The following is a 57671-nucleotide window of genomic DNA, read 5'->3' on the forward strand; positions in this document are numbered from 1 at the left end:
ATGGTGAAGGGATTCCTAAAGATCAGAGGGAACTTGTATTCGAAAAGTTCCACCAAGTTGAGCAAGGCAATCAAACAAGACCTAAAGGACGCCCAAAAGGGACAGGCTTAGGCTTGCCTATTTGCCGCGGAATCTTAGCCCATATGGGCGGGCGATTGTGGATCGATGATCCTACGTCTCTTGAGGGTGCTCATATCATAATGGAATTACCAAAAGCGCCTGATCTATAGATTAATCAGGCGGAGATACGTGCTTTTTTTTGCAATTCCTTAATTGATAGCAGACTCAGTCTCAGCACCTGCTTGCTCATAGGATTTAGCGTTCGCATATCCACCCAACCGTCAATTGGACGACCATCCTTAAAAGCGCTAAGCTGTGAGTTAAGCAGCAAGTCTTGTAAATGATGCAAAGCGAGCAGCAACATCTCTGCTTGGGGTTGATGAATAACCCCAAGCTTCACCAAAGCGACCAAACGCGCTTGACAGCTCTGTTCCCTTATTCCCCTCTGTAGCGAAAGCAGTCTCAAAGCACCTTGTAAAGGCAATAAACCTTGCTTCTTTAAATTAATTGCATCTTGATGAGGTGCTTCTTTACCATCACCATGGAGACGTTCAAAACGATCCAACGCCACCGGAGTTTCATCCATCAATTCGCTCATTTCATGTAAAAACAGCCCAGCTCTTGGCATACGACTCAATGAATATTCACGAAAAGATTCAGCTAATGAACAGTCTCCGAACACCGGATTAAAATCCAACAAAATATTGGAAAATTGCACTTGGCGAACCGTTCTTCGCGACGTCCATAGCCTGAACTGCTCACACCACTGAGACAACGTTTTACGCCAAAGCGGCCAGCGTGCCATGACATGCCCCTTACACAAGGGAATTCCCACTTGGTCCAGTTTATCCGTAAAGCGTTCTGATAAAGTCTGAAACCAAAGGTCTATTTCACCATGTCGAGCATCTGGGTAATCTTCAATAATTAAAGCATTGTCTTGATCTGGATTTAATAAACTCTCACCTCGCGCGCCCGACCCCAAACACAGCACGCAAAATCGACAGGGAGCATCACCCCAGCCTTGCTGTTTCATCTCATCAATGGACTCCTGAATGGCAAAGCGATAGAGCCAATCATTGTGATCACTCAAAACTTGACTGATTTGCCAAGCGGGCAGATGTAACTCCATCAAGGCTTCAACAAGCGGGACTTGCAATGCCTTTACGCGTGTTACGTCAGACAGAGACATAGCACTCAACACCTCAGCAAGCCTTGATAACCAATCAGGCCAGCCTTGAGTATCAGGTAAACGAGTCTGAGAAAACAACATTCTCCAGCCCAACGCAGGGGCACGTTGCGTTTCTAACATGTCGATGTTCCTTAATTATTATTCGCTAGGTATAACGCCTAAACATCCAGCTGTCTTTTAGCCTCTAGTCTTATGCACCGCTCTGCTGCTTTGAACTGGACTGATTCTTGATATAGATCACAAATACAAGATAAATCGCTCATAAGATTGCAATTACCTCATTAATAAAGTGATAATGGCACCAAATTTTTGGTTTGTCGTATTAATTGCAGGATTGTGGATTTGTTATGCAATTGAGAAAAGTTAATTTACCTAAGAGGTTGGCATCAGCTCTGCCTCTACCACATTTATGCGCATTGCTGATCGCTATTTTTTTACTGGCTTTTGCTTTTTTTATGCCAGACACACCAAGCAATGACACTTCACTAAATGACAGCTCAATCAGTTTCAATACCCATGATGATCAACAAGACTTCTCTCAAGATATACGTCTTGATGCTGAGTTTAGTGATATATTTCACGACGAAAATGTTCTCACATTTGAACACGAGGTCGCACTAGAAGTTGTCGAAACCGCTCAAGAAGAGCCCGGTATTGTTCGCTATTCAATTGAAGCTGGCGATACACTTAGCTCTATTTTCGATAAGTTTGAGATCGGCCAAACGATCATGCATCAAATCCTGGCAGCAGACGAACAGGTACTTGCCTTAGACATTATTCGTCCAGGACACCACTTAACCTTCCGTAAAGATCTTGAAACATCTGATCTACTTGAGATGGAGTTCTTTATTCATGCAGGCAATCGAGTTATTTATCGTCGTGTTGACGACACCATGTTTGAATTTGAAGAGTTAATTAACCCAGGTGTGTGGGAACAAGAGATTATTGCAGGCGAAATTTACGGTAGTTTTTATGTTTCGGCTATTCGGGCAGGTCTGACCAAATCGGAAATTCTTGAGGTGAATAAACTCATGAGTGAACAAATCGATTTTAACAGACAGATTCAGGCGGGTGATCGATTTCAGATCGTACGCAGTTCACAGCGAGTGGACGACGAACACACAGGCCAATCGACTATCGAAGGCATTCGCTTACAACAGAACAGAACCACCTATACCGCCTTTTTGTTTGAAGACGGTAACTATTACGATGCAAAAGGTGAAAGCCTAACGCGCGCGTTCCGACGTATCCCTCACGATCAGAACTTCCGCATCAGTTCACCTTTTAATCCAACACGCCTTCATCCAGTTACCCGTCGTGTTGCGCCTCACAATGGAACAGACTTCGCCATGCCAATCGGCACCCCTGTTGTCAGTATCGGAGATGGTGTTGTTACACGCGTCGAAAACCATCCGTTTGCAGGCAAATACATCGAAATTCAACACGGCTCTACCTACAAGACCCGTTATTTACATCTAAATCGTCAGTTGGTTAAACGCGGCGACACCGTTAAACGCGGTCAACGCATTGCTCTATCAGGCAACACAGGACGTTCAACAGGACCACACCTCCACTTCGAATTACATGTTAATGGCAGACCTGTGAATGCCATGACAGCCAACCTTCCGATGGCACTCTCTGTCCCTAGAGAACAACTTGCCAAATTCAACCAACGGGTTGAGCAGCTGGTTAGCGTTATGGAAGTGGCCAGTCAGGAGCAAATTGCTATGCGCTCACAAAATGCCAACCAACCCGGCAGCTAAGTTGCGATCAAATAGACTCCCTGCACAGCTCTCGTAAATCCGGCATAACAATGAGCCTAGCCGCTCTCTAGACCACTAAGAAAAGCCAATAATGGAACTCGATTTATCCATTCTCATTTTACTTGGACTTGCCGGATTCGCTGCTGGGTTTGTAGATTCGATTGCTGGCGGTGGTGGATTAATCTCAATTCCTGCCCTCTTAGCAACAGGCATGCCGCCAACAATGGCCTTGGCAACAAATAAGTTACAAAGCAGTTTTGGAGCCTTTACCGCCACATTATATTTTTGGCGAAGAGGCCTTATAAAACTATCAACAATGAAGCTTCCCATTCTCTGCACGTTTGTAGGCAGCGCCTTAGGAACAATTCTTGTGCAGCGTGTTGACTCTGGCTTCTTAAGCCAACTACTGCCTTTTCTATTAATGGCATTCGCCATCTACTTCTTGCTGTCACCTCGAATATCCAATGACGATAGTGAACGACGCTTATCACACTGCGCCTTTGCATTGCTGATAGGAACAACCGTCGGTTTTTATGATGGATTTTTTGGACCGGGCACAGGCTCATTTTTTGCGTTTGCATTTGTTGCTCTTGCAGGCTTTGGCTTAGTGAAAGCCACAGCGCACACCAAGCTCTTGAATCTTACCTCCAACCTTGCATCTCTCCTTTTTTTCACATTTGCTGGCCAGGTCCTATGGAGTGCAGGCTTAGTCATGGCGGCGGGGCAAATAATAGGTGCCCGCCTAGGCTCTAAACTGGTCATTAGCCAAGGTACCCGCTTAATAAAACCCCTGCTTGTCAGTGTCTCAATGATTATCTGCGCACGCTTAATTTGGCAGCAATACGCCTAGACCTCCCCGAGTATTTGAATAAGATTGAAGAAAACATGGCAAGATGCTGTTAATATTTAGTCTGGAATTTTTTTACACGTAGGTTACGCGCATGATGACTTTCGAGAAGCGTTTATTTTCTATTTTAGTGAAACCCTCTACACGCTTATCATCAACCAGACATCTCTCTACTTTAGCGACACTGTGTATCGTATCGCTCTTTTTGACGCCAATCCAATCTTTGGCACAGGGCTCCCCCGCAGGGTTTCGTATACTAGCAACCCCTCAAGTTCTTTCACATCCTCAGGGTGGAGAGCTTCTCCAAGCGTACGTCCCTGCCAACTGGCACTCAGTCTATCGCGAGTGGCTCAACAATCGTGGCGTGGATGAACTCGTTCCTCAAGAGCAAAACCTCCTTAACTGGAAACAAATGCTCGCGTTCCAAGTCATCGACAATCCAGAGCTATCGCCCCAGCAATATCTTAATGAACTAAAATCAACACTCACTAAAGAGTGTCGCTTCACCCATTCACAACCCTTACAGGCAATATCACAACCTCGTTATTCAAGTGCGATGATGATTAGCTGGTGTGGACAAGTGCTTGATGCGGTTTGGGGAGAAATTATTCTAACACGCGTAATTCAAGGAGAATCGACGCTCTACACCCTCAGCAAGTCTTGGAGAACCATTCCCTTTTCTTCAGTGAACGAAATAGGATTACCCAATTCTGAGGTACAACATTGGCAAACCATATTGAATCATTCAAGCGTTTGCAATATGCGCCATCAAACCTGCGCACAATAAAAGGCAATAACATCAACACCTGTTGTACTCTGTAACCAATGCTAACATCTCGAAAGGAGACGGGGCTGCCCCATCGCATACTATGAGACATATTTACTTAAGCTGCCTACTTATCCTAATCAGCCCGCTTGCCCAAGCAAGCTTGATCAACTACTTCAAAACAGCTGATGGCCGCACTAACTGGCAATATATTGCAAATTTTTCTAGCGGTGTTCTAATAATACTTCTGTCGGTGGTGGTTTTTTTTCTCTTCATGACTTGGAGGAAAGCATTTAAAACGAACAAAGAGCTGACCCTAATCAGGGGGCAGTTAGAAGAGCGCGTTGCTCAACGCACCTCCGCACTAAAAGCCTCTCAAGCCTATTTAGACGACATTCTGTGCTCACTACCTCTGATGCTCATAGGTTTAGATAAAAACCATCTCATTACCCAGTGGAACAACAAGGCAGAAGATATTTCCGGAGTCAGTCGTGAAAAAGCGTTGGGTTCACCCTTATGGGACACCTACCCCACATTAAATATCACAGAAGAGCATTTGAATAGCGCACTTAAAAGTCAAGAAGCTATCTATATCAAACAAAGCCAAAATGGTCTTTACTATTTCAACATTACAATTTATCCCTTACAAAATCAGATGGATGCAGGTGTTGTTATTCTAATTGACGATGTAACCCAAAAGATTTTAGCTGAAAACATGTTGATTCATAATGACAAAATGTCTTCTATGGGAGAGCTAGCCGCTACGATGGCGCATGATATTAATGCCCCCTTACAGGGAATACTCTTAGATTTATCAAGCTTTCAAGGCTTACTGACATCCGGCCAACTGATGGCGGAAAACTCCTCATGCGGTAAAGAAGTGCAGCGACTCAACCACCTTTTGGAAGACGCATCGGAAAAAGGTCGCAATGTGACAGCGATCATTAATAACCTGCTAACCTTCGCACGCCAGCGCAGTGATATTCGTCAAGCTGCTGATCTTACTGAAATTACTCAACATGCATTAACGCTAGCGGGTGATGTACTCACTTCATCTAAATACCTGAATTTTTCGGAAATTCGTATTGAAAAAGCATTTGATACCAACTTACCGAAAGTAGCCTGCTATATCATTGAGATGCAGCAAGCACTGCTAAGCTTATTCAGGCACACCTATGACGCACTCATTGCAGCACGTACAACCGACCCTCTTATTCGAATAGAAATCAATCTAGTATATGATGCAATCTGGATAAAGATTCATCACAACGGCGCCACTTTATCCGATGATGAGCAAATGACACTCTTTGAACCTTTTTTTAGCAACCCATCTGATTCAGGTAGTGAGGACATGAGTAAACGCCTATCCTTTGCTCACTTCATCATTACCGAACAGCACCAAGGGCATATCGCTGTGACCTCTGATCCTAAATATGGCACAACGTTTAATATCCAGCTACAGGCACACTAATATGAAGGATACATCTCTGATCTCCTTGAAGAACCTATCAATTGCTTTTTCAGGTAAAAAAGTGGTTGATGATGTTAGCTTTGAAATAGCACCTGGTGAATGCTTGGCATTAGTTGGTGAGTCAGGTTCTGGGAAATCAGTGACGGCTTTGTCGATTTTACAGCTATTGCCTAAAAACATAACCCGCTACCCAAGCGGTGAAATTCTCTATCGTGGTGAGTCATTACTCAACGAATCTGAAGAGCGTCTAAGGGATTTTCGAGGAAATAAAGTAAGCATAATTTTTCAAGAACCTATGACTTCACTCAACCCCTTACATACGGTTGAAAAGCAATTAGCAGAGTCTTTACAACTGCATCAAGCATTGAAAAAAGCGGATATAAAATCTCGCAGCTTAGATTTACTTCAGTTAGTCGGAATCCCTTCCCCAGAAAAGCGCCTCAAACAATACCCCCATGAGCTTTCTGGTGGACTGCGTCAGCGTGTAATGATTGCAATGGCCCTTGCAAATGAGCCAGAACTTTTGATTGCTGATGAGCCAACGACAGCCTTAGACGTGACGATTCAAAAACAAATACTCGAACTGTTACGCACACTGCAAACAAAACTAAACATGGCCGTACTGCTGATTACCCATGATCTGGGTGTTGTAAAGCATTTTGCAGACCGCGTATGTGTCATGCACCAAGGCAAGCTTGTTGAAACTCAAACCACCCAATTATTATTTGATCAACCGCAAGAAAGCTACACACAAAAATTATTGTCCGCAGACCCTTCTGGCCAAGCTCACCCTCTGAAGCCTAATAGCCCTGTAATTTTGAAAGTGAATCAATTGGACGTATGGTTTCCAGTTTACAGTGGATTATTTAAACGAATTACCAATTATCACAAAGCCATCACTGGCGCTCATTTTGAACTCAGAAAAGGAGAGACGCTTGGCATTGTTGGTGAGTCTGGTTCTGGTAAAACCACCTTAGCACTTGCTGTCTTACGCTTAATCCAATCATCTGGCGAAATACATTTTCAATCCAATGCTCTGCACACACTTAAACAGAAGCAGATAAAACCCTTACGAAAACAAATGCAAATTGTGTTTCAAGACCCATTTGGCAGCCTAAGCCCTCGAATGCTGGTCGGTGAGTCGATCGCTGAAGGACTTGAAGTTCATGGTGTTAAAGACCCGAATGATATTCGTCGGCGTGTTGAAGAAGCATTGGTTGATGTTGGCTTAGAACCTTCATCTGCCGAGCGTTACCCTCATGAGTTTTCTGGTGGCCAACGTCAACGCATTGCAATTGCCAGAGCCTTAGTTCTTCGCCCTGACCTTATCGTACTAGATGAACCTACCTCGGCTTTAGACCGTACTGTGCAAAGACAGATCGTCGAACTCCTTAGAGAATTGCAAAAGCGTTATGAGCTAAGTTATCTATTTATCAGCCATGACTTGTCCGTTGTTAAAGCGCTGAGTCATCGCGTCATGGTCGTCAAAGACGGAATAACGGTTGAATCAGGGCTAACAGAAGACGTGTTTGCATCACCTAAACACCCCTATACACAGTCATTGATGAAAGCGGCCTTCGCCCTTCACTAACCCCCATACGAAAAACCCCAACACTTGGTTGGGGTTTTTATTAAAACAAAAGAATGATACCTACCTCAGTTGCGCTCAATCGTTGCCGCTTGACGCAAACCTTCTACACGACCTTCATACTCTATCTGTCCTTGATTTGACCCTAGGAAAGATAGCATAAATGCCATTTCATCTTCCGTTAAATCGGCTTCAGCTCGATTAACTTCATCCAATCTCAATAAAGCAAAATTACCATTTCGTAAGGTTATAACCTCAAATGCTGGCAATTCTTCGGAGTTCATAGCAAAAGCAGCATTGCGTATTTCTGAAGAAACATCTTGAGCCCCACGATTTACACCTGTGATTTCAACCCAGGAGTAATCATCACTCATATCCGGCGGAATCTCACCCTCTTTAAAACTGGCGAGCCAAGCATCGGCTTGAGCACGAAGCTGCTCTTTGGCAATTTCGGTAATCAGCTCAAGTTCGATTGAGTCTTTTGCCTCCTCAAATGTCACCTGCCGTGATGGCTGATGTTGATTCAAGCGCAAAACTACGGCTCGTTCACGATCCAATTCGATTGGCAGGCTATTTAGTCTGTCTCTTAGCACATCTTGACTAAAGGCTACTTCTACGACGCGAGGATGCCCACCTAACAAGCCCGTACCACCCTCTCTCGATATCGCTTCAGATGTTATGACCTCTAAACCTAACTCTTCAGAAGGTGCTATGAGATCAGCTGATGAAAACGACAAATCAGCCAAGCGCTCTAGTGCTTCAACATAGAAACGCTCCGCATCCCGCTCCGCAATTTCATAACGCAGTTCCATCTCAAGATCAGCCCGAGTAGGCATTTCCTCTTGCTTCACACCTTCAAGTTTAATTAGGTGATAACCAAACTCCGTTTGAATAGGTTCAGAGATACCACCTACGGTTTCCATAGCAAACAGTGTTTCTGCGAAGGGGCCAACCAACATGTCACGAGACATGAAGCCTAGCGCTCCTCCTTCAGAAGCCGAACCTATATCATCAGAATAAATTTGGGCTAAAGTCGCAAAATCCTCGCCCTCCTCTAACTTCAACTTCACTTCCTGAATTCTGGCCAACGCAGCCAACGCATCTGTTTGCTCATCAACCTCAATCAGAATATGAGCGGCATCACGCAACTCTTCACTTCTGAACTCAGCTAGAGCCTGCTGGTAAAGTGATTCTACTTCCGAGTCACTTACTTGACCAGGATCAACGAAAGCCGCTTTTTCGAGCAAAACATAATCCAGTATCACACGCTCTTCAGTCTGTAATGAACCAGCATTCTGATCATAGCGCGCACGGATTTCTTCCTCAGTCACGCTGACTTGATTCAAAATTGGCAACAACGAAAGACTGACATATGCGAAGTCCCGAGTCTGCTGATCCAGCGAAACGATACGCTCTATTTCAGACCTAGTCATAAATGAGGACAGCACATAGCCCGCTCGCTCTTGATCAATCAGAGTTTCTAATCGCAGCAACTCACGATAGGTCAATGGAGTGAAGCCTGCACTGCGCAAAACCAGTTCAAATTGATTTCGATCAAAACGGCCATCCACTTGAAACTGAGGTGTATTGACAATCAGCTGATCCAACATTTCTTCAGAGAAGAAAAGTCCTTGTTTTTCAACTGACTGAGAAAGCAGAGAGCGCTCTATCAAGCTTTCTAACACCATACGATTAAGTAGATTGTCATCCAGCATTGTAGGATCCGCATCCGGCCCCATTTGTGACAGTATTTGGCGGCGCTGCAACTCAACACCTCGCATAAGCTCTTGAGTGCTAACAGCCTCTCCATTCACTGTTGCTATTGGCTTTTCAGATGAACCCAGTCCAATCAGTGACTCAACACCAAAAAGTGCAAACGTCAGAGCGATCAGACCTACGATAATTTTGGCAATTATACCTTTTGAGTTGTCCCTTATGGATTGAAGCATTGTTCGCAATACACCTTAGTAAAAATAAAAAAAGCGCACCCTTTCTGAATGCGCTTTTTTTGACAATGACTAACCAACATCAGTTCGTTCAAACAAGGGTAAGATTATAATCAAACTGTCTTGTCGAAAAAACTGAGTCAGCACAGCCCCATTACTTATTAACAGCGTCTTTCAGCGCCTTGCCAGGCTTAAACGTCGGCAGAGTAGCGGCTGCGATCTCAATAGGCTGACCAGTCTGTGGATTACGACCAGTACGTGCAGCACGCTCTTTAACTGAAAAAGTACCAAAACCAACAAGTGCAACAGATTCGTTATTCTGCAAAGCTTTTGTTACGGCTTCTAGTGTAGCATCCAATGCACGCCCAGCAGCTGCCTTTGGCAGATCTGCAGAAGCCGCAATTGCATCGATTAGTTCAGATTTATTCACATTGTTCCCCTTAATGCATCATTATTTTTTACTAAATCAGTTATGTACCCTGCAACCTTAGTGCACTTTATACCAACTCAAAGAAACGAGTGTCAACACGCCTGAAGCCCTTTCTTTGCGAGGCCTCACATTAATGTGTACTTACTTGCCCTGGCTCAGGTTTTACGCCACTCGTTTCTTTAGCTACGATTTCAGGATCTGTTTCCGGCAAAGGCTCGGGGTAACGAACAAGCGCTATCTCCAACACCTCATCAATCCATTTTACCGCTTTTATGTTCAGATCAGCTTTAATATTTTCAGGTATTTCTTTTAAATCCCGTTTGTTCTCATCTGGTATGATGACTGTCTTAATACCACCACGATGTGCGGCTAACAGCTTCTCCTTCAGACCACCTATAGGCAATACCTGACCTCGAAGAGTAATCTCCCCGGTCATCGCAACATCAGAGCGAACAGGAATACCTGTTAAAGCCGACACTAAAGCCGTACACATCCCTATCCCAGCACTAGGACCGTCTTTCGGTGTGGCACCTTCAGGTACATGAATATGCAGATCGTGCTTCTCATGAAAGTCTGGAGCAATACCCAAAGACTTACCACGATGACGCACAACTGTCAGCGCTGCCTGAATAGACTCTTTCATGACATCGCCTAAGGATCCGGTATGTATTTGACGTCCTTTTCCAGGTACAACAGCGGACTCAATCGTGAGGATTTCACCTCCTACTTGAGTCCAAGCCAAACCTGTTACTTGTCCCACCAGATCGTCTTCTTCGGCTTTGCCATAATTATGTTTACGAACACCGGAGTAATCTTCTAGATTTTCAGATGCAATCGTTAACGAGCCAGAAGCCAATTTGGCCAGCGCCATTTCACGAACAGCCTTACGGCAAATTTTCGCAATTTCTCTCTCAAGCCCACGAACACCAGCTTCGCGCGTATAATAACGGATCAGATCAATAACTGCAGCATCTGAAATCACAAGTTCACTATCTTTTAATCCATTTTGCTTCAATTGCTTCGGAATAAGATAGTTACGAGCAATGTTTAGCTTCTCATCCTCTGTGTAACCCGGAATACGGATCACCTCCATACGATCAAGCAGAGGGCCTGGAATGTTCATTGAGTTTGATGTACACACGAACATTACGTCCGAAAGATCCAGATCGACTTCAAGATAATGATCGTTAAACGTACTGTTTTGCTCAGGATCTAACACCTCTAGCAACGCAGATGATGGATCTCCACGATGATCCATTCCCATTTTATCAATTTCATCTAAAAGGAACAGAGGATTTTTGACACCCGCTTTGACAATTTTTTGCACGAGTTTACCAGGCATTGAGCCTATGTAGGTACGTCTATGGCCACGAATTTCCGCTTCATCTCGAACACCGCCCAGTGCCATTCTGACATATTCTCGATTAGTGGCACGTGCGATAGATTTACCTAAAGATGTTTTTCCTACCCCCGGCGGCCCAACTAAGCACAAAATTGGCCCTTTCAGTTTTTTAACGCGTTTTTGTACCGCTAAGTACTCAATAATACGCTCTTTGACTTCTTCTAAGCCAAAGTGATCCTCGTTCAGAATCTTGTCTGCTCGCTGCATATCAAGACGAACTTTAGAGCGCTTGTTCCACGGAATTTGTAACATCCAGTCAATATAGCTTCTCACCACAGTCGCCTCAGCGCTCATGGGAGACATCATTTGCAGTTTTTTATGTTCACCAAGTGCTTTATTTAAGGCTTCTTCAGGCATCCCAGCGCTTTCGATGCGACGACGTAACTCATCCATATCGTTCGCGCCTGTGTCGTCCATATCACCCAACTCTTTCTGAATGGCTTTCATTTGCTCATTCAGATAATACTCGCGCTGACTCTTTTCCATTTGTTTTTTAACGCGGCCACGAATGCGCTTTTCGACTTCAACCAAGTCAATCTCAGCTTCCATCTTGGCCATTAACAATTCTAGGCGCTCACGTGCACCTAACATCTCCAACACTTGCTGCTTTTCTTCCAACTTGAGTGACATATGCGCGGCAATCGTATCGGCCAACCGACCAATATCATCGATATTCTGAAGCGAAGACAGCACTTCGGATGGAATCTTCTTATTCACTTGAATAAAACGTTCAAACTGATCAAGGGCCGAACGTTTATAAATTTCAGACTCAGCTTCAGATATTTCTTCTGTGACTAAAGGCCCTAATGTACATTCAAAGTTACTTCCTTCGTCTGTCAAACATTGGATCTCAGCGCGGTACTCACCTTCGACTAGAACCTTAACGGTTCCATCTGGGAGTTTTAGCATTTGTAGAATATTGGCAACAGTTCCTACATGAAACAAATCAGACGCCACAGGCTCATCTTCTGAAGCACTCTTTTGCGCGACCAATAATATCTGCTTATCTTGAGCTAAAGCTTTATCTAGAGCATTGATTGACTTCGCACGGCCTACAAACAATGGAATAACCATATGAGGGTAGACAACAACATCACGAAGCGGCAATACGGGAAGCTCAACGTGAATTGTGCCATCTTTTGCTTCTAAATGATCCATAATATGCGTGCCTCTGTGCAGAGCAGCAACTCAGGTTGAGTTGTGCAAAAATACTTTCTAAGACTATGGGGACATCAACCAAAAAAAACAAGCCGATAACCCATAAGAAGGTTACATTTGTACGACTTGTTTTCCGATTTAGTGCAGGAATTTTACTTATAGTAAGCGTTAGATGTGTTGGTGTGATCTGTAACGTCCCTGACACCCATCAGACCGGGCACCTTTTCAACCAATGTTTTTTCCACACCATCTTTAAGAGTTAAATCAACGGCACTGCATCCTTGACACCCTCCTCCGAATTTTAAAATCGCCAAAACACCTTGTTCCTCTTCAACCAGCTCAACCAACTTTACCTCTCCACCATGAGCCGATAAACCGGGATTGATATCTGAATATAGAATGTAATTGATTTGGTCCTGCATTGGACTATCGGCCGTTACTTTCGGCATTTTTGCATTGGGGGCTTTGATCGTTAGCTGACCACCCATGCGATCTTCTGAAAAATCGATAACCGCCTCATCCAGATAAGGGATACTGTTTTTTTCCAAATAAAAGCGCAGCAACTCGTACTCTAACACTTCATCTTCGGAGTTCACTTCATCCGGTCGGCAGTATGCTAGACAGGTCTCCGCATAAGGCGTTCCTGGCTGAGTAACAAAAAGACGAACGGCAATTCCCTCTACGTTCTGTTTCTCAAGAAGCTGGGCAAGATAACTTTCTGCACCTTTCGTAACATTTATACTCATAATAATTCAGCACTCACCTATTACCATTATTGTTGAAAGCATACACCGAAAATAAACCCGAGTAAATTTATCGGATATTATTCAGTCAAAAAATCCTACTGCCCTAACCCACAAAAGTTGTTAGAATTTACACATCTTTTAAGGAATCCGGTATGCGTCATTCAAATCGTCAAAAAAAACCCTCTAAGCCCCAGCCCTCCGCTGCTCCAATTGAAGTCTCTATAAGTCACCTCAGCATTGAAGGAAGAGGCATTAGCCATCTAGATGGTAAAACTTTATTTGTTCGTGGCGCACTGCCCAATGAGCAAATTGTGGCAAGAGTCATCGCTCAACACAAACGGTTTGACGAGGCAGACACGCTTGAAGTACTTAGCGCCAGCCCTGACCGACAAACTCCACCCTGCCATCATTACGATCTTTGTGGTGGCTGTGACTTACAACACCTTATCCCTGAAAAAGCGCTCAGCTTAAAGTATGAGCTCGTACTTGACCAATTGCAGCGATTTGCTCAGTGTCAGCCCTTAAAGACGGATAATGCCATCTCATCGTCTCCATTTCACTATCGCCGCAGTGCACGAGTCGGCGTTAATCGCTTGCAACGCGACCAAAGCCTCGTGGTTGGCTTTAGACGTAGACAAAGTTCAAAGCTGGTCAACATTGATACTTGCCTGATTCTCGATAAACGCCTTGAACGCCTATTTGAGCTCGCACGACACTATTTTTCTGAACAACAAGACAACAAAACCATAACTCACATTGACGCGCTCTTGGGAGATAATTCTGGCGCTTTAACCTTTAGGGTAACCCGAAAACCCTCAGACGCACTCAAATCAGCGATGGTGAATCTTTGCAATGACTTAAAACTGCAAGGCTGGATAGAAGATAACGATGGTAACCTAGTGCCGATAGAAAACAATTATTCAGCACTGACGTACCACCCGTCCCCTGAGGTTAACCTCAACTTCAAGCCAGGTAACTTTTTGCAGGTTAACAGTCAAATTAACCACGCATTGATTCAACTTGCCCTAGAATGGCTTCAACCGAACTCTGATGATTATTTATTGGATTTATTTTGCGGTCTTGGCAACTTCACCTTACCTTTTGCTAAAAAGGTCAATAAAGCAATAGGTGTTGAAGGTATGATGTCAATGGTGAAACAGGCTCAGGACAACTCTGAAAGCAATCAGATTAACAACACTCTTTTTTATTGCGCTGATCTAAGTTCTGATATCAGCCACACACCGTGGTTTAAAGAGCCCATCACAATGATTTTACTCGATCCGCCTCGTTCGGGTGCTCATACTCTTGTCAGCCAAATTGCCTCTAAAAAGGCAAAGAAAATTCTTTATATTGCCTGTAATCCTGCTGCCTTAACGCGCGACACTCAAGCACTTCGTGCAGCGGGCTATCAACTTTCACGTTTTACGGTCTTAGATATGTTTCCTAACACTTCTCATATTGAATCGGTTGCCTTATTTGAGCGATCTAAATGATTGATATTATTTTTGCTGATGACGAAATGGTGGTGGTTGCCAAACCCCATGAATTGCTTTCTGTGCCCGGTATTGGTGAGGCCAAAAAAGATTGCCTCGTCAGTCGGTTACAACTGGATTTTCCTGGAGTCCGCATTGTACACCGTTTGGATTTTTCCACATCAGGCCTGATTGTATTGGCACGCAATGCTCAATCACATCGTCATTTAAGCATTCAGTTTCAAAACAGGGTTCCGAAAAAGCGTTATCAAGCTCTAGTGCATCACGTCGTTAAAGACAATGAAGGGAGCATTTTATTGCCGTTAACACAAGATTGGGATAATCGCCCCCTAATGAAGGTCGACCATGATATTGGTAAGCCATCCGAAACACACTGGCAGTGCATCGAGAGAACTGAGTCATCAAGTCGCATGTTGCTATATCCACACACTGGACGCTCGCACCAACTCAGAGTGCATTTACTATCGATTGGACATCCAATACTAGGCGATGTTTTCTACACACCTGAAAGCCAACACAAAGTGTTTCCAAGAATGATGCTTCATGCGGATCTATTGGCATTACGCCATCCAGTGACTCAAGACTGGCTTGAGTTCTCGTCAGAGTGCCCCTTTTAGTGCATCTGATTAATTGACTTGGCGCATTGGAGCGCCCTTGATAAAAGCAGCAATATTCTCGGAGGTTTGTTCAACTAGGTGAGTTCTTGCTTGATGACTTCCCCATGCAGAATGGGGGGTCACTATTAAGTTTGGAATAGAGGAATCCAGTAACACATTTCCCATACGCGGCGGTTCTTGCGAAAGCACATCGGTAGCAGCACCACCTAAGTGCCTCCTGTTCAAGGCATCTGCAAGATCTTCCTCGTTGACAATACCACCGCGAGCTGCATTGACAATAAAACTTCCAGGCTTCATTCGTGCAATACGCTCAGCATTGATAATATTTCGTGTTTCATCTGTTAAAGGGCAATGAAGTGTTAACACATCTATTTGTGGTAACATTTCATCCAAGGCCACCCTGCCTGGACGAGCAACAGCCTCCCCAGGACGCTCTGCGATAAGCACTCGCATGCCAAATGCACCCGCCAAGCGCTCCACTTCAGCCCCCAACACACCATACCCAAGAATTCCGAGCGTACGGTTTTTAAGCTCAAATATAGGGTAATCAAGAAGGCAGAACTGAGGCGAGCGATTCCAATCACCTGCTTGAACGCTTCGATGATAATCCAATAAGCGCGTATGCAAGGCTAACATCAGCATCATCACATGCTGAGCGACTGAATCCGTGCCATAGGCTTGGCAATTGCATACAGCGATGCTCAAACGACTTGCGGCTTGCAAATCAACATTGTTGAGACCCGTTGCTATGACACAGATTAATCGTAACCTTGGATTCGTCTGCATGTCTTCCCGAGTAATGACGACCTTATTTGTAATAATGACGTCAGCACCTGCTATTCGCTCAGCAACCTGATTCGTATCCGTTTGCTGGTACGCATCCCATGAAGAGGCATGTGTTTGCAACAAGCTTAGATCAAGATCATCGAGCCCAAGTGTATCCAGAAAGACAATACGCATAAACCAACCTAACTATTTAACAGGGGCATCAAAATCAATACCTAATCTACGCCCTACTTCTTCGTAAGCCTCAATAACCCCGCCTAACCCTTGACGAAAACGATCCTTATCCATTTTAGCGCGCGTTTCCTTATCCCATAGACGGCACCCATCCGGAGAAAACTCATCCCCAAGAACGACTTCCCCTTTATATAGGCCAAACTCTAGCTTGTAATCCACTAACAGAATACCCGCATCGGCAAACATTTTTTTCAAGATTGCATTTGCTCTAAACGTCAGATCTTTTGCTTTCTCGATATATTTAATATCAGCCCAACCAAAGGAAACAATATGGGATTCATTGATCATTGGATCGCCCAACGCATCATTTTTAAGAAACATTTCAAATGTCGGGGGGTTCAACTCTAGCCCCTCCTCAACACCTAAACGACGACAAATAGAACCTGCTGACAAGTTACGAACAACGCACTCAATTGGCATCATGTCTAAGCGCTTGACTAGGCTTTCCGTGTCGGATAGCAAAGCTTCAAAATGTGTGGGTATGCCTGCGGCTGCCAGCTTTTGCATCACAAAGGCATTAAACTTGTTATTCACCATGCCTTTTCGGTTAAGCTGTTCGACCTTTTTACCATCAAATGCTGATGTGTCATCTCTAAACAACATAACCATTAAGTCTGGGTTATCTGTGCTGTAAACAGATTTAGCCTTACCCGAGTAAAGCTCCTCACGCTTTTCCATCTATTGTCTCCACCTACCCAAGCCTCTTCCAAGGTTGGGAATAATATCATTAAATACCCTGTGGCAACTGATCTTTGATCTGCCAGAGAATTTCTTCAGCAACTATGCTGGGGGCTTCTATTCCTTGGTCATTCAGCACAGTGACCATGACACCCTGACGCATCCGATTCAGCTTCACTTGATAGCGGCCTACGTGCTCCACTTCCCCTGTATTTCGATTAAAGAAACCACTTTGACCGCTACCGAAAACATACAAGACTCGACCACCTAACCAAATTTTATAACCCTGTTGATTTGCTAGGTTATCAGGATCATTCAAATCAAGTGCAATTTCTTCAGGCGTCCTATTGGCTACACCCATACCCTCTGAGCTATAACGAATATTACCCTCCGGGGTATCGCCTGCTAAACCCAAAGCATTAGTAATGATATTGGTGTTAAGCTTGATGTCACCCCGATCAGAATGAAGCCACTCAAAAAAGCCCATTTTCTGAGTATCATCAAAAGGCGTCGATGTGGTGTAGGTCAGGTAAAAAATACCCGCTCTTTCATCTCGAGTCCCAACATCAAACCCAGAAGCATCAACAGCTGTATCCAACAACGACCATGCCGCTTGGGCATCCGCATTAATTCGTAATGCAGGATTACCTCGAGAATCACGACCCAATTGTGGGCGGCTGCGTTGACGCTGCTCAAGTGCCAACAAGGTTTGTGCTGTTGGCTGAGCAGAGGTGCGACTGAGATATCGCAGCATTTCGAACATCATCTCGGACTGATAGCTAATATCAGCAACGCTGCCATCCCAATCAACATTTGCTGGAACAGCCCCTTGAGCAAACTGAACATGTTGCATACGAATTGAGGTCCGAGAATAGTCTTCTGGATCAGGTCGCACACTGACTCTAATTTTATTATCCGAAGGCCCTTCTAAGCCCTGAAGCGTAAGACGTTTAATCCAACGATCCATAAAGCTGTAATCACGTCCATCTGTTTGGATCCACTCTGTCTCAATCGTGCCCATTCTAGGGTCTTTTCGCGCGATATTTACGCCATTAAACTCCCAAAAATCAACAACTTTTTGCCAAACATCCGCGATTGGCTCATCAACAATGATGACTCGATCACCATCAAAGCGCTGCAAATTGACTGTTTCAGAGCCGGGTTCAGAATAAAAGAACTCTGGCCTTGGCACCTGGAAACGCTCTTGCCCCTGTGTACCCACTAATCCAACATCCGGGACCGTCAATTGATCCTGCGTCGGACGGGCACGAACATGATCTGGCATTTGCAAACGCTGGCCGCCTTCAGCCAAAGTGTAGTCTTGGCTTCGATCTCGAATGATCGCATGTTCACCATAGATTGGATTTTTTTCTACCATGCTGCATCCGCCGAGAGACAGGAGCAAAGTGCCTGTCATCACGGTAGATAAACGAACTTTTCTCATGAGTTAACCTTTAATGAGATTCCACTTTCAATCAATGCGTTTCGCACCACTTCATGATAGGGCTCAGACAAAGGAGTTAAGGGCAAACGAATACCTCCTTCCATGAGTCCCATTTCAGCCATCGCCCACTTTACAGGTATAGGGTTGGCTTCCACAAAGAGCTTTGTATGCATTGGCATCAATTTGAGTTGTAACGCACGAGCGTCCTCTGCACGCCCTGCCAAACCAAGACGGCACAATTCGGACATTTCAGCAGGCGCAACGTTCGCGGTAACTGAAATATTGCCATCGCCACCGAGCAAAATCAGCTCAATTGCCGTCACATCATCACCCGAATAAACAGCAAAATCATCGGGGGTTGATTCGATTAAGTACCGAGCACGTTCTAAGTTACCCGTCGCTTCTTTGATACCTACAATATTGTCAACTTCAGCTAAGCGCAGCACTGTTTCGGGCAGCATGTCGCAAGCTGTTCTTCCAGGGACATTGTAAAGTATTTGAGGAATATCAACAGCATCAGCTATTGCTTTGTAATGTTGATAGAGCCCTTCTTGAGTGGGTTTATTGTAGTAAGGTGTCACCAATAAGCAGGCGTCAGCTCCAGCTGCCTTTGCATCACGCGTTAAAGCAATAGCTTCTCGTGTGGAGTTAGCACCCGTTCCAGCGATCACAGGGATACGCCCTGCCACCTCGTTTACAATGAACTGAATGACTTTTGTATGCTCTTCACAATCCAAGGTGGCCGACTCTCCTGTTGTTCCGACGGCAACAATGGATGCGGTTCCCTTTTCAACATGAAACTCGACAAGCTTTTTGAGCGCAACCCAATCAACATCGCCATTTTCTAACATCGGGGTTACTAGGGCTACGATACTGCCGCGAATCATTTTATTCTCCACTTGTCTTTATATCAGGGTATGCTAGGGGGTCCATACCGACCACGCAACTCACAGGCTTAATATATCATCCTGCTTTTGCTATTGTTTATTCCATTCTAAACGAATAAGGGCCCCGAAGCGTAGTAGAAAGGGCGTTTTAGTTAAGGTTTTTTATCAAGAGGACAAAATATGTCAACCGTACAGCTGCACGAACCTATTCCCGACTTCACAGCTACTGCCACCAGCGATAAAACCATTGCTGTAAATGATCTTAAAGGACGTAACTGGGTAATCTATTTTTACCCCAAAGACAGCACTCCGGGCTGCACAACCGAAGGCCAAGATTTCCGAGATCTTTACCCATCCTTCCAAGAAGCGAACACTGAGATTTTCGGGGTCTCACGCGATAGTCTACGTAGCCACGAGAACTTTAAAGCAAAACAGTCTTTTCCATTTGAATTGCTCAGTGACGCGGACGAAACACTTTGTCGGCTATTTGACGTAATTAAGTTAAAAAAAATGTATGGTAAAGAGTCCTTAGGCATCGAACGAAGTACATTTTTAGTAGACCAGGATGGCGTATTAAGGCAGGAATGGAGGAAGGTCAAGGTGGCAGGCCATGCTGCGGAAGTACTTGAAGCCGTGAAAGCATTATAACAACTTTGTCATTACAGCCGACTTGGGCCCCCCCTCGTCGGCTGCACACAGGGTTACTCAGACTCCTTTTCGTTCTGAGCCACATGAAACTCCATGGCATTCGGCCAAGCATTAACGATAGATTTAATGAGGGTCGCCAACGGAATAGCGAAGAAGACACCCAACACACCCCATATACTTCCGAATAGCAGCACAGCCACTATAATGGAAACTGGATGCAAATTAACCGCCTCGGAAAATAAAATTGGCACAAGCACGTTACCGTCCAAAGCTTGAATGACAAAATAAGCCACCATCAAGGTAATGAACTCTCCGCCCCATCCCCACTGAAAAAATGCAACACCAGCAACAGGCAAAGTTACCAGTGCCGCACCTATGTAAGGTATGACAACCGACAAACCCACCATTAGCGCCAAAAGAGCAGCGTAATTCAATCCAAGAAACTTGAATACGACAAATGATACCGCACCAACAATGAGAATCTCGATCACTTTTCCTCGAACATAGTTCGCAATTTGTGCATCCATTTCCGTCCAAATTCGACGCATCATATCGCGCTTGTCAGGCAAGTAAGCCGTCAAGCTCCGCGTCAAATGATCGCCGTCTTTAAGAAAAAAGAACACTAGAATCGGAACTAAAATCAAGTATATAAGCAGCGCTACTATATTGGTAATCGAATGCAAAGAGAAGGTCAGTGCCCACTGCCAAGCTTTACCTATCTCATTTGCAGCCATTGCGATGAACTGCTTAACCTGCTGTTCAGACACTAAATCAGGATAACGTTCAGGCAACAAGATAAGGACATTTTGCACCTCTAGCACCATTCGTGGCGCTTCATTTAGCAAGGTAATCAACTGACGCCAAACCTGCGGCATTACAAACAACATAAAAGCTAAAAACATTGCCATGAAACTGACAAAAACTACTAAAACTGCAATTTTTTTAGGTAAATACGGACTGAGGCGGTTCACCCCTCCCTGCATCAAAAAAGCCAAAATAATACTAAAGAACACCGGCGCTAAAGCTTTACCTAAAGTCAGAATAACAACCAACCCTACGGCCAGCAAAAAAAAGAACAGCAACGCTTCTTCATCTGAAAAATAACGATGTATCCATTTTTTCAGAATATTAAGCATATTGGTGCCTCCTAATGGCAAAGTCATCCTTACCCACGACGTATAATGTAAACATAGGTTCCCTCCTGCGTGAACGTTTCTAGCATAGAATGGTCAGACTGTTGAACATAGACATCAAAGTCTCTAACGGATCCTGAGTCAGTTGCAATCACCTCTAAAACCTGACCTGCCAACATCTTATTTAAAGCCTGCTTGGCCTTTAATAGAGGCAGTGGACAATGCAGACCGGATGTATCTAACCGCTGGTCTATGGTATGTTGATGCATGAAAATGACCCTCGAATGACAAATTACTGACGATATAATTAAAGGCACGCCATCATAGTACTATTTTATGCCCTGTATAGTATTACAACCTTTTTTTATTACAACCTTATCTCCTATTCACCCCTAACCTTGGGAGGCTACTGTTGAAACATTTGCTAATTGCGGCCCTAATCAGCGGAATGCTGATTCACCCTTTGCTGTCATCAAAGGCGATGGCCCAATCCTCACTACCGACCTTATCCGATAGCCTATCTTCATCTGTGACACTGGATAGCGAGTATCGATTAGGAAGAAACTGGGTTCGAATGCTTAGAGGCCAAGCGCCTTTATTGTCAGACCCCCTTGCTTGGCATTACATAGATGACTTACTTTGGGACTTAGTGCCTCACAGCCAAATCAATGACAGACGTCTTGAATTAGTAATGGTTGACAACCCAACCTTCAATGCTTTTGCAGTACCTGGCGGTATCGTTGGCGTGCACGGAGGACTCATTCTTGCCTCTGAAAATGAGGATGAACTTGCATCAGTGCTAGCCCACGAACTGGCTCACTTGAGCCAGCGCCACTTTGCACAACGCATCGATGAAGAACGCCGCAATCGGCCTATGGTGTTGGCTGGTATTTTAGCAGGCATTCTGATTGCTGCTGCAGATACCCAAGGAGGAACGGCCGTATTGTCGTCTACAATGGCAGCATCCGCTCAATCACAACTGGCGTTCAGTCGACGCAATGAAGAAGAAGCAGACCGAGTTGGCATGCAAAACCTAGTCGCCGCTGGGCGTGATCCTCATGCAATGCCACAAATGTTCTCGCGATTACAAAGAAATTATCGCTTCTACGGCCAGCGTATGCCTGAGTTTTTACTCAGCCATCCTGTTACGGAAGCGCGAATTGCTGACTCACTCAATCGAGCCGCTGCATTATCGACACCGAGACCAAGACCCTACTCTCCTGAATTTGATATCATCCGAACGCGCATGCAAGTCCATTATGCTCATCAAGCAGGCGATATTCACCGAAACTTCCAAACACTCGCGCAATCAGAACCCAGCGATCTCAATCACTATGGTGCAATGCTGGCTGCGATACGTATAGGACAACTCGAACAAGCACATGTCCATTTTCAGGCCTTATCACCACAATGGCGACAGCATATGTACATACGAGTCAGCTATGTTGAGCTACTGCTAAAAAGCCAAGAGTTCACCAAGGCTCTAACTGAAAGCCAGCAACTGCTTCGACTCTACTCCGGATCGCTGCCTATTTTAAAACTTCACGCAAAAGTGCTTCGCGAAGCAGGCCAAGCACTAGAGGCAACCCTTGTGTACAAACAGATTGTACGCGACCACCCCAACGATGTTGAGACTTGGTATGAGCTTGCTGAAGCTGAAGGCTTGGTGGGCAATATAGCGGGCGTCCATGATGCTCGTATTGAGTACTTCTTACTGACGGGCAACTTTGATAGCGCAATACGCCAAGTCGAATTTGCTAGACGTGAACGTAATATAAATCCAACAGACCAAGCAAGACTTGATCGAAAAGAAGCAGAAATACACGAAATTAGGCGACAAATGAAAGAAGATTTTTAAGAAGCTTGGCCACTTTGCGGTAGATATCCTCAGTGGCCAAGTTTGATTAGGCCTTTTTGACAGGAAAGTCCAGCATTCGCTGTAAAGGAACTCGTGCCTTTACAATCAAGTCTGCGTCGACATGAACTTCATCCTGCCCATCGCGAAGGGCGTTACGAATATTTTCTAAGCCATTCATTGCCATCCACGGGCAATGAGCACAACTGCGACAGGTTGCGCCTGTCCCACCTGTCGGTGCTTCAATAAAGGTTTTATTTGGAGCAGCTTGCTGCATTTTATAAAAAATGCCGCGGTCTGTTGCAACGATAAACATCGGGTTGCTCATGCTTGCAGCCGTATTAATTAACTGACTGGTTGAACCCACTACATCGGCCAATGCAACTACGGCCTCAGGCGATTCAGGATGCACTAGTACAGCCGCATCAGGATAGATTTTTTTAAGATCCATCACGCCCTTAGCTTTAAACTCTTCATGAACAATACAAGCGCCATCCCACAGAAGCATATCGGCACCTGATTCACGTCGCACATAATCACCTAGATGCTTGTCTGGCGCCCAAATGATCTTTTCGCCCTGCTCCGCCAAGTGTTCGACGACTTTCAGTGCAATACTTGAGGTCACCACCCAGTCTGCCCGAGCTTTGACCGCCGCCGACGTATTTGCATACACAACCACTACATGATCGGGATGAGCGTCACAAAATGCCGAGAATTCATCAATGGGGCAGCCAATATCTAGAGAACAGGTTGCTTCTAAGGTTGGCATCAAAATGCGCTTTTCGGGGCTAATAATTTTAGCCGTCTCCCCCATAAACTTCACACCCGCGACTAAAAGCGTCGAAGCATGGTGCCGACTACCAAAGCGAGCCATTTCAAGAGAATCAGATACAATACCACCCGTTTCTTCAGCCAGTTGCTGAATTACAGGATCGGTATAATAATGCGCAACCAAACAAGCATCTTTCTCATCAAGCAAAGATTTAATTTCTTCTTTTAATTGATTTGCTTCGTTCTGACTCATTGCAGAGGGCAGGTGCTCTTGAGCAAAATGCTCCTGCACAAGAATACGATCTGAAAAATCATGATTACGTGTCATTTATTAATCCGAAAACTATGAAGACTAGTCATAAAGACCAAAAGACGGATAATACCACATGACTTAGCTAAAGATAATCGACTACAGAGGTGAGTAGAGCGTCGGATCAACGACACCTGCATCTGCAAAACCCTTTGCACGTAAACGGCAGCTGTCACAACGTCCACAAGCCCTACCTTCGTCATCCGCTTGATAACAAGATACAGTTGCGGCGTAGTCCAAACCAAGATCTAGCCCTTGGCGGATAATTTCTGCCTTAGTCAAATTGATCAAAGGTGTTTCAATGCGAATAGGCTGACCTTCAACACCTTGGCGAGTTGCCAACGCGGCCATATCTTGGAAGGCCTTAATAAACTCAGGACGACAATCTGGATAACCGGAATAGTCGACTGCATTGACACCTATAAATATAGCCTGCGCATCCAACACTTCTGCCCAACCTAAGGCTAAGGACAAGAATACCGTATTACGAGCTGGCACATACGTAAGAGGAATGCCTGGTTGCTCTCCCTCTTCAGGCATTTGCAGACTGTGATCCGTTAGTGCAGAACCACCAAAATCTTCAAGATTTAAACGCAGAACACGATGATCTGCAACTTGCAACGATTCAGATACACGACGGGCAGCATTCAGCTCAGTCAGGGAGCGTTGACCATAATCAAAACTCAAAACGTAGCATTCATAGCCGCTACTTTTAGCAATAGCCAAGACTGTTGCCGAATCTAGTCCACCGGACAACAACACCACTGCACGTTTTCTTTCTAACATGGATCTATAGCCTTAATTGTTAACTGCTGGCCTAAAACTTTGTGCCAAAGAAGCAGCGGTACTCTGTGGGTACTCAGAAATAACCAAACTCAAGACGTTACGTGCGCGTTCATGCTCACCTAACTGTGAATAAGTTACCCCTAACTTATAGAGGGTATCTGGAATTTTATGGTGTGATGGAAAATCAACCATCACTTTCTCAAAAGCGGCTCTGGCTTTTTCTGGATTTTGTTGAGCTAAATGAAGCTCACCTATCCAATAATATCCGTTAGCAGTGCTATCTTTGTTTGGATAGGTCACTACAAAGGCTTCAAATGCTTTTAAGGCTTCATCAAACTTACGCTCACGCACCAACTCAAATGCACTTGCATAGGCCGCTTGATCACTTACAGAGCCTGAAGCAACCTGAGGTGCCTGAGATGGCGAAGTCGATGGACTAGGCGCACTCGCACCTGAGGCCGAAGAGGGTGGTACCGCAGCAGACTCTGAACCCATATCGACGGAAGGAGACGGCGACGCCGCTCCTCCTGTCGAGAAAGCGGCATCTTCACTCTCAAGAGCCGCCTGCATGAGTACACTTATCCTACGATCAACATCACGGTAGCGATCTCTGGAATCCGTTTCTAAGCGATCTACTTTATGCTGCATCGTTTCCAACTCGCCACGAAGCTGTCTAACTTCTTCCTGAAGCTGGAATAACACCTGCACCATCTCAGACTGACTTGACTGATAAAGATCCTGACTCGGATCTGAGCTTACGCCACTGATTTGCAAAACAGGCACCTGGGCCATGCTGTGCATGGCAACAGGAGCAAGAGCGATTAGTATGGCTGATCGTAGTAAGTGTCTCATAGTGTCATTTATCGACTAACGTATTTAAGCTCAACACGACGGTTTTGTGACCAAGCACCTTCGTGGTTGCCAGAGACAGCTGGACGCTCTTCACCGTAGCTGATGGTCTCGATTTGACGTGCATTTGCACCGTTTACGATCAATAAACGCTCAACGGCTTGCGCACGACGCTCGCCCAGTGCCATGTTGTATTCACGAGTACCGCGTTCATCAGCATGACCTTCCAATCGAACAGACGCTGATGGGTTACGAGACAAGTAACGCGCATGCGCTTCAAGATCAGAGAAACCATCCTGTCTTACAACAGAGCGGTCAAAGTCAAAGTAAAAAACAGTACGAAGGTTTGCAACATCAGCCCAGCTACCACCTGAAACATCAGAGCCTGTGCCAGATCCATAAGCCGCTGCACCACCAGCCGCGTCAGAACCCATTGCCCCTGAATCTGTTTTGGTGCTTTTTGAACCACAGCCTGCAGCAAAAGCCATAACGGCCGCCAACGCCAAAGCTTTACTTAAGTTAGTTGAACGCATTTTTTTCTCCCAAGCGGGTCTAAGACCCAATCATTTATTGAATATCAGTTTATCTAAGAAAAGGCGACCACGCAGGCTCTCTAACGTCCCCTTGCGGAACAGGCATATTAAAACGCACTCTTCCATCAATTGAAACAGCACCAAGAACGCCTCTTGATCCCTGCTGAGTTGCATAGATTATGATGGTACCATTTGGAGCTATGCTTGGCGACTCATCATAATCACTGTTGGTCAAAATATCCAGACGACCATTCTGTAGATCCTGAACGGCTATCTGAAAACGGCGCGAGCTTCCCCGATGTACCATCGCTAAAAAGCGACCATCCTGAGTAAGCCTTCCGGCAGCATTGTAATTACCTTCAAAGGTGACTCTTTCTACTGCACGAGTATTTAAATTGTACTTGTATATCTGTGGCGAGCCCCCTCTATCAGAGGTGAAATACAATGAACGGCCATCAGGCGCCCAGAAGGGCTCAGTATCGATGGCACTGTTATTGGTAATACGCTCTAAATTCCGACTGCTCAAATTCAGTACGTAAATTTCTGGGTTTCCATCCTTTGAAAGCACTATCGCCAATTGATTACCGTCAGGCGACCAAGCAGGCGCACCGTTGAGTCCTGGGAAGGACTGAACCTGCTCACGCTGCCCCGTCGCTAAATGCTGAATATAGATAGCAGGCCTTGATGTTTCAAAAGACACATAGGCAAGACGACTTCCATCAAAGGACCAAGCAGGAGACAAGATAGGCTCACTTGATTCCAACAGGGTTCTTGGACGCATGCCATCCCAGTCAGACATTTGCAATCTGAAACGCTGGCGGTCTGGACCTAAATTTTCAGCCGTAACATATGCTAAACGAGTTGAAAAGGCACCCTTGATTCCCGTTAACTGCTCAAACAAAATATCCGAAACATAATGAGCAAGATCCCTTAAATTAGTACGAGAACCGCTGACCTGCTGAGCATGAATTGTCTGCTCTTTGAGTACATCATACAACTCAAAGGTTAGGCTAACTTGATCACCCGCAACTGACTCCATTCGACCGATAACAAGATAGTCAGTAGACGACATTCGCCAATCTCGGAAAAAGACCTGACTCTGAGCTGTTGGAAAACTCAGCATATTTTCGCGCGCCAAAGGTTTAAAAAAGCCGGTTCTTTCCAAATTTTGCTCAACAACACGAGCAACATCTTCATCCAACGCCTGATTACCACGCCACTCAAATGGGACAATTGCGATGGGGCTTTGACTGTCGACACCCTGTGTAACCTCTACGACTAACTGCGCGCTAACCCAAGTGCTCATCGTCAGCACGAATGCACAAACTATTGCTCTAACCATAGACTACCACCTCAACCCTTCGGGCCTGAATACGACTTGCGTTCGTCTCAAGCGTCGTTCAAATAATAAAGGTTCAACTTCTGCAACGCGAGGAAGTCGCTCCGTACGTCTTGCCGCCTGCTCTGCAGATCGATCGAACGCAGCATCGCCGCTGCTTTTAATAATACGAACATCACTGATTTCACCATTTGGCATCAGGTGCAACTCTATAACTGTTTCCATCCCATTTCGTGCAGTTGCAGGGATACGCCAGTTCTGGGTCAGCATTGCACTAATATAGCTGCCAATGTCACCAATCACCGCATTTGCAGCTGCTTGGGCGGCCGCTTGAGCTGCTGCTTGAGCCTCAGCCCTTGCCTTTTCTTCCGCTGCACGTCGCTGCTGCTCAGCCGCTTCGCGCTGCCTTGCCTCTTCTTGACGTTGACGCTCAGCTTGAGCTGCCGCTTCTTGGCGCTGTTTTTCTTCAGCCGCTTTACGCGCATCCTCTTCACGCTTGCGCTCTTCAGCTGCCTTTTGGGCTGCGAGCTCTTGTTCACGCTTGCGTTCAGCTTCTGCAGCTGCCTGCCGCTCTCGCTCAGCTTTTAGTCTTGACTCAGCTTCACGTTGAGCAACTAACTCTCTTTGGCGCTGCTGCTCAGCTTCTTGTCTCTGCTGTTCTTGCTTTTGTTGCTCTTGTCTTTGCTGCTCTTGCCTTTGCTGCTCTTGCCTTTGCTGCTCTTGTCTTTGCTGCTCTTGTCTTTGCTGCTCTTGCCTTTGCTGCTCTTGTCTTTGCTGCTCTTGTCTTTGCTGCTCTTGTCTTTGCTGCTCTTGTCTTTGCTGCTCTTGTCTTTGCTGCTCTTGTCTTTGCTGCTCTTGTCTTTGCTGTTCTTGTTGGGCAGCCTGTTGATTTCTTGTTTCAGATGTCTGCTGGCTAGCCGCTGCATCTGGCAAACTTAAAGAGGCAAGATCAATCATCTGCGCTTGTATTTGCCTTGCTACTTTATGCTCTGGCTTAGCATGATCAAACCAATGACCTGCAATAACGAAAACAACCACTAAGTGGACAAACGTTGCCAAAATCGTAGGTACAATGTAATTGCGATTATTCACAATACAAAACCTATTCAGTTACCAAACCGACGCTAGGAGCGCCAGCTTGCTGCAAAAGCACCATTAGTTGAATAATCCGATCATATTCAACCTTTTTATCTCCACGTACCAACAGCATCTTTTGTGGATTAACATTCAATATCTTTTCAACCCTATCTCGAATGACGTCCCCTGACACCACCTCTTGGTCATCTCCACCCGCATTAATGTAGTAATTGCCCATGGCGTCAATGGTCACGATTAATGGCTCTTCATCATCTGTTTGCACAGGATCTGCACTTGCCTGAGGTAAATCTACATTAACACCTTGAGTCAACATAGGAGTTGTGACCATGAAAATAATCAATAGCACTAACATCACGTCGATATAAGGTACGACGTTGATCTCAGAGTTTAACTTACGTTTTTTACGCGTCCGCCATTCCATGCTCAACCCCTACAGTGCATGAACGCGACGATAAAGGATACTAGAAAACTCATCCGCGAAAGTTTCATAATTCCCCATCAAGGTTTCAGCTTGTGCTGAGAAACGGTTATATGCAATAACCGCTGGGATAGCAGCAAACAAGCCGATTGCTGTAGCAATCAAGGCCTCTGCAATCCCCGGTGCAACAGCAGAAAGCGTAGCCTGAGCCACGTTTGCCAAACCACGGAATGAATTCATGATCCCCCACACAGTTCCAAACAACCCAATATAGGGGCTAGTAGAGCCAACTGTCGCTAAAAAAGAGAGATGCTTCTCCATTTTTTCTTGTTCACGCGACAATGCGACTCTCATACTTCGCTGAACACCTGCCATAACAACATCAGGATCAGCATGACCTTTTTGAGTCAAGCGCGTAAATTCACGCAAGCCAGCCCTAAAGATATTCTCCGTTCCACAATCATCATTAGGTGTATGGTTAACCTCTCGGTAGAGTTGACCTAAGTCAATACCCGACCAAAAGCGCTCATCAAACTCCTGCATCGAACGCTTGGCGTTGCGAATGTAACTTCGACGCTCAAAAATCATGATCCATGATAAAAATGAGGCCAAAACCAACACCAGCATTACCAGCTGTACGACCAAACTGGCCTCTAAAATTAGGCCCCAAATTGACAACTTATCCTGCACCTTTTACTCCTGATCGGTCAGTAGAGGGTTCTATCGTTTCTGTTACACATATTTTCAGCCCACTCGGTAGCCTGCGAGGCTTTTTTGAATCAGCACTCACACAGACAACCGTTACATGGGCTGTACATAATAATTCGGAATCGGATTTACGGCGAATTGACTGTTTGAATAACAGTTTTGCTGCGCCTGAAGCTTCGATTGCAGCTTCGACTAATAGTTCATCATCAAGACAGGCGGGCTGAAGGTATCGGCTCTCCAATTGACTAACAACAAATAGAACATTATCCGCAGACAAGGATTGCTGCGAAAATCCCAACGAACGAAGCATTTCAGTTCTCGCTCGCTCCATGAACTTCAAGTAGTTCACATAATAAACGATACCACCGAAGTCAGTATCTTCTATATAAACTCTTTGCTCCAGGGTGAATGACATTACCCTCACCATATGCATAATACAGACGACACAATATCAGCCGCTCAAATTTATACAAGAGGCAAAGGGCTTTATAGAGAATTTTTTTTCTTATAGCTTATTCGATTTTATAACGACTTGAGCATGCCAAGCAATATCGCACTAAAGGATCCGCTTTTAAACGATTTAGCTCTATTGATTCACCACAAGAATCGCAATACCCGTAGCAACCTTCAGCGCATTTGCACAGCGCCTGCTCACACACACTTATTTCAAGTTCCAGAGACGGAGGAAGCTGACTGCTTGATTGAAGCAAGGCTTCTTTCTCATCTAACAGATGTTGACGTATCTGCTTTAGCTCTTCTTGAACATTCGAGCGTGCTGATAACCTCACTGACTGAACCATTATCTCACCCGGAATCTCAATCGCTACGTTCAGATTCCATAGTAACAAGCACAATCAAAGAAACGTTGATCAGCGTCAGAAAAAACGCATTAATCTGACGTCTTTTTTAACAAACCAAAGTGTGCGTATGCATGATCAGTGACAACTCGACCTCGCGGAGTCCTCATAATAAAGCCCTGCTGAATCAAATAGGGCTCAAGAACATCTTCAAGGGTATCACGCTCCTCACTTATTGCAGCCGCTAAGCTATCAACACCTACTGGTCCGCCGTCGAACTTTTCAATCATTGCCAACAGCATACGCCTATCCATATGGTCAAAGCCTCGCTCATCCACATTCAGCATATTCAACGCAAGGTCGGCAATCGCCGATGTAATCGCACCATCACCTTTGACCTCCGCATAATCTCTCGCACGTCGCAATAACCGATTAGCAATACGCGGTGTTCCCCTTGAACGCTTAGCAATTTCACGAGCCCCATCTGGATCAATAGGGGTTTTCGTCAAATCCGCTGCACGAGAAACAATAGAGGTGAGATCATCAACAGAATAAAATTCTAAACGCTGAACAATGCCAAACCTATCTCGCAGAGGCGAGGTAAGCAAGCCTGCACGCGTGGTTGCTCCAACAAGCGTAAAAGGTGGCAACTCAATCTTTATTGACCTTGCTGCTGGCCCTTCACCGATCATAATATCCAGCTGATAATCCTCCATTGCCGGATATAGAATCTCTTCAACATTTGGACTTAAACGATGTATTTCATCAATAAATAAAATGTCACCCGCTTCCAAGTTCGTCAACATCGCAGCCACATCCCCTGCCTTTTCAAGGACAGGTCCCGAGGTTGTCTTGATTTGCGTTCCCATTTCATTCGCAATGATATTGGCAAGCGTGGTCTTACCCAAACCAGGAGGACCAAATATTAAAGTATGATCAAGTGCCTCATTACGATTACGCGCTGCATGAATAAAAATTTCCATCTGCTCTCGGACAACGGGCTGCCCCTGATAATCCGCCAACGTTTGAGGCCGCACTGTTCGATCCTGAACTTCCTCAACTCGACTGACAGGCTTAGGCGTTAAAAAGCGATCTGCTTCTATCATGCGCGCACACTTCCCAATTAACTAATCATCGATTTTAACGCATGGCGAATTAGATCTTCGGAACTCGCCTGAGCACCTAACTGCTTATACACTTGTTCTACAGCTTTAGTCGCCTGAGCTGGCTTATAACCTAAGGCCGCCAAAGCACTTTCGGCCTCCAAGCGACTATCAACACGACCAACCTCTGCCTGAGGAGCACTAATCTTAGGAGACAACAAATCATTCGCTGCCACAAAATGCTTCTTCAAACGATCCTTCATCTCAATGATCAGGCGCTCAGCTGTTTTCTTCCCGACACCAGGCAGCTTACATAAAGTGGCAACATCTTCTAACTCAACACAACGAATAAACGCATCCCCCTGCGTACCAGACAGAATGGTAATAGCCAATTTCGGCCCCACACCGTTGGTCTTGATCAACTCTCTAAACAACCACTTTTCCTGCAAATCCACAAAACCATACAGTAATTGAGCATCTTCCCTTACAACCATGTGGGTGTATAAGGAAACCTCTTTGCCTATATCAGGAAGCCGATAGAAGGTGTTCATCGACGCTTCTATTTCATACCCTACCCCCGCAACCTCTAACAACATGAAAGGCGGGATTTTCTCAAGCAAGATTCCACGTAAGTGTCCAATCATGGGGCATCAATCCTCTGGGTGTTTAGACTTTTTCAGCAAGCGTCTCAGCAGGCGAGGCAAACGTGGTGGATGATCCATACCCGCCAAAACAAAGACAGGCAAACGCAATTCCAACACTATCGCAAGCATTCGTACTGTGAAAATAATGGCAAGTGTAATCAGCGCCAGCAAGCCCGACTCAATAACACCATGCAAAGACACATAAAATATCGCCCCGACCAAGGCGCATGTCGCATAAAACTCATCATGCCTTAAGATGCCGGGGATTCGAACTGTCATTAAGTCACGGATCATACCCCCCGCACAGCCTGTCACAACGGCCATCACCACCGCAATTGTTGGCGTAAAACCTAACGACAGCGCTTTTTCAGCACCTGCCACTGCAAACAGAGCCAGTCCCGCGGCATCAAGCGTTAATAATGCCCGGCGCGGATACGGTCGGTAGCGACACACAGCAAAAGTAAACAATGCCGCAATCACTGCTGTCCAAAGCAAAACAGGATCCGCAATCCAAATCAAAGGATGAGCATTCAAACACAGATCTCGCAGCGTACCGCCACCCAAAGCTGTCACAATTGCCAAAACAATGACACCAAACATGTCGATTTGGCGCCCTTGTGCAGCTAACACGCCTGTTGCAGCAAATACAGCAATACCCGCTAAGTCGGCATAGTATACAAATTCTGTCACCTCGATCATCGCCAGCGCCCCCCTCGGCCTAAATGCTGAGTCGCAACACTCAGCAATGAGCTACGCGAATGAGCATGACAAAGCGCAATCGCTAACGCATCGGCTGCATCCGCTTGCGGCAATCCAGGTAATTTCAAAATATGTGACACCATGTGCTGAACTTGAGTCTTATCAGCAGAGCCTGTACCCACTACCGACTGTTTTACTTTTCGTGCAGAGTATTCATACACAGGCAGTGACTGATTACTTGCCGCCACTATCGCCACTCCGCGCGCTTGGCCAAGCTTCAAGGCTGAATCAGCATTGCGCGCCATAAAGACCTGCTCTATCGCACACTCTTGAGGTAGGTAGCGCTCAATAATTTCCGTTACACCCGCATAAACCTGGCGTAAACGATCAGGCAACTCATCCCCTTTGATCCGAATACAACCACTGGCAATATACTCATTTCGACCAGACACGCTGTTAATCACCCCGTAACCTGTAATCCGAGAGCCAGGATCAATGCCCAATACAATCATGCAGACCTCTAACCACTCTATAAAGGTGCATTATGCCATCGCCTCTTCTGGTATATTGGCGTTATGAAACACATTTTGTACATCATCAAGGTCTTCCAAAACATCCAGCAAGCGCAATACTTTTTGTCCTGCCTCTAAATCAAGATCCACATGTGTCGAAGCCAACATACCAACCTCAGCCTCTACTGGCGTAAAGCCAGCATCAATCAACGCCTGCTTTACGTCCATAAAATCTGTCGCATTGGTTAAGACCTCTACAGAACCTTCCTCATGCGTCACTATGTCTTCTGCTCCCGCCTCAAGAGCGACATCCATGATCATGTCTTCAGTGACGGGCGCATCAAACAATATCTGACCGCGTTTAGTAAACAGGTAGGCAACAGAGCCATTCGTTCCTAAGTTTCCACCGTGCTTAGTAAATGCAGCTCTTACCTGCGACACCGTACGATTAATATTATCGGTCATACACTCAACAAGAATGGCAACACCACCTGGCGCATAGCCTTCATAGGTCAGCTCATCGTAGTTCTCACCTTCAGCGCCACCGGCTCCTCGCTGAATGGCTTTATCAATTGTATCGCGCTTCATGTTAGCGCCAAGCGCTTTATCTACGGCCGCTCTAAGGCGAGGATTGTCTTCAGGCGCACCGCCCCCTTCTTTTGCAGCAACCGTCAATTCACGAATCAGCTTAGTAAACACCTTGCCACGTTTAGCATCTTGAGCCGCTTTTCTATGCTTTATATTGGCCCATTTGGAATGACCTGCCATGCTATTCCCTCACTTTCGATATCGAACACTACTCTAAGTAATAAACGTATAAAGTAAAAAGGGGCACCTGAGCACCCCTTTTAAGATTTCATGTCAATCTATCAGGGTGCTTTTCGCACTTTGATGTTGAGCTCTCTCAGCTGAGCCGCACTGACCTCGCCCGGTGCGTCAGTTAACAAACACGCCGCACTTTGGGTTTTAGGGAACGCGATGACCTCACGAATGGATGAAGAGCCAGTCATTAACATGACAAGACGATCCAAACCAAACGCCAAGCCACCATGTGGAGGAGCACCATAGCGCAACGCATTTAGCAGGAAGCCAAACTTCTCTTCCGCCTCTTCGTCGGTGATACCAAGAACCTTAAAGACAGCGCGCTGCATTTCCTGATCATGAATACGAACCGATCCACCGCCCAACTCAGTTCCGTTCAATACCATATCGTACGCACGAGACAATTTACCCTCTGGGTGTGCTATTAACTCGGCTGGCGAACAGTTAGGCGAGGTGAACGGGTGATGCAGAGCCGTTAGGCCACCTTTTCCATCATCTTCGAACATTGGAAAATCCACGACCCATAGAGGCGCCCATTCACACTGATGCATTTTCAAGTCTTCACCGACTTTTAAACGCAAGGCTCCGAGTGCTTCATTAACAATTTTCGCTTTATCCGCACCAAAGAAGACCAGATCTCCGTTTTTCGCACCAACTCGTTCCATGATTTTTAAGGCAACGTCTTCGCCCAAAAACTTAACAATTGGAGACTGCAGGCCTTCCGCTCCCTGTGCGAGATCGTTGACTTTAATCCAAGCCAAACCTTTTGCACCGTAAATAGATACAAACTTGGTGTAGTCATCAATTTGTTTACGCGTTAGCTCAGCACCGCCCGGCACACTCAGCGCAGCAACTCGTCCATTAGGGTCCTGTGCGGGAGCCGCAAAGACTTTAAAGTCCACAGCTGCCACCAAATCAGCCACATCGACAAGCTCCATAGGGAAACGCAAGTCAGGCTTATCGGAACCATAACGTTGCATTGCCTCAGAGTAAGGCATATGCGGGAACTCACCCAGATCGACATTCAACAGCTCACTAAACAAGCCGCGAATCATGGTCTCAGTGATAGATATGATTTCATCCTCGGACAAGAACGAAGTCTCGATATCAATCTGAGTGAATTCAGGCTGACGATCGGCACGTAGATCTTCATCTCTAAAGCATTTTGCAATTTGATAATAACGATCAAACCCAGACACCATTAGCAGCTGTTTAAATAGCTGTGGGGACTGTGGTAACGCGAAGAAATGACCTTCATGGGTGCGACTTGGGACAAGGTAGTCACGCGCACCTTCAGGCGTCGCCCGCGTTAAAATAGGGGTTTCAATATCAATGAACCCATTATTTTCTAAATAGTTACGTATATAGTGTGTGATTTGTGAACGGAAACGCAACTTACGCTGGATTTCAGGACGACGTAAATCAATAAAGCGATTGCGCAAACGAACATCTTCGCCCACTTGCTGATGTTCGTCTAACTGGAATGGCGGCGTATCCGACTTATTGAGGATGCGCAACTCTTTGCCCAACACCTCGATGTCGCCCGTTGGCATGTCTTTGTTTTCAGTTCCCGCAGGACGCGCACGAACGCTGCCACGCAACTCAATTACGTATTCGTTGCGCACACTGTCTGCCAATTTGAAAGACTCGTCTCTATCGGGATCAAACACGACTTGAGTGATTCCCTCACGATCTCTAACATCAAGAAAAATAACACCACCGTGATCACGGCGACGGTGAACCCACCCCATGAGAGTAATGTCTTGGCCGATATGTTCTTTGCGAAGATCGCCGCAATAATGGCTGCGCATGATTGACTGTTCCTGTTCCCGTAACTGTAAAAGCAAATAAGCGCGGGATTATACCCTATTATCTCGGGCCTGACAGCGTCCGCGCTATGATTCAATTCGATTCAATTTAGAAAGGCACGAAACTCATTTCGCCCTCAAGCAGTGTATGAATACGCTGGCGGATTGACTCAACCTCCTCATCTGAATAAGGATTTGCATCAATAACGCCCCAGATTGGGGCAGGCCAAGCAACATCATCTTCGTAACGCACAACATGATGAACATGTAATTGATGAACAACATTTCCTAAAGCCGCAACATTCATCTTGCGCGCTGAAAAAGAGTCGGCCAACACCTGAGATAAAACAGAAGACTCCTTCAGTAACTGGATCTGATCCTCTTCTGATAAGTGGTAGATTTCGCTCACACCCGCTCTTCTAGGCACCAAAATAAACCAAGGAAAGTGGCTGTCATTCATAAGCAGCACACGACAGAGAGGGAAATCCCCCATAATCAGGGTATCCGCCTCAAGCCGAGGATGCAGTTCAAATTCTAACTCTAACTCGTCCATACTCACTCCCGTGATATAAAAACACACTTAATACGTATAGGATGGGGGTATCTGAAAAACAGTATAGGTTATTATGTATCAAGTCAGAAGTATTGAAGATATTTCAGAAATAAGTGCTCAGGATTGGAACCACTTATGCGGTCAGGACTATCCGTTTCTTAGACATGAATTCTTACAGGCATTGGAAGCCTCTTTGGCCGTCTCACCTGCAACAGGCTGGACACCTTGCCATTTATTGTTGACCGAAGGCAGCCAGTTAATTGCTGTGATGCCTATGTATCTGAAAGCACACTCGTACGGCGAATATGTTTTCGACTGGGCTTGGGCTGATGCATGGCAACGCTATGGTTTACCCTATTACCCAAAACTACTGACAGCCATCCCCTTCACGCCCGCTACAGGCCCGCGTATTGGAACACACCACCCCCTTGAGAAAATCTTACCCTTATTCCTTCAAGCCATCCAAGCACTAGGTCAATCATTTAACGCAAGCGGTTGGCATGCTTTATTTACTGAACCAGAATTGACGCATATTGGTAAAGATAACGGACTCTTAACTCGACTCGGCACTCAATACCACTGGTTCAATCGCCAATACTCTGATTTTGAACATTACTTATCTCACATGACCTCTCGAAAGCGAAAGAGCATCCGCAAGGAACGTGAAAAAATCAGTAAACTCAATCTAGACATTCACTGTTTAGAAGGACAAGAGATCGACGCCGCTGCTCTTAATCACTTTTACCATTTTTACCAAACCACACATCTAAAACGCGGACGTAAAGGCTATTTAAACCGCGCTTTTTTTGAACAAATCTGTCGAGAACTACCCGAGCACCTCATGCTTTGCAGTGTCGAAAAAGAACAAGAAATCATCGCAAGCGCTCTCTTTTTTAAGAGTTCAACCACCTTATTTGGACGCTATTGGGGCTCTAGTGAAGAGATCGATGGTCTTCACTTCGAGACCTGCTATTACCAAGGAATAGAGTACGCGACACGCCATGGCTTACAACGTTTTGATCCTGGCGCTCAAGGGGAGCACAAGATTGCACGAGGCTTTGAACCTATTGATACTTGGTCATTGCACTGGCTGGCGGAAGAAGGCTTTCAGCCAGCACTGACACAATTTTTAGAAGAGGAACACAAACACATCAGAGCCCAACAAACTTACCTAAAGACTTATCTTCCCTTTCATAAAAACGACGCTTCATAAGGTTTAGTCAACGAAATTAATGCAACGCAATGCTTGCAAATGTTGGTTCATCCCGTGCTTGCGCCAAGGCCTTGATCGCAGATGACACACGATCTTTAATTCCTTCACTCGGCAACGGAGCCAACGCCAGAGTTACTTTGGGAGTGAGTGAAAGCTCCTCTGAACTAGCCGTTTTCGAATGCATGCCTTGACGCTCTTCCCGCGGAGGAATACCAAAATATTCCCGATAACATTTTGAAAAATGAGGCGTTGAAGCAAATCCGCAAGCAGAAGCCACTTCGATAATGGATAAACCGCTTTGCTTCAACAATTGCCGAGCACGTATTAATCGCAGCTTTAAATAGTAACGTGATGGAGAGCAATCCAAGTACTTTTGAAACAAACGCTCAAGCTGGCGCCGCGACAAATCGACATAGCTGGCAAGCTCATCAAGCGTTAACAGCTCTTCAAGATTGGATTCCATCAAAGCCACAATTTCCAACAGCTTTGGCTGGTTTGAGCCCAATACATGTTTTAAGGGGACGCGTTGCTGATCTTGCTCTCCTCTGACGCGATCATAAATAAACATGTCCGAGATGCCAGCAGATAAATCCTTTCCATGATCACGAGCTATCAAATTCAACATCATATCCAATGGAGCCGTTCCACCCGACGATGTAAAGCGATCACGATCAATACTAAACAAACGCGAGCTTAACTCCACACGCGGGTAAGCTTCGTGCATTGAAGCAATACACTCCCAGTGAATACTCGCCTCATAATGATCCAACAAACCTGCCATCGCCAGCACCCAACTCCCCGTGCAAATGGCACCTAACTGACGATGCTGCCGAGATTGCAATTGCAGCCATTGCAAATGTTCTTTACTGGCACTGCGCTGAGGTGCAATCCCACCACACACAATCACCATATCAAGCGACAGGGATTCATGCGTCGATGCATCAGGCGTAACACTCAAGCCATCACTTGCCTGAACAGCCCTTCCGCCAAGGCTTAGGGTATACCATTGATACAACTCTTTTCCTGACAACTGATTTGCCATGCGCAAGGGCTCAATCGCCGATGCCAACGAAATCAATGTGAAATTATCGAGTAATAAAAATCCTATATGCTTAACACTAGAGGTAGCATTGGATCGAGCACGAGAAGAAGAGACATCTGATGACATTGACAAAACTCCGAGTTTTTTGTGTCGCTAAAAAATCATCAGCAAAACCTATGCCAAAACTTGGCACAACTTACGCATTAGATCTGTAGGCGACGTTTTTATTGTTATTATGGTTTGTGAGAAAAGATTGATAGCTCACTGAACCTCGATGTCGTTTTTGGGCACGTTCTGGGTCAACATTAACTGAATTTGATAAACTTGGCATGTGCTTTTTGTTGCACGCTCGAAAAAGAATATTGCCATACAGCATCAATGAGCCGTGTTTTTTTTATCTATTTCAAACACGACCTCCAGCGTCTCATCTGCGCCACCTACATGACGTCTATGCAGTTGATATTCGTCAGAAAAAAATAAGATTCCTTGTATTATCAATAGGTAATAATAAACCACAAAACTTGATGACCATCAAGAATCCTATTTGACAATACAAATATATTTTTATAGATTCAAAACAAGAGTGATGCAGATCAATGATTTTTTTCCTGATCTGCGCTCTAAGATTTCGACTTACTAAATTCAGGATAAATGAACATGGCACGCTTTCCCGAGCACCAACTTTACATTCACGGTGAGCATTTCCAAGCCACATCAGGCAAAACCTTTACGACACTGAATCCTGCAACCGGAGAAGTCTTGGCTAGCATTCAGGAAGCCAGTATTGACGATATTGATGAAGCCGTTAAAAGTGCTCGCGCAGGTTTTAAAGTTTGGTCAAAAATGACGGGGACCGAGCGCAGCCGTATTTTAATGCGCGCCGTCGATCTTTTACGTGAGCGTAATGACGAACTGGCACAACTCGAAGTACTGGATACTGGAAAGCCTTGGCAAGAGGCGTCAGTTGTTGATATTGCATCAGGTGCCGATTGCATTGAATACTTTGCAGGTTTAGCACCCACTATTCGCGGCTATCATGTCGATCTAAACCACGCCTTTGGCTACACTCGCCGTGAACCTTTAGGTGTCTGTGCAGGGATTGGCGCATGGAACTACCCTATTCAGATTGCCTGCTGGAAAGCGGCCATGGCACTTGCCTGCGGCAACAGCCTGATTTATAAACCCGCCACCCTAACGCCACTCTCCGCCTATAAATTGGCAGAAATCTTCACAGAAGCGGGAGTGCCTGCAGGTGTTTTCAATGTTATTTCGGGAGGGGCTGAAGTCGGCAATGCGCTCTCTCTTCACCCGGGCATCGACAAAATATCCCTGACAGGCTCAACCGCAACAGGCAAGAAGGTAATGGCCGCCGCCGCTACAACACTTAAGCATGTCAGCATGGAGCTCGGGGGCAAGTCGCCGTTAATTATTTTTGATGATGCCAATCTAGACAATGCTGTATCTGCAGCCATGCTCGCTAATTTTTATACGCAAGGTGAAATCTGCACCAATGGTACACGCGTGTTCGTCCATAAAAATATCAAAGAGGCCTTTATTGAACGTCTGGTAAAGCGCACACAACAGTTGATCATTGGCGACCCCATGAATCCAACCACCCAAGTTGGCGCGCTCATCTCACAGGATCATATGGAAAAAGTGCTGGGCTACATACAATCCGCTGTTGATGAAGGTGCGACGCTCTTGTGTGGTGGACAAGCCGCTCAAGTAGAAGGCCTCCCTCAGGGATACTTTGTCCAGCCCACTATCTTTGCGGACTGTCGTGATGAAATGACTATTTGTCAGGATGAGATTTTTGGACCCGTCATGTCGATTCTTGAATTTAACGACGAAGCCGAAGTGATCGAGCGCGCGAATAAAACAGACTACGGACTTGCAGCTGGCATTTTTACTCAAAACCTCGCACGTGCTCATCGAGTCATTGCCGAAATTGATGCAGGCACCTGTTGGATCAACAATTACAACATCACGCCAATTGAGCTACCTATCGGAGGTTTCAAGCTGTCGGGTATAGGTCATGAGAATGGACCTGAAGCTATCCACCACTATACGCGCTTAAAAAGCGTTTATGTTGAGCTTGGCGACGTAGACAGCCCTTACGCGTAATCCTTTTAGCTAGCGAGTCAGGTCATGAATCAAACATACGATTACATAATAGTGGGAGCAGGGTCAGCTGGTTGCGTATTGGCGATGCGCTTAACCGAGTCCGGCGAACATAGCGTTTTACTGATCGAAGCTGGCGGTAGTGATAAGAGCCTTTTTATTCAGATGCCAACCGCCCTCTCCTATCCCATGAACAACCCAAAGTACAACTGGGAGTTCGAAAGTGTTAGTGAGCCTGGATTAAACGGACGTAAGCTGCATTGCCCTCGTGGAAAAGTGCTCGGTGGGAGCTCTTCAATAAATGGAATGGTCTATGTACGCGGCCATGCATGCGACTTTGATGAGTGGGAAAGCCTAGGCGCTAAACACTGGAGTTATCAAAACTGTTTGCCTTACTTTCAAAAAGCTGAGCAATGGATTGAAGGACAGGATGAGTATCGAGGCGGTTCGGGCCCATTAAATACCTGCGCCGGCAATGATATGAAACTCAATCCTCTCTACGAAGCCTTTATTAAAGCAGGTGAAGAGGCGGGGTATCCAACCACTGAAGATTACAATGGATACCGCCAAGAAGGGTTTGGCAAAATGCATATGACGGTTAAAAATGGGGTGCGCTGGTCGACAGCCAATGCCTATCTTAAACCCGTTTTGCATCGCAAGAACTTAACCGTGGTTACCCATGCGCTGACACGTCGCGTCATCCTCAAGGATAAACAGGCACAAGGCGTTGAATACCAAGTAGGCAGCACGCGTTATCAAGCCATGGCCAACAAAGAAGTCATTCTAAGCGCAGGATCAATAGGCTCGCCTACACTCCTGCAACTATCAGGCATTGGCCCTGCCCCCGTTCTTCAAGCAGCAGGCGTCACACTGGTTCATGAGCTTCCAGGGGTGGGTGAAAATCTACAAGATCATCTCGAAGTATACTTTCAATACAAATGCTTAAAGCCTATCACGCTGAACAGCAAACTCGGCTTACTGAGCAAAGGATTGATTGGCGCAGAGTGGCTTACACAGAAAAAAGGGCTCGGTGCTACCAATCATTTTGAGTCTTGCGGCTTTATCCGATCCAGAGCCAATTTAAAATGGCCAGATATTCAATATCACTTTTTACCCGCCGCTATGCGTTACGACGGCCAGGCCGCGTTTTCAGGCCATGGATTTCAAATGCATGTTGGGCCAAACAAGCCGAAAAGTCGTGGATTTGTTCGGATTTCATCCAGTGATCCCTGCCAGAAACCTTTAATTCAGTTCAATTACTTACAAGACGAACGTGATCGATTGGATTGGCGTAATACGCTTCATCTCACACGTGAAATTATTCGTCAGCCCGCAATGGATGAGTTCAGAGGTGATGAAATACAACCCGGCCAGTCCGTGCAAACCGATGCCGAAATCGACTCCTGGGTGCGTGATAACGTCGAGAGCGCCTATCATCCCTCTTGCACTTGCAAGATTGGACAAGATGACGATCCACTTGCCGTTCTCGATGAATTTTGCCAAGTGCGCGGTATTCAGGGATTACGTGTCGTAGACTCATCCGTTTTTCCAAGCATTACCAATGGCAATCTTAATGCGCCAACGATCATGGTGGCTGAGCGTGCCGCCGATATGATTCTAAACAAGGCATTGTTACCAGCTTCGAGCGTACCCACTTGGATCGACCCTAACTGGCAAACTGAACAACGTTTAAATCAACCAAAGCGATAGCCATATCGCTTTGGAATAACAACTAGCACAACCTTAAGACCCCTATTTTTTGTACGAGGAAAAATCGCTCCCGCTGAATAGTTACATCTGTTGTAACTAAAGGGTAAATAAATAGAAAATAAAAGGAGAAAATCATGCAAATGATTTTATCAGCCGCATTTATTGCGGTCTTAGTAACGGCTATATTTATAGTTATAAAATGGGGATCTGTTAAATGCAAAGGCCCTATTCCAGTTTCACTCTTTACGTTTATCGCAATCTTATTTACATCCGGTCTCGATGTGGGACTCATTATGTTTCCGCTCACCGAGTTTCCGGTCTATGCTGAAGACAGCGCCTATAGCTTTACGAACCCTTTAGCCATCGAATTTGGTTTTTGGGGATTTTTAGTTTGGGGACTTTATTTCTTAACCACTTTTTATTTCAGCGTACTAGAACCCAAATTAAAAATCTTTGAAATACCTATTATTAAAGTGATAAATAACTTTGTTATTATTACAACTTGCGCATTCACTGGCTTTTTATTTTTAACCTATCTTCCTGATTACATTGAAGGCATTAACGATATTACTCGATACCTATTAGTTGCTGGTGTTGTTCTAGCCGCTGTAATTTCCAGCACTGATATACGATACGTTAAAATACTCAGTATCAGTTCAACTTGGCTATTTTTTGCATTGATCGCTGCTATTGGCATCTCGTCTGGCATGAGCTTAGGAGATTTTGTATCGACCACGAGCAACCTTAGCGGATACTTTAGTAACCTACATCGCTTTGTAACGCCCATTACAGATTACCATGAGTTTTATTTATTCTGGTGGTTTGCCTGGAGCATCATGATTGGTCAATTCGTTGCTCGCTTTGTGGGTGGCCTAAAGGCTTGGCAACTATTAATCGCCTTGCTTGTATTCCCCTCTATCCCTCTAGCGATTTGGTTTAGTGTCTTATATTTCCACTTTATGAACGACCAAGTCGTGCTCGGATCACTACGAATGGCAATGGTCGTTGTGGGAATCATTTTCGTGATTAACTCTTTAGATTCACTGATCAGACTCTATACCGAAAATCTAGGTTTAACCGTTGATCGCCTTGGTAGAAGCGCCTATATATTCGGAAACTGGACACTGATGTACGGCATCATTCTGCTTTACCAGTTCACACCTTTTGAAATTCAGTGGGTGGGGCTGGTTGTAATTGCGCTGTATGTTGGTATTTATTGTCTTTTGCTTAACCAGCGACAAGATGTGAAAACACAAATTTATTACGTTAAACAAAACCACTAAAACGTTACTCTTTGCGGACAAACGATAGGATGGGAGGGCATTGCCTCCCATCCTTTATTTAGGCTTGTGACTCTTCAGACAGTGGCGACTGTGCCAACATGGCATTGATATAAATATCACATAAATGAATAGCAAGCTCACTCGTGATTTCTCGATCTTCCATGGCTTTTTGCAGCCAAAACCCATCCATCATGACAGCTAACCCTTGGCTGGCCACTAATGCGCTTTCTTTAGGCATGAGTGCTTTTAAGTTATACAACAAATTACTCTGTAAACGGCTATAAATCAGCCTTTGAAGCCTCAAAAAAGGTTCACTAGGCGACGTCTGGCCATAGAGCATCAACCAAGCCCTTGCATTTTCTCGTGTAAATATAGAAGGATCAAAGTTTCCCTTCAGTACCGCCGTCAATTTTGTCCTAGGTGTTTTCGCTTCTCTCATCAACTCAGCGACGTTATCGCCAATGAGTCGATTGGCATACTTAACCACAGCATGAATTAACTCCATTTTATTTTTAAAATGGTAATTGACTATGCCGTGCGACATACCTGCTTTTTCACCTACGCGCGCGACCGTCGTGCCTTCAAGCCCATGTTCAAGCATGACATAATAGGCGGCTTTGGTAAGATCGGCACGACGAATTTGTCCAATAGAGGTTTTCACGTTATGTTCCTTGACTTGAGACAATGCTCATATTCAAACTGACACAGATTGTACTTTGGCCACGCGACACACTTGCTACTCAACAATTCGTTTAGTCCTAAACACTAAACACGTGCCTTAGCCACAAATATCGGCCAAACAGACTACTCAATTTTGTCGGTCATGTATATGAGTCCATCGGTATAAATCGTGTATTATTCTTTTCTTTGAAATTTAACGAGATATCCTATGCAAAAACGGATTCCCACTAATCTAATCACAGGTTTCTTAGGTTCGGGTAAAACAACGGCCATTAAACATTTAATTGGCTTAAAACCGTCCCATGAGAAATGGGTTGTGATCGTAAATGAGTTTGGTCAGGTCGGTGTTGATGAAATGGCGTATGAAACTCAGGGCGACATTACACTAGCCCCTTTATCAGGCGGATGTGTCTGTTGTCAGCTCAGTGGTGAGCTTCACAAAAGTTTGTCGCAACTTCTGGAGGCGGACCATTTTGACCGGCTACTGATTGAGCCTACTGGCATGGGGCATCCCGCTGGCATACTGGATACCCTGCGTAAGCCGCACTTTAGTGAACGTCTTGATTTAAGAGCCACACTTTGCATCTTAGACCCTCGACAACTAGACGATCCAATGCTTAGCTTTAATGAAACCTTTCGTGATCAGATCAACCTAGCGGATATCCTGGTTGGCAATAAGTCCGACTTACTCGATCTCGATCAAATTGAACGCTTCAAGTCCTTCGCCGACAAGCTATTTCCACCGAAGCTGAATTCGCAGATTACTCAATTTGGTCAATTGAAAATTGAATGGCTAGATGCCATCCAAGAAGGCATTGTCAGCACGACTGCCGCTCACTCAAGCCACGCTCACAAGCATGACCATGAACATAATCATGAGCACCATCCGCATGATCATGAGCATGCCCATGAAAATGCCGCCTCACCTCAGCCCTGTGCACCCATTAGAAAAACCAGCTCAGGCTTGGGCAAGTACAGCTGCGGATGGATTTTTCACCCTGACGATATTTTTCCTTTTGATGAGCTTGAAGCCTTGATCCAATCAATACAGGGCGTTGATCGGCTAAAAGGGGCCTTTCGCTTAGGTGCTCCATGGGTGTTTTTTAATCGGGTTAGAGATGAAACCTTTTATGATGCCATTGCATATCGACGTGACTCCAGGATGGAAATCATCTCTCCCGAGCCCCTCGACTGGGATGCAATAGAAGCTGAGTTAATTGCCCTAACCCGAATAGGCCTCAACTCTCCTTATCGAGGCCTTTAATCAATACAGGTCGTTAACACTCTATCGCATTAACAGCGAGGCCTCCTTTAGAGGTCTCCTTGTATTTATCTTGCATATCGCGCCCTGTGTCCCGCATTGTGCGAATGACTTTATCCAGGGAAATGAAATGTTCACCATCCCCTCTGAGTGCCATTTGCGCGGCATTGATGGCTTTCACTGACGCGATGGCATTACGCTCGATGCAAGGCACCTGCACAAGACCGCCAACCGGATCACAGGTTAATCCTAGATTGTGCTCCAAACCAATTTCGGCCGCATTTTCGACCTGCTCAGGTGTTCCACCTAAGACTTCACACAAGCCGGCAGCCGCCATCGCACAGGCCGATCCAACCTCACCTTGACACCCAACTTCCGCACCCGAAATCGATGCATTTTTCTTACAAAGAATCCCCACAGCCCCTGCTGCCAACAGAAAATCTACGACCTGCTTTTCACTCGCAGTAGGCTCGAACTTCATGTAATAGCAAAGGACGGCGGGAATGATACCCGCTGCGCCATTGGTGGGTGCTGTCACCATGCGTCCACCTGCGGCATTTTCTTCATTAACGGCCAACGCATAGACATTGACCCAATCCATGACTGAAAAATTAGTCGCAATCACATTTTTGTTCTGCTGAACGGACTTTAAGCGCTCATGAAAGGCAGATGCACGGCGCCTAACATTTAAACCACCTGGTAGCATGCCTTGATGCTTGAGACCATTTTCCACACACTCCAGCATCACCTGCCAGATCTTATTCAGCCCTGAGCGAATATCGGCTTCTGAACGCCAAACCTTTTCATTCTCCAGCATGAGCTCACTAATACTCATTTGATGAGTCTTACACAATGCCAGCAACTCGACCGCTGTATCAAACTCATAAGGCAAGCGAGATGAATGAAGTATGAGTTTGTCTTTTGCAGCATCGGCTTCGGTGACCACAAAGCCGCCACCAATCGAATAATAGGTGTTCTGATGCAACTCAATCTGATCCGCATACGCACGAATGCTCATCGCGTTAGGATGGTGTGGAAGAGACTCCTCAAGAAACACCATATCACGCGACTCGACAAAGGCGACATCATGCGATCGGTTAAGCGTCAATATTTGTGACGCTAACAACGCTTCAATGGATGAATCAATCACACTTGGATCAATACTGTCGGGACGCTCCCCCATTAATCCCATTAAAATTGCACGATCAGTGGCGTGCCCTTTACCCGTTGCGGACAAAGAACCATACAACAGAACTTCAATACGTGTGACCTGCGTCAACACATCCATTTGCACTAATTCATTGACGAAATCATTCGCCGCACACATTGGACCTACCGTATGTGAACTGGAAGGTCCCACCCCTATTTTAAAAAGGTCAAAAACGCTGATTGACATCGCGCTTCCTCAAAGACTTATTGTTTTGTTAATTGGCAAAAACGACCGTCTTGCTGCCCTGCATAAACACTCGACGCTCGATGTGATAGCTTACCGCACGAGCCAGCGTTAAACACTCTATATCCCGCCCTTTTGCCACTAAATCTTCTGGATAATGGCTATGATCTACCGATTCTACCCCCTGAGCGATAATCGGCCCCTCATCCAAATCGTTGTTAATGTAATGCGCTGTCGCTCCAACAAGCTTGACACCTTTATCATAGGCCTGATGATACGGTTTTGCCCCTTTAAAACCCGGCAACAAGGAGTGATGTATATTGATTGCGCGCCCCGATAGTTTGCTGCACATATCAGCGGACAACACCTGCATATAGCGCGCTAAAATAACTAACTCAGCTCCCGTTTGCTGGATAATGCTCCAGACCTGTGCTTCCTGTTCCGCTTTTGTTGTTGGCGTAATGGGTAAATGATGATAAGGGAGCTTATGCCAAGCGGCTAAGGGCTCTAAATCCGGATGATTTGAAACGATGGCTTTAATATCAATGGGTAACTGGCCAATACGGTAACGATACAGAAGATCATTTAAACAATGATCTGACTTAGAAACCATAATGACGACGGGCATACGAGTGCCAGGTGCCGTTAATTCAAATGCCATGTCGAAGGGCTGCGCTCGGTCACCAAAGCGGCTAACAAAGGAAGCCGAGTCGAACGCTCCCTCAGGCCGAAATTCGACACGAATCACGAAGCCCTGCCCTTCTCGATCATCAAAAGAATTAAGCTCAGTGATGTAACAGTTTTCTTCTCTCAAGAAGCGTGTCACAACATCCACTGTCCCTATTTTGCTGGGACACTGTGCGGCCAATATCCAATTATCGTGATGTGTTGTCATCGTCATAGCTCCTTGAGCATACGGGTCGGGGGTGCAGGAAAAGTACCTCCACCCTCTGTAACAAAATATTAGACAGTAAAGGTCAGATCAAATTCACGCCCTGCGTCTGTTATCCATCGATAACAATAGTCAGCAAAGCTGCGTCGTATCACCAACTCCCACTCTTGCTCATTGGGTCGTCGAATAATGGCCGTTGCTTTAGCAAAGGTTGTCGCGACGGCTTTGCCAACCGGAAAGTTGCGCTCATGAACGTCATAGACACACGACTTACTCAATAAATCAAAGACTTTGTCTCCTTTTAAACGCAACAGGGTTTGTCCACCGCCTACGTTCACTATTGAGAAATGCCCTGAAATTTGCTGACGTAAATTTTGTTCGACCTCATACTCTTGTCCTGCAGGAAGGATTAACAACCATTCATCTGGCGAGAGCCATTGCACACTGGCACCTGTCGTTTCATTCAAAACGAATGTGAGTGGCTGCAGGGGTAACTCAACGCCAACTACAGACAACACCGCACTTTTTAACGACTCGTTGTCAGCCTGCCCACGCAGAATCAAGTGACCTAAAAACGCATGCTCCGTGACAATCAATGCCCTCCCACCTTTAACAGAAGACTGATGAGCCAATGGCGACTCAGCCATCACCTCAGATCCAGGACATTGGTTAAATACAGCAACCTTAGACATTTTGACGTACCCCTTTTGGATCCAAGAAGATAGGACTCACCACTTCAGCTTCGATGACCTTGCCATCTGCCATCGGCATGTAGACTTTTTCACCCATGCGTTTCGAACCACTCACCAACAGTGCCAAAGCAAACCCATGACCTAGAGTTGGACTGAAGTAACTCGATGTCACATGGCCTACCATTTTCATCGGAATGCTTTGCGTAGGATCCAGCACGATTTGAGCACCCTCTTGCAAGACAACCTTAGGATCGACAGGTTTTAATCCCACCAATTGTTTACGGTCTTCGCGACGTGTGTCGGGACGCGATAATGCACGCTGCCCTATCCAGGAAAAGGGCTTGTCATAACCGACGCACCACTGCATGCCAAGATCCTCTGGCGTAACCGAACCATCGGTGTCTTGTCCAACAATGATAAAGCCCTTTTCGGCTCTGAGAACATGCATGGTTTCAGTGCCATAAGGCGTTAAACCGTATGTATGTTCGTGAGCAAACAAGGCTTTCCAAACATGCATGGCATAGTTGGCTTGCACGTTAATCTCGTAGGTCAACTCACCCGTAAATGAAATTCGATAAACACGTGCCGGCACACCTGCCACCTGCCCTTGACGACACTCCATAAACTTGAAGGTGTCTTTTGACAGGTCGATATCGGTTATTTCAGACAGAAGATCTCGCGCTTTAGGTCCAGACAAGGTCATGGTTGCCCAATGATCCGTCACTGACGTAAAGTAAACCTCAAGTTCAGGCCATTCTGTTTGATGCCAGAGTTCCAGCCATTCAAGAATGGCAGCTGCTCCACCCGTTGTTGTGGTCATCAAGAAATGATTGTCGCCTAAACAGGTCGTGACACCATCATCCATCACCATACCGTCGTCTTTACACATCAAACCATAACGGCATTTATCAACGCCCAGTTGTGCCCATTTATTGGTGTACACCCGGCCAATAAATTCACGTGCATCCTTACCCTGAATATCAATTTTACCTAGAGTCGACGCATCAAGAATGCCTACTTTTTCACGCACGGCACGACATTCACGTTGCACGGCATCGTGCATCGTTTCATTACCAACAGGGAAGTACCAAGGACGCTTCCACTGCCCGACATCTTCAAACTTAGCGCCACGTTGTAAATGCCAAGCGTGAAGCGCTGTGTAGCGCTCTGGATCAAAAAGATCGCGGCAATGGCGACCCGCAATAGCACCAAACGTAATACCCGTGTAGTTCGGACGAAAGACGGTTGTACCCGTTTCAGGGATCGTCTGATTCAATAGACGAGCCGCAATGGCCATTCCGTTGATATTGCCAAGTTTGCCTTGATCCGTACCAAAACCGAGCGCCGTGTAGCGCTTGACATGCTCAATGGACTCAAACCCTTCACGCGTTGCCAACTCAATGCCCGCTGCCGTGACATCGTTTTGTAAATCGACAAACTGTTTCGGGGCACGCATTGTCGGTTTTTCATGTGGCACTTGGAACAGAGCTATAGGTTTGGACTCCAACTGCTTAGTGACACTTGGCAATTCAATACCAGAGACACTAAAGCCACTGGCCAGCGCAGCTTTTGAACCTGCTTCAGCCCCTTCAGCCAAGATTCTATCCAAAGCATAGACACCCTTAACGGCACCGACTGGGGTCAAACCTTTCACGTTCCCGGGTATGAAGCCAATAATGTCATCACGCCAAATTGGACGTGTCCCAGTATGGGCCGACAAATGCACGACAGGACTAAAGCCACCCGAACTCGCAATGGTGTCACAAGCCAAATCTTCTTTCGTACCGGTTAGTGTAAAGGTTGCAGGATCCACCCCAGACACTCGAGCACCCGTAACCCGCTTCGTACCCTTTGCCTCAAACACAGCACTGCCTGTGATGATACGAATGCCTTTTTTACGCGCCTCTTTGACACAATCGCCCTCAGGATTAGGTCTGGCATCAACAATCGCAACCACTTCACGACCCGCTTCAGTCCAGTCTAATGCAGCACGATAGCCATCATCATTGGTCGTCGTCACCACTAAGCGTTGCCCAGGAATAACAGCATACCGGCGAATATAGGTCGAAACCGCACCGCAAATCATGTTCCCAGGTACATCATTGTTAGCATAGACCAAGGGTCTTTCATGCGCACCCGTGGCTAGGATCACCTGATGCGCCCTAACATGATGCATGCGTGAGCGAACTTGGTTGGCATCCGGTGCTGTGTCCGCAAGGTGCTCAGTACGGCGTTCATGCAACGTTGCAAAATTATGATCGTGTAAACCATTGGCAGTGGTGCGCGGCAGTAAAAGCACTTCGGGCATGGAGGCTAACTCAGCCAACACCTGCGTGACCCAAAGGTTCGCAGCTTGCCCATTGAGCTGATCGCGTGTGTCCAAAAGATGCCCGCCCATCTGCTCTTGCTCATCACAGAGAATCACACGTGCCCCCGAACGACCTGCTGCAAGTGCCGCTGACAAGCCCGCTGGCCCAGCCCCTATAACCAGCACATCACAATGACGATGATAGTGATCATACTGGTCAGGATCCTTTTCCTTAGGTGAACGCCCTAAGCCTGCGGCTTTACGAATGAGTTTTTCATAGGTCATCCACATGGATGCAGGGGCCATAAAGGTTTTGTAGTAAAAGCCAGGCCCCATCATCGGTCCACCTAACTTGCCAACCAGCCCCATTGCATCATTCTCAACATTCGGCCAACCATTGGTGCTACGGGCGGCCAAACCTGAATAGAGCGCTTGTTGAGTAGCACGAATATTCGGGACTTGTGCCGCTTCAGTGGCCCCCAATTGCATGATGGCATTCGGCTCCTCAGCACCCGCCGCAACGATGCCGCGCGGCCGAGAATACTTAAAGCTACGATTAACAATGCTGACCCCGTTCGCCAGTAATGCCGATGCCAAGGTATCCCCTTTGAAACCGGTGTATTGGTTTCCATTAAACGTGAACGTATAGGTTTGAGTACGATCGATGCAACCACCCAACCCAAGACGATTAACTTGGCTCATGAACGACCTCCTTTAGCGAGACTTTCAGCCGTTACCTTGGGTTTCTCACCCATCTTATAGGTTTCAAGAATTTCATAACTCACTGTGTGGCGGGTCACGTTAAAAAACTTACGACAGCCCGTTGCATGCACCCATAACTCATGATGAATTCCACGCGGATTATCACGGAAGAACAAATATTCTGCCCACTCCTCATCGCTGCATTGCTCTGGTGACAGAGGTCTGGCGATATGGGCTTGGCCTTTGGGTCTAAACTCAGCTTCTTCACGATGTTCCCCACAGTAGGGACAGAAAATATGTAACATGTTTAATCCCTCGAATTAATGGGCAACACCGGCGGCGCCGTGCTCGTCAATCAACTTACCACTCACAAACCGATCAATACTGAACGGCGCGGCCAATGGATGCGCATAGCCTTTTGCAAGCGTCCAAGCAAAGACATTGCCAGACCCTGGCGTCGCTTTAAAACCACCCGTTCCCCAACCGCAATTGAAAAATAGACCTTTGACAGGAGTGGCCGATAGAATTGGGCAGGCATCTGGACAAGTATCCACGATCCCTCCCCACTGGCGGTTCATGCGCACGCGTGAAAAAATTGGGAACATTTCAACGATGGCTTGTAAGGTATGTTCGATGGTGGGATAGCTTCCGCGTTGGCCATACCCATTGTAACCATCAATCCCGGCCCCGATGACTAGATCTCCTTTATCCGACTGACTGGCATAACCATGCACATGGTTAGACATCACGACCGTGTCTAAAATCGGTTTAATCGGCTCAGAAACCAATGCTTGCAGAGGATGAGATTCAAGCGGCAATTTAATACCGGCCATTTTAGCCAACACACTGGAGTTACCTGCCGCAACACACCCCACCGTTTCTGCACCAATAAAGCCGCGGTTGGTTTCCACACCTACAATTTGTCCATCTTCAATGCGCATACCAATGACTTCGGTTTGCTGGATCAGATCCACGCCCAGTGCATCAGCTCCTCGAGCAAATCCCCAGGCCACCGCATCGTGGCGAGCTACGCCCGCTCTAGGTTGCCAAGAAGCGCCCAAGACTGGGAATCGAGCATCGGCTGAACAATTCAAAATCGGGCAAATTTCTTGAACCTGCTGGGTATCCAACACCTCCCCATCGATTCCGTTCAGACGATTGGCATTCACACGTCGCTGAATATCGCGCATATCTTGTAAGGTGTGGCCGAGGTTCAAGACGCCACGCTGCGAGAACATCACGTTATAATTCAGATCTTGTGACAGACCTTCCCAGAGTTTCATGGCATGCTCATACAATGCGGCCGCCTCATCCCACAAATAGTTTGAGCGCACGATGGTCGTGTTGCGAGCGGTATTTCCGCCCCCCAGCCAACCTTTTTCAATTACTGCGACATTGGTGATGCCATGTTCTTTCGCCAAATAATACGCCGTTGCTAAACCATGTCCGCCCGCTCCGACAATGATCACATCGTATTTTTTCTTTGGCGTTGGATTACGCCAAAGTCTTTGCCAATTTTCATTGTGTGTTAGAGCATGTTTAGCCAGCCCAAAACCTGAATAACGCTGCATAACTTTCTCCTGATCCAGGCCTAGCCTTGGGTCTGTGTGTAAACGGGGAAACGTGAACAGAGTGACGAAACTTGATCTCGAACCTGTGCCTCTACCTCTGCGGATGCATCACCCGCCGCCATGGCATCCAGAATGTCGCATATCCAACCAGAGAGTTCGCGACACTCATCTACACCAAATCCTCTTGATGTGACAGCCGGTGTTCCGATACGAAGACCTGACGTCACGAAGGGGCTTTGTGGATCGTTGGGGACTGAGTTTTTATTGACTGTAATGTGCGCACGACCCAACGCGGCATCGGCCTCTTTTCCAGTTAACCCTTGTCGAATCAAGGACACTAAAAACAAATGATCTTGCGTACCGCCCGAGACCACATCATAGCCACGCTCAATGAAAACAGCGGCCATGGCTTTGGCGTTATCAAGCACCTGTTGTTGATAGGTCACAAACTCAGGCTCCATCGCTTCTTTAAAAGCGACAGCCTTCGCTGCGATAACATGCATCAACGGCCCACCTTGCTGACCAGGGAAGACAGCGCCGTTAAGCCGCTTATGCAAAGACTCATCGTCTTTAGCCGTCAGAATTAACCCGCCGCGAGGTCCACGCAATGTTTTGTGAGTCGTTGTTGTCACCACATCCGCAAACGGGAGAGGACTTGGGTATAGACCTGTTGCGACTAAGCCTGCAATATGCGCCATGTCAACAAAGAAGACCGCGCCTACTTCGTCCGCAATACGGCGAAAACGAGCCCAATCAACAATCAAAGAATACGCCGAAAAACCCGCAATGATCATTTTAGGACGATGCTCACGCGCTAAACGGTCAACTTCATCGTAATCAATTTCGCCTGTTTCTGGATTTAAACCATATTGTACAGCTTTGTAATACTTACCTGAGAAGTTCGGCGCCGCACCGTGGGTTAAGTGTCCACCATGTGCCAAGCTCATTCCCAAAATTGTATCGCCGGGTTGTACCATGGCCATAAACACCGCCGCATTGGCTTGTGCACCAGAGTGAGGCTGTACGTTGGCGTAACAGGCACCAAAGAGCTGACAAGCACGCTCGATAGCTAGCGCTTCGACCTTATCAACCGCTTCGCAACCACCGTAGTATCGTTTACCTGGATACCCTTCTGCGTACTTATTCGTTAACTGCCCACCTTGCGCTTGCATAACGCGAACGCTTGTGTAGTTTTCAGATGCGATCAACTCGACATGTGCTTCTTGGCGAGCCTGTTCCTCGTTTAGCATTTGGGCTAAATCGTTATCGTATGTTGCAATAGAATCTTGGCGGGAAAACCCATCACGATGAATCATTGGTCGCTCCTGTTATGGACAAAGCAAATTATGGAAAGCAGCCCCCTGTCTAATCAGGTATGCATGCTATTTTCAGCTGATGGTATCCTTGCCCCGTATTATTCAGATGCCTCGCACCGTCAGCACAAGATCCATTTGCGACATGGCTATCAATTTGCGACAAAACACGGTGAATACAGCTAAATAAAAAAGCAGCTAGATGGTGTCACCTAACTGCTTTTCTCAACTCAAGAAAATCAATTCAACCCCATTTGGGTCGTTAAGCGAGTCTCTACTAAAACTCAATCACAACATCTGAAACAGGGCGACTGCAGCAGGATAAAATATACCCTTCAGCCTCATCCTCATCCGTAATTCCTCCGTTGTGATCCATTTCAACCTGGCCTGATTTGAGTTCAACACGACAGGTTCCGCAGATTCCCATACCACAAGCTTTCGGGATGTGCACACCCAGTTTAGCCGCAGCTGTGTGGATCGTTTCTGTTGGCAAGATTCGGACGCTCTTGCCAATTCCAGAAAACTCCACCTGCAGCATTTCGGCCATATCAATGTCTTCTGCCGCCTGCTCAGCCAGTTCCGCAAGTTCCAAGACGTCTTCTTTGATCTCCGGTGGCGTCGCCCCAAACGACTCTTCATGGTAACGACGCATATCAAAGCCATTACGCTGCAATATCTCTTTTATAGCCTTCATATAAGGCGTCGGGCCGCAGCAAAAAATTTCACGATTAAGATAATCAGGAACAATCAGTTCCAACATTTTTTGATCGAGATACCCACGCAAGCCATACCAAGCTTCACCCAGTTCATCACTGCGTTCGCAGACGATATGCAATTTAAACTCAGGGATTCGAGAGAAAATATGCTCCAACTCACGATGATAAATAATGTCTTTTGGTGAACGCGCACTGTGCACAAACTCAATATCTATGCCTGCATTGGTATCAAAAAACCAACGCGCCATCGACATTAAGGGCGTAATTCCAACACCACCTGATAAAAATAGGGCTTTATCCGTAGGATAGTCTATGCAGTTAAATACTCCGACAGGGCCATGCACAGCCAACTCATCACCCTGTTTCAAATTATCATGCAGCCAGTTGGACACCTTTCCTCCAGGTACGCGTTTTACAGTAATCGAAAAACTATAAGGCACGGATGGAGAGCTCGATATGGTGTAAGAGCGCATTACTGTCTGGCTGTCTATTTCCAGTTCCAGTGTGACAAACTGCCCAGGCTTAAAGAAGAAAAGCAACGGCTGCTCTGCCATAAAACAAAAGGTTCGAACGTCCCAAGTTTCTTGTATCACCTTGACACAGCGTACCAAATGGCGACCATTGGACCAGGTCTGAGTAGTAATGGTATTCATAAAATTTGCTGTCATAACCCTATTTCCGCTTAGTGTCTTCAAATGGAGTACAAACCTGTACTGTTCATAACATGCATTTTCCACATGCACAAAGACGACCACTTATCCATGAGCGACATTTATCGTCGGAAAACACCCTAACCCCCGGTTTTTTTTAACCTTACAAGTCGCTTTGTTATCCTGAAATGTCGTCAGTAGATAATTGCTAGATTTGACCTTAATCCACACTATCTTCACGGAAACTATCGAGACCCTCTCGCCAAATTTATCAATTCAGTCTGAAAGGTATGAACACAATGAACCAAGTCCTGACGCCAATGTTAGAAGATCCTCTGTCGGGTGTGAGTGAGAAGGCAGCCAGTATGCTCTCGAATCGTAAACCCAACTACTCACTTGAACAGCCTTTTTACAATGATGAGCGTATTTTTAAACTCGATATTCGTGAAATTTTTGAAAAAGAATGGATCTTCGCTGCAATGTCCTGCGAAATTCCAAAAAAAGGGAATTTCATTACCCTAAACATTGGCGACAATCCAATTGTGCTCGTGCGAGGTGCTGAAGACAAAATCCATGGTTTCTTTAACGTCTGCCGCCACCGAGGATCACGCTTATGCGTTACTGAAAAAGGCAAGGTTGCAAAACTTGTTTGTCCATACCACAAATGGACCTATGAGTTAGATGGTCGTTTGATCTTTGCCGGTTCAGACATGGGCGAGTCTTTCGATCTGAACGCCCACAGCCTTAAGCCTGTCAATGTAAAGGTTGCGGGAGGCTATATATTTGTCTGCCTAGCGGATAATCCGCCGGATATAGAGGCATTTACTCAATCACTTGAGCACTATTTAGAGCCCTATGATACCGAAAACCTAAAAGTGGCGGTTCAATCAGACATCGTCGAAGACTGCAACTGGAAGTTAGTGATTGAAAATAACCGCGAATGCTACCACTGCAATGGTTCACATCCTGAGTTGCTCAACTCATTGCAGCAATTTGATGATACAGATGATCCGCTGGCCACCCCCGAATACAAGGATCTGGTCGCTCGAAAACAAAAAGATTGGGATGATATGAGAGTCCCCTACACGCTGAAATACTTTGGTAAGCGCAATCGTATGACACGCACACCCCTTTTAGACGGTGTGGTATCTATGACCATGGATGGAAAGCCTGCGTGCTCTAAATTGATGGGGCGCATCACCAGTCCTGACATGGGCTCCCTCCGTATTCTG

Annotated in this window: 54 protein-coding genes (2 of these 54 cut by a window edge); 16 read left to right on the forward strand and 38 right to left on the reverse strand. The window is 46.0% G+C overall.

Features of this window, described 5'->3' with window-relative positions; genetic code table 11:
- Positions 1–230 carry the final stretch of an ATP-binding protein gene (locus DN062_RS06640; RefSeq protein WP_112158798.1) on the forward strand. 2509 nt of this gene lie to the left of the window's left edge, so only the last 230 of its 2739 coding nucleotides appear in the window; its start codon lies off the left edge, out of view; it ends in the stop codon at positions 228–230.
- A 5-nt stretch (positions 231–235) separates the two neighbouring features.
- Here the strand turns inward: DN062_RS06640 and DN062_RS06645 are convergent, their stop codons facing one another.
- Positions 236–1369, reverse strand: coding sequence for a DUF294 nucleotidyltransferase-like domain-containing protein (locus DN062_RS06645; RefSeq protein WP_239995724.1), 1134 nt, complete (start codon positions 1367–1369; stop codon positions 236–238).
- 227 nt (positions 1370–1596) lie between these two features.
- Here DN062_RS06645 and DN062_RS06650 point away from each other — a divergent pair, with 227 nt between their 5' ends.
- The 5 genes from DN062_RS06650 (at position 1597) to DN062_RS06670 (ending at position 7687) form a co-directional block, all read left to right on the forward strand.
- Positions 1597–3012 (forward strand): peptidoglycan DD-metalloendopeptidase family protein, encoded by a 1416-nt coding sequence (locus DN062_RS06650; RefSeq protein WP_112158557.1) that lies wholly within the window; start codon positions 1597–1599, stop codon positions 3010–3012.
- A gap of 91 nt (positions 3013–3103) precedes the next feature.
- Positions 3104–3862 carry a TSUP family transporter gene (locus DN062_RS06655; RefSeq protein WP_112158558.1) on the forward strand — a complete coding sequence of 253 codons (759 nt, stop codon included), beginning with the start codon at positions 3104–3106 and terminating at the stop codon, positions 3860–3862.
- A 91-nt stretch (positions 3863–3953) separates the two neighbouring features.
- Positions 3954–4646 carry a hypothetical protein gene (locus DN062_RS06660; RefSeq protein WP_112158559.1) on the forward strand — a complete coding sequence of 231 codons (693 nt, stop codon included), beginning with the start codon at positions 3954–3956 and terminating at the stop codon, positions 4644–4646.
- A 253-nt stretch (positions 4647–4899) separates the two neighbouring features.
- Positions 4900–6096: a two-component system sensor histidine kinase NtrB gene (locus tag DN062_RS06665; RefSeq protein WP_239995725.1), complete on the forward strand. Its 1197-nt coding sequence runs from the start codon at positions 4900–4902 to the stop codon at positions 6094–6096.
- A 1-nt stretch (position 6097) separates the two neighbouring features.
- Entirely contained in the window at positions 6098–7687 is a 1590-nt protein-coding gene (locus tag DN062_RS06670; RefSeq protein WP_112158561.1) for an ABC transporter ATP-binding protein, read from the forward strand.
- Between the two features lie 65 nt (positions 7688–7752).
- On the opposite strand, the gene DN062_RS06675 is transcribed toward DN062_RS06670, so the two are convergent.
- From DN062_RS06675 to nfuA, 4 genes are all read right to left on the reverse strand, one after another.
- Entirely contained in the window at positions 7753–9633 is a 1881-nt protein-coding gene (locus DN062_RS06675; RefSeq protein WP_112158562.1) for a SurA N-terminal domain-containing protein, read from the reverse strand.
- Positions 9634–9784: 151 nt separating this feature from the next.
- Complete coding sequence (locus DN062_RS06680; RefSeq protein WP_036509790.1) at positions 9785–10060, reverse strand: HU family DNA-binding protein; 276 nt, start codon at positions 10058–10060, stop codon at positions 9785–9787.
- A gap of 130 nt (positions 10061–10190) precedes the next feature.
- Positions 10191–12620, reverse strand: a complete 2430-nt coding sequence (gene lon / locus DN062_RS06685) for an endopeptidase La (RefSeq protein WP_112158563.1) — start codon at positions 12618–12620, stop codon at positions 10191–10193.
- Positions 12621–12772: 152 nt separating this feature from the next.
- Positions 12773–13366, reverse strand: a complete 594-nt coding sequence (nfuA, locus tag DN062_RS06690) for a Fe-S biogenesis protein NfuA (RefSeq protein ID WP_112158564.1) — start codon at positions 13364–13366, stop codon at positions 12773–12775.
- Positions 13367–13518: 152 nt separating this feature from the next.
- Between nfuA and rlmD the strand changes: the two genes are divergently transcribed.
- Both rlmD and DN062_RS06700 read left to right on the forward strand, forming a co-directional pair.
- Complete coding sequence (gene rlmD, locus DN062_RS06695) at positions 13519–14859, forward strand: 23S rRNA (uracil(1939)-C(5))-methyltransferase RlmD (protein WP_112158565.1); 1341 nt, start codon at positions 13519–13521, stop codon at positions 14857–14859.
- Positions 14856–15476 carry an RluA family pseudouridine synthase gene (locus tag DN062_RS06700; RefSeq protein WP_112158566.1) on the forward strand — a complete coding sequence of 207 codons (621 nt, stop codon included), beginning with the start codon at positions 14856–14858 and terminating at the stop codon, positions 15474–15476. Before rlmD ends, DN062_RS06700 begins: the two co-directional genes overlap by 4 nt.
- Positions 15477–15485: 9 nt before the next feature.
- Here DN062_RS06700 and DN062_RS06705 read toward each other — a convergent pair whose 3' ends face one another.
- From DN062_RS06705 to dapA, 4 genes are read right to left on the reverse strand one after another with little or no spacing between them, the layout of a single operon-like run.
- Positions 15486–16436 (reverse strand): 2-hydroxyacid dehydrogenase, encoded by a 951-nt coding sequence (locus DN062_RS06705; RefSeq protein ID WP_112158567.1) that lies wholly within the window; start codon positions 16434–16436, stop codon positions 15486–15488.
- A gap of 12 nt (positions 16437–16448) precedes the next feature.
- A complete protein-coding gene (purC, locus tag DN062_RS06710; RefSeq protein WP_036509779.1) occupies positions 16449–17174 on the reverse strand; it encodes a phosphoribosylaminoimidazolesuccinocarboxamide synthase in 726 nt (241 codons plus the stop codon).
- 49 nt (positions 17175–17223) lie between these two features.
- Positions 17224–18618: an outer membrane protein assembly factor BamC gene (gene bamC, locus DN062_RS06715; RefSeq protein ID WP_239995726.1), complete on the reverse strand. Its 1395-nt coding sequence runs from the start codon at positions 18616–18618 to the stop codon at positions 17224–17226.
- Positions 18615–19505, reverse strand: a complete 891-nt coding sequence (gene dapA, locus DN062_RS06720; protein ID WP_112158568.1) for a 4-hydroxy-tetrahydrodipicolinate synthase — start codon at positions 19503–19505, stop codon at positions 18615–18617. Before dapA ends, bamC begins: the two co-directional genes overlap by 4 nt.
- Before the next feature lie 180 nt (positions 19506–19685).
- Between dapA and DN062_RS06725 the strand changes: the two genes are divergently transcribed.
- Positions 19686–20153 (forward strand): peroxiredoxin, encoded by a 468-nt coding sequence (locus DN062_RS06725; RefSeq protein WP_112158569.1) that lies wholly within the window; start codon positions 19686–19688, stop codon positions 20151–20153.
- A 53-nt stretch (positions 20154–20206) separates the two neighbouring features.
- Here DN062_RS06725 and DN062_RS06730 read toward each other — a convergent pair whose 3' ends face one another.
- Both DN062_RS06730 and DN062_RS06735 read right to left on the reverse strand, forming a co-directional pair.
- Positions 20207–21289, reverse strand: a complete 1083-nt coding sequence (locus DN062_RS06730; protein ID WP_112158570.1) for an AI-2E family transporter — start codon at positions 21287–21289, stop codon at positions 20207–20209.
- A gap of 29 nt (positions 21290–21318) precedes the next feature.
- Positions 21319–21555, reverse strand: a complete 237-nt coding sequence (locus tag DN062_RS06735; protein WP_036509769.1) for a sulfurtransferase TusA family protein — start codon at positions 21553–21555, stop codon at positions 21319–21321.
- Positions 21556–21698: 143 nt separating this feature from the next.
- Here DN062_RS06735 and DN062_RS06740 point away from each other — a divergent pair, with 143 nt between their 5' ends.
- On the forward strand, positions 21699–23144 hold the full coding sequence (locus DN062_RS06740; RefSeq protein ID WP_112158571.1) for a M48 family metalloprotease: 1446 nt from the start codon (positions 21699–21701) through the stop codon (positions 23142–23144).
- A gap of 46 nt (positions 23145–23190) precedes the next feature.
- Here the strand turns inward: DN062_RS06740 and nadA are convergent, their stop codons facing one another.
- The 17 genes from nadA to DN062_RS06825 all read right to left on the reverse strand — a co-directional run bounded on the left by nadA (position 23191) and on the right by DN062_RS06825 (position 36891).
- A complete protein-coding gene (gene nadA / locus DN062_RS06745) occupies positions 23191–24240 on the reverse strand; it encodes a quinolinate synthase NadA (RefSeq protein WP_112158572.1) in 1050 nt (349 codons plus the stop codon).
- An 81-nt stretch (positions 24241–24321) separates the two neighbouring features.
- Complete coding sequence (gene queC, locus DN062_RS06750) at positions 24322–25008, reverse strand: 7-cyano-7-deazaguanine synthase QueC (RefSeq protein ID WP_112158573.1); 687 nt, start codon at positions 25006–25008, stop codon at positions 24322–24324.
- 12 nt (positions 25009–25020) lie between these two features.
- On the reverse strand, positions 25021–25860 hold the full coding sequence (gene ybgF / locus DN062_RS06755) for a tol-pal system protein YbgF (protein ID WP_112158574.1): 840 nt from the start codon (positions 25858–25860) through the stop codon (positions 25021–25023).
- A gap of 8 nt (positions 25861–25868) precedes the next feature.
- Positions 25869–26390: a peptidoglycan-associated lipoprotein Pal gene (gene pal / locus DN062_RS06760; protein ID WP_036509763.1), complete on the reverse strand. Its 522-nt coding sequence runs from the start codon at positions 26388–26390 to the stop codon at positions 25869–25871.
- Positions 26391–26439: 49 nt separating this feature from the next.
- Positions 26440–27732, reverse strand: a complete 1293-nt coding sequence (tolB, locus tag DN062_RS06765) for a Tol-Pal system beta propeller repeat protein TolB (RefSeq protein WP_112158575.1) — start codon at positions 27730–27732, stop codon at positions 26440–26442.
- Between the two features lie 3 nt (positions 27733–27735).
- The gene (tolA, locus tag DN062_RS06770) at positions 27736–28821 is read right to left on the reverse strand and encodes a cell envelope integrity protein TolA (protein WP_162301261.1); all 1086 of its coding nucleotides are present in this window, start codon (positions 28819–28821) and stop codon (positions 27736–27738) included.
- Positions 28822–28831: 10 nt separating this feature from the next.
- Positions 28832–29248, reverse strand: coding sequence for a protein TolR (gene tolR, locus DN062_RS06775; protein WP_112158577.1), 417 nt, complete (start codon positions 29246–29248; stop codon positions 28832–28834).
- A gap of 9 nt (positions 29249–29257) precedes the next feature.
- Positions 29258–29935, reverse strand: a complete 678-nt coding sequence (gene tolQ, locus DN062_RS06780) for a protein TolQ (protein ID WP_112158578.1) — start codon at positions 29933–29935, stop codon at positions 29258–29260.
- Positions 29925–30368, reverse strand: a complete 444-nt coding sequence (gene ybgC, locus DN062_RS06785) for a tol-pal system-associated acyl-CoA thioesterase (protein WP_205126678.1) — start codon at positions 30366–30368, stop codon at positions 29925–29927. Before ybgC ends, tolQ begins: the two co-directional genes overlap by 11 nt.
- Positions 30369–30465: 97 nt before the next feature.
- Positions 30466–30753, reverse strand: coding sequence for a TraR/DksA family transcriptional regulator (locus tag DN062_RS06790; RefSeq protein ID WP_112158580.1), 288 nt, complete (start codon positions 30751–30753; stop codon positions 30466–30468).
- An 89-nt stretch (positions 30754–30842) separates the two neighbouring features.
- Positions 30843–31856, reverse strand: a complete 1014-nt coding sequence (ruvB, locus tag DN062_RS06795; protein WP_112158581.1) for a Holliday junction branch migration DNA helicase RuvB — start codon at positions 31854–31856, stop codon at positions 30843–30845.
- Positions 31857–31873: 17 nt separating this feature from the next.
- Positions 31874–32497, reverse strand: a complete 624-nt coding sequence (gene ruvA, locus DN062_RS06800) for a Holliday junction branch migration protein RuvA (protein WP_112158582.1) — start codon at positions 32495–32497, stop codon at positions 31874–31876.
- 6 nt (positions 32498–32503) lie between these two features.
- Positions 32504–33196, reverse strand: a complete 693-nt coding sequence (locus DN062_RS06805) for a trimeric intracellular cation channel family protein (protein WP_112158583.1) — start codon at positions 33194–33196, stop codon at positions 32504–32506.
- Entirely contained in the window at positions 33193–33708 is a 516-nt protein-coding gene (ruvC, locus tag DN062_RS06810) for a crossover junction endodeoxyribonuclease RuvC (RefSeq protein ID WP_112158584.1), read from the reverse strand. Before ruvC ends, DN062_RS06805 begins: the two co-directional genes overlap by 4 nt.
- A 30-nt stretch (positions 33709–33738) precedes the next feature.
- The gene (locus DN062_RS06815; RefSeq protein ID WP_112158585.1) at positions 33739–34476 is read right to left on the reverse strand and encodes a YebC/PmpR family DNA-binding transcriptional regulator; all 738 of its coding nucleotides are present in this window, start codon (positions 34474–34476) and stop codon (positions 33739–33741) included.
- A gap of 101 nt (positions 34477–34577) precedes the next feature.
- The gene (gene aspS / locus DN062_RS06820) at positions 34578–36341 is read right to left on the reverse strand and encodes an aspartate--tRNA ligase (protein ID WP_112158586.1); all 1764 of its coding nucleotides are present in this window, start codon (positions 36339–36341) and stop codon (positions 34578–34580) included.
- Between the two features lie 106 nt (positions 36342–36447).
- A complete protein-coding gene (locus DN062_RS06825; RefSeq protein WP_112158587.1) occupies positions 36448–36891 on the reverse strand; it encodes an HIT domain-containing protein in 444 nt (147 codons plus the stop codon).
- Between the two features lie 73 nt (positions 36892–36964).
- Between DN062_RS06825 and DN062_RS06830 the strand changes: the two genes are divergently transcribed.
- Positions 36965–38104, forward strand: a complete 1140-nt coding sequence (locus DN062_RS06830) for a GNAT family N-acetyltransferase (RefSeq protein ID WP_112158588.1) — start codon at positions 36965–36967, stop codon at positions 38102–38104.
- A 16-nt stretch (positions 38105–38120) separates the two neighbouring features.
- Here the strand turns inward: DN062_RS06830 and gbdR are convergent, their stop codons facing one another.
- Positions 38121–39272 carry a choline metabolism transcriptional regulator GbdR gene (gene gbdR / locus DN062_RS06835; protein WP_112158589.1) on the reverse strand — a complete coding sequence of 384 codons (1152 nt, stop codon included), beginning with the start codon at positions 39270–39272 and terminating at the stop codon, positions 38121–38123.
- A 531-nt stretch (positions 39273–39803) separates the two neighbouring features.
- On the opposite strand from gbdR, the gene betB reads away from it, so the two are divergent.
- From betB to DN062_RS06850, 3 genes are all read left to right on the forward strand, one after another.
- Entirely contained in the window at positions 39804–41270 is a 1467-nt protein-coding gene (gene betB / locus DN062_RS06840; protein WP_112158590.1) for a betaine-aldehyde dehydrogenase, read from the forward strand.
- 24 nt (positions 41271–41294) lie between these two features.
- Positions 41295–42977, forward strand: a complete 1683-nt coding sequence (betA, locus tag DN062_RS06845) for a choline dehydrogenase (RefSeq protein ID WP_112158591.1) — start codon at positions 41295–41297, stop codon at positions 42975–42977.
- A gap of 134 nt (positions 42978–43111) precedes the next feature.
- Positions 43112–44260: a BCCT family transporter gene (locus DN062_RS06850; protein ID WP_112158592.1), complete on the forward strand. Its 1149-nt coding sequence runs from the start codon at positions 43112–43114 to the stop codon at positions 44258–44260.
- Between the two features lie 58 nt (positions 44261–44318).
- On the opposite strand, the gene betI is transcribed toward DN062_RS06850, so the two are convergent.
- On the reverse strand, positions 44319–44921 hold the full coding sequence (gene betI / locus DN062_RS06855) for a transcriptional regulator BetI (protein WP_162301262.1): 603 nt from the start codon (positions 44919–44921) through the stop codon (positions 44319–44321).
- Positions 44922–45149: 228 nt separating this feature from the next.
- On the opposite strand from betI, the gene DN062_RS06860 reads away from it, so the two are divergent.
- Complete coding sequence (locus DN062_RS06860; RefSeq protein ID WP_112158594.1) at positions 45150–46205, forward strand: CobW family GTP-binding protein; 1056 nt, start codon at positions 45150–45152, stop codon at positions 46203–46205.
- Positions 46206–46218: 13 nt separating this feature from the next.
- Here the strand turns inward: DN062_RS06860 and DN062_RS06865 are convergent, their stop codons facing one another.
- The 8 genes from DN062_RS06865 to DN062_RS06900 all read right to left on the reverse strand — a co-directional run bounded on the left by DN062_RS06865 (position 46219) and on the right by DN062_RS06900 (position 56457).
- A complete protein-coding gene (locus DN062_RS06865) occupies positions 46219–47598 on the reverse strand; it encodes an L-serine ammonia-lyase (protein WP_112158595.1) in 1380 nt (459 codons plus the stop codon).
- Positions 47599–47626: 28 nt separating this feature from the next.
- Positions 47627–48490: a formyltetrahydrofolate deformylase gene (purU, locus tag DN062_RS06870; RefSeq protein WP_112158596.1), complete on the reverse strand. Its 864-nt coding sequence runs from the start codon at positions 48488–48490 to the stop codon at positions 47627–47629.
- 68 nt (positions 48491–48558) lie between these two features.
- Positions 48559–49179, reverse strand: a complete 621-nt coding sequence (locus DN062_RS06875; RefSeq protein ID WP_112158597.1) for a sarcosine oxidase subunit gamma — start codon at positions 49177–49179, stop codon at positions 48559–48561.
- Complete coding sequence (locus DN062_RS06880; RefSeq protein ID WP_112158598.1) at positions 49172–52189, reverse strand: sarcosine oxidase subunit alpha family protein; 3018 nt, start codon at positions 52187–52189, stop codon at positions 49172–49174. Before DN062_RS06880 ends, DN062_RS06875 begins: the two co-directional genes overlap by 8 nt.
- Complete coding sequence (locus DN062_RS06885; protein WP_112158599.1) at positions 52186–52494, reverse strand: sarcosine oxidase subunit delta; 309 nt, start codon at positions 52492–52494, stop codon at positions 52186–52188. The genes DN062_RS06880 and DN062_RS06885 overlap by 4 nt, the downstream gene beginning before the upstream one ends.
- Before the next feature lie 15 nt (positions 52495–52509).
- A complete protein-coding gene (locus tag DN062_RS06890) occupies positions 52510–53760 on the reverse strand; it encodes a sarcosine oxidase subunit beta family protein (RefSeq protein ID WP_112158600.1) in 1251 nt (416 codons plus the stop codon).
- A 20-nt stretch (positions 53761–53780) separates the two neighbouring features.
- Positions 53781–55076 (reverse strand): serine hydroxymethyltransferase, encoded by a 1296-nt coding sequence (gene glyA / locus DN062_RS06895; protein ID WP_112158601.1) that lies wholly within the window; start codon positions 55074–55076, stop codon positions 53781–53783.
- 274 nt (positions 55077–55350) lie between these two features.
- Positions 55351–56457 (reverse strand): FAD-binding oxidoreductase, encoded by a 1107-nt coding sequence (locus DN062_RS06900; protein ID WP_112158602.1) that lies wholly within the window; start codon positions 56455–56457, stop codon positions 55351–55353.
- 281 nt (positions 56458–56738) lie between these two features.
- Here DN062_RS06900 and DN062_RS06905 point away from each other — a divergent pair, with 281 nt between their 5' ends.
- Positions 56739–57671, forward strand: the 5' portion of a protein-coding gene (locus DN062_RS06905; RefSeq protein WP_112158603.1) for an aromatic ring-hydroxylating oxygenase subunit alpha. Its footprint extends 327 nt past the window's final position; the window shows 933 of its 1260 coding nt (coding positions 1–933); it begins with the start codon at positions 56739–56741; the stop codon falls past the right edge of the window.

Origin of the sequence: Nitrincola tibetensis (genome assembly GCF_003284585.1) — a bacterium.
GTDB lineage: Bacteria > Pseudomonadota > Gammaproteobacteria > Pseudomonadales > Balneatricaceae > Nitrincola > Nitrincola tibetensis.

Coding starts and splice junctions, on each gene's coding strand:
- DN062_RS06645 (WP_239995724.1), bottom strand. CDS start 1,369: ATGTTAGAAACGCAACGTGCCCCTGCGTTGGGCTGGAGAATGTTGTTT.
- DN062_RS06650 (WP_112158557.1), top strand. CDS start 1,597: ATGCAATTGAGAAAAGTTAATTTACCTAAGAGGTTGGCATCAGCTCTG.
- DN062_RS06655 (WP_112158558.1), top strand. CDS start 3,104: ATGGAACTCGATTTATCCATTCTCATTTTACTTGGACTTGCCGGATTC.
- DN062_RS06660 (WP_112158559.1), top strand. CDS start 3,954: ATGATGACTTTCGAGAAGCGTTTATTTTCTATTTTAGTGAAACCCTCT.
- DN062_RS06665 (WP_239995725.1), top strand. CDS start 4,900: ATGACTTGGAGGAAAGCATTTAAAACGAACAAAGAGCTGACCCTAATC.
- DN062_RS06670 (WP_112158561.1), top strand. CDS start 6,098: ATGAAGGATACATCTCTGATCTCCTTGAAGAACCTATCAATTGCTTTT.
- DN062_RS06675 (WP_112158562.1), bottom strand. CDS start 9,633: ATGCTTCAATCCATAAGGGACAACTCAAAAGGTATAATTGCCAAAATT.
- lon (WP_112158563.1), bottom strand. CDS start 12,620: ATGGATCATTTAGAAGCAAAAGATGGCACAATTCACGTTGAGCTTCCC.
- nfuA (WP_112158564.1), bottom strand. CDS start 13,366: ATGAGTATAAATGTTACGAAAGGTGCAGAAAGTTATCTTGCCCAGCTT.
- rlmD (WP_112158565.1), top strand. CDS start 13,519: ATGCGTCATTCAAATCGTCAAAAAAAACCCTCTAAGCCCCAGCCCTCC.
- DN062_RS06700 (WP_112158566.1), top strand. CDS start 14,856: ATGATTGATATTATTTTTGCTGATGACGAAATGGTGGTGGTTGCCAAA.
- DN062_RS06705 (WP_112158567.1), bottom strand. CDS start 16,436: ATGCGTATTGTCTTTCTGGATACACTTGGGCTCGATGATCTTGATCTA.
- purC (WP_036509779.1), bottom strand. CDS start 17,174: ATGGAAAAGCGTGAGGAGCTTTACTCGGGTAAGGCTAAATCTGTTTAC.
- bamC (WP_239995726.1), bottom strand. CDS start 18,618: ATGAGAAAAGTTCGTTTATCTACCGTGATGACAGGCACTTTGCTCCTG.
- dapA (WP_112158568.1), bottom strand. CDS start 19,505: ATGATTCGCGGCAGTATCGTAGCCCTAGTAACCCCGATGTTAGAAAAT.
- DN062_RS06725 (WP_112158569.1), top strand. CDS start 19,686: ATGTCAACCGTACAGCTGCACGAACCTATTCCCGACTTCACAGCTACT.
- DN062_RS06730 (WP_112158570.1), bottom strand. CDS start 21,289: ATGCTTAATATTCTGAAAAAATGGATACATCGTTATTTTTCAGATGAA.
- DN062_RS06735 (WP_036509769.1), bottom strand. CDS start 21,555: ATGCATCAACATACCATAGACCAGCGGTTAGATACATCCGGTCTGCAT.
- nadA (WP_112158572.1), bottom strand. CDS start 24,240: ATGACACGTAATCATGATTTTTCAGATCGTATTCTTGTGCAGGAGCAT.
- queC (WP_112158573.1), bottom strand. CDS start 25,008: ATGTTAGAAAGAAAACGTGCAGTGGTGTTGTTGTCCGGTGGACTAGAT.
- ybgF (WP_112158574.1), bottom strand. CDS start 25,860: ATGAGACACTTACTACGATCAGCCATACTAATCGCTCTTGCTCCTGTT.
- pal (WP_036509763.1), bottom strand. CDS start 26,390: ATGCGTTCAACTAACTTAAGTAAAGCTTTGGCGTTGGCGGCCGTTATG.
- tolB (WP_112158575.1), bottom strand. CDS start 27,732: ATGGTTAGAGCAATAGTTTGTGCATTCGTGCTGACGATGAGCACTTGG.
- tolR (WP_112158577.1), bottom strand. CDS start 29,248: ATGGAATGGCGGACGCGTAAAAAACGTAAGTTAAACTCTGAGATCAAC.
- ybgC (WP_205126678.1), bottom strand. CDS start 30,368: ATGTCATTCACCCTGGAGCAAAGAGTTTATATAGAAGATACTGACTTC.
- DN062_RS06790 (WP_112158580.1), bottom strand. CDS start 30,753: ATGGTTCAGTCAGTGAGGTTATCAGCACGCTCGAATGTTCAAGAAGAG.
- ruvB (WP_112158581.1), bottom strand. CDS start 31,856: ATGATAGAAGCAGATCGCTTTTTAACGCCTAAGCCTGTCAGTCGAGTT.
- ruvA (WP_112158582.1), bottom strand. CDS start 32,497: ATGATTGGACACTTACGTGGAATCTTGCTTGAGAAAATCCCGCCTTTC.
- DN062_RS06805 (WP_112158583.1), bottom strand. CDS start 33,196: ATGATCGAGGTGACAGAATTTGTATACTATGCCGACTTAGCGGGTATT.
- ruvC (WP_112158584.1), bottom strand. CDS start 33,708: ATGATTGTATTGGGCATTGATCCTGGCTCTCGGATTACAGGTTACGGG.
- DN062_RS06815 (WP_112158585.1), bottom strand. CDS start 34,476: ATGGCAGGTCATTCCAAATGGGCCAATATAAAGCATAGAAAAGCGGCT.
- aspS (WP_112158586.1), bottom strand. CDS start 36,341: ATGCGCAGCCATTATTGCGGCGATCTTCGCAAAGAACATATCGGCCAA.
- DN062_RS06825 (WP_112158587.1), bottom strand. CDS start 36,891: ATGGACGAGTTAGAGTTAGAATTTGAACTGCATCCTCGGCTTGAGGCG.
- DN062_RS06830 (WP_112158588.1), top strand. CDS start 36,965: ATGTATCAAGTCAGAAGTATTGAAGATATTTCAGAAATAAGTGCTCAG.
- gbdR (WP_112158589.1), bottom strand. CDS start 39,272: ATGTCATCAGATGTCTCTTCTTCTCGTGCTCGATCCAATGCTACCTCT.
- betB (WP_112158590.1), top strand. CDS start 39,804: ATGGCACGCTTTCCCGAGCACCAACTTTACATTCACGGTGAGCATTTC.
- betA (WP_112158591.1), top strand. CDS start 41,295: ATGAATCAAACATACGATTACATAATAGTGGGAGCAGGGTCAGCTGGT.
- DN062_RS06850 (WP_112158592.1), top strand. CDS start 43,112: ATGCAAATGATTTTATCAGCCGCATTTATTGCGGTCTTAGTAACGGCT.
- DN062_RS06860 (WP_112158594.1), top strand. CDS start 45,150: ATGCAAAAACGGATTCCCACTAATCTAATCACAGGTTTCTTAGGTTCG.
- DN062_RS06865 (WP_112158595.1), bottom strand. CDS start 47,598: ATGTCAATCAGCGTTTTTGACCTTTTTAAAATAGGGGTGGGACCTTCC.
- purU (WP_112158596.1), bottom strand. CDS start 48,490: ATGACAACACATCACGATAATTGGATATTGGCCGCACAGTGTCCCAGC.
- DN062_RS06875 (WP_112158597.1), bottom strand. CDS start 49,179: ATGTCTAAGGTTGCTGTATTTAACCAATGTCCTGGATCTGAGGTGATG.
- DN062_RS06880 (WP_112158598.1), bottom strand. CDS start 52,189: ATGAGCCAAGTTAATCGTCTTGGGTTGGGTGGTTGCATCGATCGTACT.
- DN062_RS06885 (WP_112158599.1), bottom strand. CDS start 52,494: ATGTTACATATTTTCTGTCCCTACTGTGGGGAACATCGTGAAGAAGCT.
- DN062_RS06890 (WP_112158600.1), bottom strand. CDS start 53,760: ATGCAGCGTTATTCAGGTTTTGGGCTGGCTAAACATGCTCTAACACAC.
- glyA (WP_112158601.1), bottom strand. CDS start 55,076: ATGATTCATCGTGATGGGTTTTCCCGCCAAGATTCTATTGCAACATAC.
- DN062_RS06900 (WP_112158602.1), bottom strand. CDS start 56,457: ATGACAGCAAATTTTATGAATACCATTACTACTCAGACCTGGTCCAAT.